34 protein-coding genes and 2 pseudogenes are annotated in these 46,476 nt (G+C 71.0%); 14 read left to right on the top strand and 22 right to left on the bottom strand.

Annotated features, from left to right (window positions below):
- Window positions 1-426, bottom strand: a 426-nt coding sequence (locus BHU15_RS02715; protein WP_141726759.1) for a DMT family transporter, incomplete at its 3' end; no start/stop codon positions are given.
- A gap of 73 nt (window positions 427-499) precedes the next feature.
- Between BHU15_RS02715 and BHU15_RS02710 the strand changes: the two genes are divergently transcribed.
- The gene (locus tag BHU15_RS02710) at window positions 500-1,432 is read left to right on the top strand and encodes a LysR family transcriptional regulator (protein ID WP_069625672.1); all 933 of its coding nucleotides are present in this window, start codon (window positions 500-502) and stop codon (window positions 1,430-1,432) included.
- 7 nt (window positions 1,433-1,439) lie between these two features.
- Here BHU15_RS02710 and BHU15_RS02705 read toward each other — a convergent pair whose 3' ends face one another.
- From BHU15_RS02705 to BHU15_RS02605, 21 genes and pseudogenes are all read right to left on the bottom strand, one after another.
- Window positions 1,440-1,934, bottom strand: a complete 495-nt coding sequence (locus tag BHU15_RS02705) for a Rieske (2Fe-2S) protein (RefSeq protein WP_069625671.1) — start codon at window positions 1,932-1,934, stop codon at window positions 1,440-1,442.
- Window positions 1,935-2,025: 91 nt separating this feature from the next.
- On the bottom strand, window positions 2,026-2,781 hold the full coding sequence (locus BHU15_RS02700) for a GntR family transcriptional regulator (protein WP_167756212.1): 756 nt from the start codon (window positions 2,779-2,781) through the stop codon (window positions 2,026-2,028).
- A 54-nt stretch (window positions 2,782-2,835) separates the two neighbouring features.
- Window positions 2,836-3,711: an amidohydrolase family protein gene (locus tag BHU15_RS02695; protein ID WP_069625669.1), complete on the bottom strand. Its 876-nt coding sequence runs from the start codon at window positions 3,709-3,711 to the stop codon at window positions 2,836-2,838.
- Window positions 3,692-4,525 carry an HpcH/HpaI aldolase family protein gene (locus BHU15_RS02690; protein ID WP_069625668.1) on the bottom strand — a complete coding sequence of 278 codons (834 nt, stop codon included), beginning with the start codon at window positions 4,523-4,525 and terminating at the stop codon, window positions 3,692-3,694. Before BHU15_RS02690 ends, BHU15_RS02695 begins: the two co-directional genes overlap by 20 nt.
- Window positions 4,522-5,784: a DUF5624 domain-containing protein gene (locus tag BHU15_RS02685; RefSeq protein WP_069625667.1), complete on the bottom strand. Its 1,263-nt coding sequence runs from the start codon at window positions 5,782-5,784 to the stop codon at window positions 4,522-4,524. Before BHU15_RS02685 ends, BHU15_RS02690 begins: the two co-directional genes overlap by 4 nt.
- An 87-nt stretch (window positions 5,785-5,871) precedes the next feature.
- Window positions 5,872-7,731 (bottom strand): ATP-binding cassette domain-containing protein, encoded by a 1,860-nt coding sequence (locus BHU15_RS41060; protein ID WP_255293007.1) that lies wholly within the window; start codon window positions 7,729-7,731, stop codon window positions 5,872-5,874.
- Window positions 7,728-9,590 carry a branched-chain amino acid ABC transporter ATP-binding protein/permease gene (locus BHU15_RS02670; RefSeq protein WP_069625666.1) on the bottom strand — a complete coding sequence of 621 codons (1,863 nt, stop codon included), beginning with the start codon at window positions 9,588-9,590 and terminating at the stop codon, window positions 7,728-7,730. Before BHU15_RS02670 ends, BHU15_RS41060 begins: the two co-directional genes overlap by 4 nt.
- Window positions 9,587-10,471 carry a branched-chain amino acid ABC transporter permease gene (locus tag BHU15_RS02665; protein ID WP_069625677.1) on the bottom strand — a complete coding sequence of 295 codons (885 nt, stop codon included), beginning with the start codon at window positions 10,469-10,471 and terminating at the stop codon, window positions 9,587-9,589. Before BHU15_RS02665 ends, BHU15_RS02670 begins: the two co-directional genes overlap by 4 nt.
- Complete coding sequence (locus tag BHU15_RS02660) at window positions 10,471-11,706, bottom strand: amino acid ABC transporter substrate-binding protein (protein WP_079127838.1); 1,236 nt, start codon at window positions 11,704-11,706, stop codon at window positions 10,471-10,473. Before BHU15_RS02660 ends, BHU15_RS02665 begins: the two co-directional genes overlap by 1 nt.
- Window positions 11,707-11,853: 147 nt before the next feature.
- On the bottom strand, window positions 11,854-12,867 hold the full coding sequence (locus tag BHU15_RS02655) for an endonuclease/exonuclease/phosphatase family protein (protein ID WP_107422769.1): 1,014 nt from the start codon (window positions 12,865-12,867) through the stop codon (window positions 11,854-11,856).
- Window positions 12,868-12,894: 27 nt separating this feature from the next.
- Window positions 12,895-14,073 carry an oxygenase MpaB family protein gene (locus tag BHU15_RS02650; protein WP_069625664.1) on the bottom strand — a complete coding sequence of 393 codons (1,179 nt, stop codon included), beginning with the start codon at window positions 14,071-14,073 and terminating at the stop codon, window positions 12,895-12,897.
- Between the two features lie 52 nt (window positions 14,074-14,125).
- Window positions 14,126-15,178: a polyprenyl synthetase family protein gene (locus BHU15_RS02645; protein ID WP_069625663.1), complete on the bottom strand. Its 1,053-nt coding sequence runs from the start codon at window positions 15,176-15,178 to the stop codon at window positions 14,126-14,128.
- A complete protein-coding gene (locus tag BHU15_RS40770) occupies window positions 15,171-15,509 on the bottom strand; it encodes a hypothetical protein (protein ID WP_079127841.1) in 339 nt (112 codons plus the stop codon). The genes BHU15_RS02645 and BHU15_RS40770 overlap by 8 nt, the downstream gene beginning before the upstream one ends.
- A 180-nt stretch (window positions 15,510-15,689) precedes the next feature.
- Window positions 15,690-17,027, bottom strand: coding sequence for an ABC transporter substrate-binding protein (locus BHU15_RS02635; RefSeq protein ID WP_069625662.1), 1,338 nt, complete (start codon window positions 17,025-17,027; stop codon window positions 15,690-15,692).
- Window positions 17,028-17,094: 67 nt separating this feature from the next.
- Window positions 17,095-17,919 (bottom strand): annotated as a pseudogene (locus BHU15_RS41055) (DUF6807 domain-containing protein); the annotation flags it as partial.
- A 33-nt stretch (window positions 17,920-17,952) separates the two neighbouring features.
- Window positions 17,953-19,074 (bottom strand): annotated as a pseudogene (locus tag BHU15_RS41050) (Gfo/Idh/MocA family protein); the annotation flags it as partial.
- Entirely contained in the window at window positions 19,071-19,976 is a 906-nt protein-coding gene (locus BHU15_RS02625) for a carbohydrate ABC transporter permease (protein ID WP_069625660.1), read from the bottom strand. The pseudogene BHU15_RS41050 and the gene BHU15_RS02625, both read right to left, overlap by 4 nt.
- Complete coding sequence (locus BHU15_RS02620; RefSeq protein ID WP_069625659.1) at window positions 19,973-20,932, bottom strand: carbohydrate ABC transporter permease; 960 nt, start codon at window positions 20,930-20,932, stop codon at window positions 19,973-19,975. The genes BHU15_RS02625 and BHU15_RS02620 overlap by 4 nt, the downstream gene beginning before the upstream one ends.
- A gap of 90 nt (window positions 20,933-21,022) precedes the next feature.
- Window positions 21,023-22,774 carry an L-arabinonate dehydratase gene (gene araD / locus BHU15_RS02615; protein ID WP_069625674.1) on the bottom strand — a complete coding sequence of 584 codons (1,752 nt, stop codon included), beginning with the start codon at window positions 22,772-22,774 and terminating at the stop codon, window positions 21,023-21,025.
- Window positions 22,771-23,694, bottom strand: coding sequence for a dihydrodipicolinate synthase family protein (locus BHU15_RS02610; protein WP_069625658.1), 924 nt, complete (start codon window positions 23,692-23,694; stop codon window positions 22,771-22,773). The genes araD and BHU15_RS02610 overlap by 4 nt, the downstream gene beginning before the upstream one ends.
- Window positions 23,691-24,335, bottom strand: a complete 645-nt coding sequence (locus tag BHU15_RS02605; RefSeq protein WP_069625657.1) for a GntR family transcriptional regulator — start codon at window positions 24,333-24,335, stop codon at window positions 23,691-23,693. The genes BHU15_RS02610 and BHU15_RS02605 overlap by 4 nt, the downstream gene beginning before the upstream one ends.
- A 475-nt stretch (window positions 24,336-24,810) precedes the next feature.
- Here BHU15_RS02605 and BHU15_RS02600 point away from each other — a divergent pair, with 475 nt between their 5' ends.
- The 13 genes from BHU15_RS02600 to BHU15_RS02540 form a co-directional block, all read left to right on the top strand.
- Window positions 24,811-25,491 carry a ThuA domain-containing protein gene (locus tag BHU15_RS02600; RefSeq protein WP_218028039.1) on the top strand — a complete coding sequence of 227 codons (681 nt, stop codon included), beginning with the start codon at window positions 24,811-24,813 and terminating at the stop codon, window positions 25,489-25,491.
- Window positions 25,476-26,576 carry a Gfo/Idh/MocA family protein gene (locus BHU15_RS02595; RefSeq protein WP_069625655.1) on the top strand — a complete coding sequence of 367 codons (1,101 nt, stop codon included), beginning with the start codon at window positions 25,476-25,478 and terminating at the stop codon, window positions 26,574-26,576. Before BHU15_RS02600 ends, BHU15_RS02595 begins: the two co-directional genes overlap by 16 nt.
- A 114-nt stretch (window positions 26,577-26,690) precedes the next feature.
- A complete protein-coding gene (locus tag BHU15_RS02590; protein WP_069625654.1) occupies window positions 26,691-29,723 on the top strand; it encodes an alpha-mannosidase in 3,033 nt (1,010 codons plus the stop codon).
- A gap of 86 nt (window positions 29,724-29,809) precedes the next feature.
- The gene (locus BHU15_RS02585) at window positions 29,810-30,832 is read left to right on the top strand and encodes a hydroxyacid dehydrogenase (protein WP_069625653.1); all 1,023 of its coding nucleotides are present in this window, start codon (window positions 29,810-29,812) and stop codon (window positions 30,830-30,832) included.
- A 146-nt stretch (window positions 30,833-30,978) separates the two neighbouring features.
- Entirely contained in the window at window positions 30,979-31,956 is a 978-nt protein-coding gene (locus tag BHU15_RS02580) for an ABC transporter permease (protein ID WP_079127840.1), read from the top strand.
- Window positions 31,953-32,915 carry a carbohydrate ABC transporter permease gene (locus tag BHU15_RS02575; protein ID WP_069625651.1) on the top strand — a complete coding sequence of 321 codons (963 nt, stop codon included), beginning with the start codon at window positions 31,953-31,955 and terminating at the stop codon, window positions 32,913-32,915. The genes BHU15_RS02580 and BHU15_RS02575 overlap by 4 nt, the downstream gene beginning before the upstream one ends.
- A 2-nt stretch (window positions 32,916-32,917) precedes the next feature.
- On the top strand, window positions 32,918-34,549 hold the full coding sequence (locus tag BHU15_RS02570) for a substrate-binding domain-containing protein (protein ID WP_069625673.1): 1,632 nt from the start codon (window positions 32,918-32,920) through the stop codon (window positions 34,547-34,549).
- The gene (locus BHU15_RS02565) at window positions 34,546-36,567 is read left to right on the top strand and encodes a DUF2264 domain-containing protein (protein WP_069625650.1); all 2,022 of its coding nucleotides are present in this window, start codon (window positions 34,546-34,548) and stop codon (window positions 36,565-36,567) included. The genes BHU15_RS02570 and BHU15_RS02565 overlap by 4 nt, the downstream gene beginning before the upstream one ends.
- Window positions 36,560-39,679: an alpha-mannosidase gene (locus BHU15_RS02560; RefSeq protein ID WP_069625649.1), complete on the top strand. Its 3,120-nt coding sequence runs from the start codon at window positions 36,560-36,562 to the stop codon at window positions 39,677-39,679. The genes BHU15_RS02565 and BHU15_RS02560 overlap by 8 nt, the downstream gene beginning before the upstream one ends.
- Window positions 39,680-39,790: 111 nt before the next feature.
- Complete coding sequence (locus BHU15_RS02555; protein WP_023543116.1) at window positions 39,791-41,002, top strand: ROK family transcriptional regulator; 1,212 nt, start codon at window positions 39,791-39,793, stop codon at window positions 41,000-41,002.
- Between the two features lie 204 nt (window positions 41,003-41,206).
- Complete coding sequence (locus BHU15_RS02550; protein WP_069625648.1) at window positions 41,207-41,533, top strand: winged helix-turn-helix domain-containing protein; 327 nt, start codon at window positions 41,207-41,209, stop codon at window positions 41,531-41,533.
- A gap of 319 nt (window positions 41,534-41,852) precedes the next feature.
- Window positions 41,853-43,271, top strand: a complete 1,419-nt coding sequence (locus BHU15_RS02545) for an acyltransferase domain-containing protein (protein WP_079127835.1) — start codon at window positions 41,853-41,855, stop codon at window positions 43,269-43,271.
- On the top strand, window positions 43,268-46,476 hold a 3,209-nt coding region (locus BHU15_RS02540; RefSeq protein WP_141726758.1), incomplete at its 3' end, for an SDR family oxidoreductase. The genes BHU15_RS02545 and BHU15_RS02540, both read left to right, overlap by 4 nt.

Raw genomic sequence — 46,476 nt, 5'->3', positions numbered from 1 at the left:
GCCGCCGACCCGGCGCCGGGTGGGCCGGTCCTCGGACAGTGCCACGAGCGACAGCAGCATGCCCCAGAGCGGAGAGGTGGCGTTGCAGATGCCCGCGAGGGTCGACGGGATGGTCAGCTCCGCGTAGGAGAAGAGCGAGAACGGCACCGCGTTGAGGATGAACGCGGCCACCGTGAGATGGCCCCAGGTGCGCAGACCGCGCGGCAGCCGCTCGCGCCGTACCGCTATCGCGACGGCCAGGACCGCCGTACCGAAGAACAGCCGGCCGAAGGTCACCTGGAACGGGGCGTAGCTCTGGGTGCCGACCTTGATGAGCAGGAAGCTGAAGCCCCAGATCAGCGACAGCACGCCGAAGCGGACGCGCCAGTCGATCGGGGTGCGGCGGGGTGGAGTCGCTGTGGTCAGGGGCGAGGTCGCGGTGCTCATACGGCAACGATGAAGGCCGTGACCTCTAAGAACAAGCGAGAATATCTCGACCCGTTCACGTAGCATCGCTTACATGTTGAATCTGGAGAGACTGCGGATCCTGGACGCGCTCGCCCGGCACGGCTCCGTCAGCGGCGCCGCCGACGGCCTCCATGTGACCACGTCGGCCGTCTCGCAGCAGCTGGCCAAGCTGGAGCGGGAGGTCGGCCAGCAGCTCATTGCCAAGCACGGGCGCGGCGTCCGGCTCACCGACGCGGGACGGCTGCTCGCCGACCACGCCGCACGGATCATCTCCCAGGTGGAACTCGCGCAGTCGGACATCGAGGCGCAGCGCGGTCAGGCCGTCGGCGAGGTGCGGCTCTCCGCGTTCCCCACGGCGGCCCGTGGGCTGTTCCCCGTCGCGCTCGCCTCGCTGCGCAAGGCGCACCCCGATCTGCGGGTGCGCTCCCTGGAGTTGGAGCCCGACGGCGCGATCCGCCAGGTGCTGCGCGGGGACCTCGATCTCGCCGTCGTACTCGACTGGAACAACAAACGCCTGCCGGTGCCCGGCGGGCTGGCGACCGCGTCGCTGCTGGAGGACGCCGCCGATGTCGCGATGCCCGCCGATCACCCGCTGGCGGACCGGCGGAACGTCGATCTGGAGGAGTTCGCGCACGACTCGTGGGTGTCCTGGCCGACGGGCGAGTTCTGCCACGAGTGGCTGGTGTTCACGCTGCGCTCGAAGGGGATCGAGCCGCGGATCGAGCACATGGCCGGCGAGCAGCACACCCAACTGGAACTGGTCGCGAGCGGGTTGGGGGTCTGCGTCGCGCCACGGCTGGGGCGCGGGCGGCTGCCCGAGGGCGTGGTGGCCGTGCCCGTACGGCAGAAGATGTTCCGGCACGTGTACGCGGTGTGGCGCGCCGACGCCGACCGCCGCCCCTCGATCAGGGCGGCGGTCGAGGCGCTGGAGGAAGCGGCTCAGGTGGTGAGGTCCGCGGAGTCGGCTGCTCAGGCGAGGAGTTGACGGGCCGTCAGGCGAGTGAGATCGAGTCGCCCTCGACGGTGATCGCGGTGGCGGGCAGCGGCTTGGTCGCCGGGCCCTTCTTCACGCTGCCGTTGGCCGCGTCGAACTGACTGCCGTGGCAGGGGCAGTTGATGGTGCCGTTGGAGATGCTTCCCACCGTGCAACCGGAGTGCGTGCACACGGAGGAGAAGGCCTTGAACTCACCGGCCGTCGGCTGTGTGACCACGACGCCCTTGTCCTCGAAGACCTTGCCGCCGCCCTCCGGGATGTCGGCGGTCTTGGCGAGCACCTCTCCCTGTCCGCCGGATCCGCCCTCGCCGCTGCCGCTGTCGCCGTTCGCGCCGTCGTCCGCGGGCGTCTTGGCGGCGGAGTCCGCCGGGTCGTCCGAGCCGCACGCGACGAGTGCCGCGCCCAGGCCGACCGCTCCCGCCGCCGCGACGACCGTACGGCGTGCCACCGTCCGGCCGGTGGCCGTCGACGCGGTGCCCTGCGTTCCCGTCATGTCTGCTCCCTGTCCGTGACCGGCTCCGGCGGCCGGTTCCTTAGGGGTACGCACCGCGGGGACGCGGTGTTCAAACCCGGGGAGAACTTTCTCAAGGTTTCAAGGACTTCTTGGGGACATCGGGCTCCGGGGAGGCGGATTCGTCTGCCCGGTCGGCATCGTCCGTCGCGCCGGATCCCGCGTCGGACGCCGTTGCCGCCTCGTGCACATGCGCCGCCGCCGCGGCCTCCGCCGCCTCCGGATCCCCCGCGACGATGGCCCGGACGATCGCGTCGTGCTGACCGGGCGACAGGTCCCGGCGCCGGTTGATGTTGGTGCGGCTGACGATCGCGAACCGCGCCCAGATCCGGTCGAGGGCGTCCTCCAGCAGAGGATTGCCCGACAGCCGCGCCAGCAGCATGTGGAAGTCGAGATTGGCGCGCCACGCGTCGGCGGGGGTGACACCGTCACCGGCGTTCCTCGCCGCGTGGCGGGACGCGTCCTTGAGCTCGGCGAGCTGGGCGGGCGACAGCTGGCCGTCGCGCTGGGCGGTCGCGGCGAGCTTCGCGGCGAGCGCGTCCAGCGCGCCGTGGAGCTGCATGGCGTGCCGCATCTCCTGCGGGGAGAGCGAGCTGACCACCACGCCCCGGCCCGTCGATGTGACCAGCCCGTCGCTCTGCAGACGCCGCAGCGCCTCGCGCACGGGGGTCCGGCTCATGCCCAGCTCTTCGCACAGGTCGAGTTCGGTGAGCCGGTCGCCGGGGTCGTTCTGGCCGGACAGCAGTCGCTCGCGCAGTCGCCGGTAGGCGAGTTCGGCCTGGTTGTGCATCCCTGGTCGCTCGGTGGAACGGTCGCGGGGTGAAGGCATGCTGTATGTATACATTGCATTCGATCCTCACGGCAACGCGGCGCCGCACCGCGGTCAATCGGCGAAGAACAGACTCGCGGGCGTCTCGACCAGTATCCGGTGACGGTCGGCCTCGTCGGGCGCCCAGTCCGCGAGCAGGTTCAGCAACTCGCCCGTGTCGCGCCCGCCGTCGGGCAGATGGGGCCAGTCCGAGCCCCAGACCAGCCGGTCGGGGCGGGCCGCGACCAGGGCCCGGCCGATGGGCCCCACCGCCGACAGCGGCCTGTCCTTGGCGATCCGGTAGGGCCCGGACAGTTTGACGTAGCACCTGCCCCCGTCCATGACCCGCAGCAGCCCGTCGAAGTCGGCGCCGGTCAGCCCGTCCGACTCCTTCATGTAACCCATGTGATCGATGACGAACCGGTCCTCCAGGTCGGCGAGGAAGGGCAGCAGATCCCGGACGACCGTGCCGGGCGCGTAGAACTGCAGGTGCCAGCCGCGTGGCCGCGCGAGGACCGCCATCCGCCGGACGTACGCGACGATGTCAGCCGTCGGCCAGGCGGCGCGGGCGAACAGGTCCAGGCGGATCGCGCGGACACCCGCCGTGTGCAGGCGGTCGAGTTCCCGGCCGCCCGCGTCCTCCTCGACGCGCGCGACACCCCGGCATTCGGGACCGGCCGCGCGCAGCACATCGAGCAGCAGGCTGTTGTCGGTGCCGTAGTACGTCGGCTGGACCAGCACCGTTCGCCGGATACCGAGCTGTCGGGTCAGGGCCTGATACTGCTCCAGCGTGCCGTCCGGGAACGTGTAGAGCGGCTCGGGCACATGGGCGTAGCCGGGCTCGAAGACATGGAAGTGCGTGTCGCAGCTGTCCGGCGGGACCGCGAAGCGCGGCCTCGTGTTGGTCTCGGCGGCGCGCATGGGCGTCGTCTCAAGGGGCGCTGAGGCCATCGTGGGTCTCCCTTTCGGTACGGGCGTTGGCGTCTGCCGCCTGATACAGCAACGCGGTGTCGGTCCCGGTCAGCCGCAGCGGGCAACCGCCGATCGTGAGAAGGGAGCCCAGGACCGCCCGGTCGGCGACGCCGCCGATCATCAGCAGCTTTCCGTGCCTGCGGCACGCCTCGGCGACCGTCTCGACCGCCGCGCGCAGCCGTGGGTCCCCGTACCGGCCCGGGACGCCCAGCTCCGCGGTGAAGTCGTTCGCGCCGATGGCGAGCATGTCCACGCCGTCCAGGCGTGCGATGGCGTCGGCGTTCGCGATGCCGGCCGGTGTTTCGAGCAGCACCTGGACGACGGTCGTGCCGTCCAGCGCCGGGTTCAACTCCCGGGCGGGCGTGGGCCGCATGCCCAGTTGCGGGACCGTCGTGGTCTGCGACCGCCGGCCGCGCGGGGGGAAACGGCACGCGAGGGCGATCTGCTCGGCCTCGTCGGGCGTCTCGACACGGGGCGCGACGATCCCGTGCGCGCCGCCGTCCAACAGGCGGCCGATCATGCCGTACTCACGCTCGGGGATCCGGACGAGCGCGGTCATGCCGAGGCTGCCTGCGGCGGCGCAGAGCTGGGCCGCCACATCGGTCGACATGGCGGAGTGTTCGAGGTCGACCATGACGCTGTGGTGGCCGGTCGAGTGCGCGATGTGGACGATGTCGGCCGTACGGCTCGTACGGATGCCGAGCATCAGCGTCAGCTCGCCCGCGTGGAGGCGGTCCAGGAACGGGCCGCGTGCCGGGGCCGGGGGCGTGGCCGGGGGCGTGGTCGGGCTCATGACCCGGCTCCGGTCGTGGCGTGCTGCTCGTCCTCGAACTCACCTTGGCCGTAAGGCGGTTCGGGATACGGCTCGCCGTCGAGACCCGGCACGGTGATGGCGAGAGGGTCGTTGGCGTGGGCGACGAGCTGCTGGGCGGCGTAGTCGCTGACCGCGCCGGAGAGCAGTTGGCGGGGGTCCTCCATGACCAGCCGCAGCCGGGAGACCAGCGTGAACCAGTCGGCGGGCGAGTGGATCGCGGGCATCTCGGTGAGTGTGGCGCCGGCGCCGTGGCGTACGAGGGCGCCGCCCGGCGCGTCGCGGTCGCCCGGCGAGAACGCCGGGTAGCCGTCGAACATCGAGGCGCCGAGTTCGACGGTCGCCCGCGTCCCCGACCACAGGGCGCGCATGACGGGTTCCAGCGCGGCCACCTCGCCGAGGTCGCCGTCGACGGGGGTACGGAACACGGGGGCGTGCGGCGCCATGTACAGCCGGTCCAGGGGCAGTTGGCCGCGTGAGGCGGCGAGCACGACCGCCGCGACGCTGCTCGTGCGCCAGGTCACCCCCGCTGTCGGCCGGCCCTGCTGCCCGGCGATGACCACCATCGTGCGGGACCAGTCGATCGCCTGGCTGTCGCACCAGGAGATCAGCCGGTGGGCAGTGTCCATCCCGACGAGGAAGAACGTGGCGACCATGACGCGGTTGAAGGACACCGGCCGTTCGGGGTCGTCGCCGTCCTCCAGATAACACTCCCGCAGCGTGCGGTGGTTGAGATACGACGGCTCGTCGAGGCTCCGCAGAAGGAAGCGCTCGGTCATGGCGCAGGAGTGGTCGACCATCGCCGCGATGGCCCGCTCCCGGCCCGCGTAGGCGGGCGCGGCGATGACATCGCGCCACAGCTGGGGACTGTTGGCCGCGCGCGAGCGCCGCACCTCGCCCAGCAGCCGCTCCGCGTCCGCCCGCCACACCGCCGTGCCGTCGCCGTCGCCGTTGGCTCCGGGGTCCTGTTCGCGCAGGGAGGCCAGTGACGCCAGCGCGGGTCCGAGGTGGGAGACGGCGGCGAGTTCCTTGAACCCCCGGGTGGACAGCCGGAAGCCGAGCACCGTCGGCGGACGCCCGTCGCCCGGGTACAGCGCCATGTCCGCGCCGGTCACCACCAGCAGCGGATCGCTCTCGGCGGCCCGCGTGGCGGCCTCCCGCAGATGCGCGCCGATGGAGTCGGGGCCGGCGGTGTAGGTGGTGAACAGGTCGATGAGTTCCGGACTCTCGTGTACGGCCATGGTGCGTTCTCTCCGGTTGGCTGCGGCGTGGGGAACGGGCGGTCGGGGGCACTCGTCGCGTATGTCCGTACGGCGTACGCGGCGGGCTCAGCCCGAGAAGCGGTAGACGACGCTCTCGGCGGCGAAACGCCGGTCGGCGCTGAGGGAGTTGGTCACCACGAGCAGCGGGCTCGCCGAACCGTCGTCCAGCACGCCGACATCGGTGCCGCCGGTGGTCGGGAACTCCAGCACGGTCTCCAGCCGGGCCCCGTCCCAGCGGTAGATCTGCGAGCGCAGCGCGGTCGTCGGGTCGGCCGGGGTGCCGTGGATGAAGTTGATCCGGACGACATGGAGCCCGTTCGGGGTCCGGACCACCGCCAGTTCACGGCCGCCCGCCCCCGCGAGGCGCTGGTGGGCCACGAAGCGCCCGGCGCCGGCGTCCCAGCGCAGCACCCGGCTTCCGTCGTCGATGCGGGCGACCACCAGATACGTGGCGCCGTCCGCGGGGCCGGTGAAGGTCGCGAACGCCCGTCCCGCCGTGTCGGCGAGTTCCTGGTGCGGTGTGAACCGCTCGCCGTCCCAGCGGTACAGCACGCTGGGCGACACATGGTCGGCGTGCGCGAGGAAGTGGGTGCCGTCCACGGTGAACGCGTGCCAGTTGTACGCCCATCGGGAGGGGATCTCCTGGAAGGGGACGAAGCGCTCGCCGTCCCACTCGTGGATGACCGAGGGCCGGTTCGCGCTCTGGTCCTGCCCCGGCACCGCGACCCCCTGCGCCAGCGCGAGGAAACGCCGGTCGCCGACGGTGAAGTGCCGCCACTGCTTGGCGGCATAGGTGTCGAAGACCTGGAAGGGCGCGAAGCCCTCCCCGTCCCACTCGAACACCGTTGACGGCGCGGTGTAGTTGTACGGCCCCGCGCCCGTACGGATGCTCGCCACCGCCAGGAACGCCCGCTCGCCGATCGTGAAGAACTCGGCGTCCTCACCGCCCGGTGCGGCCAACTCGCCCCAGGGCACGAACCGTTCGCCCGCCCGGCGCAGCAGCCGCAGACGCGTCTCGCTGTCACCGCCGTTCATGTGCGCGGGTGCGCCCGGGATGTCGTACGCGAGTTGGGGGATCGCCAGGAACTCCTCGTCGCCGATCCGCAGCGGCTGCGCGGCGCGGGCGCCGGAGGTCGGCAGCGTCTGGATCTCGGTCAGCCGGGCGGAGCCCGCCTGTTCGGGGACGTCGGGGCGGTCGGCGCCGGCTGTCCGCGCGGTCCCGCCGAAGAACAGCTGCGCCATGTCCGGGTCCGCGAGAAGACCGCTCGCCGGGCCGGTGTGGATCACCCGGCCGCCCTCCATGACAACGGCGTCGTCCGCGAGGGCCAGCCCGAAGCGCACGTTCTGCTCGACCATCAGCACCGTCACCCCCTGCTCCTTGAGCCGCAGCACCGACTCCTCGATCAGCGCGCACGCCTTGGGGTCGAGACCGAGGGTCGGCTCGTCCAGCAGCACCACGCGCGGGCTGAGCATCAGGGAGCGGGCGAACTCGACGATGCGCCGCTGACCGCCGGAGAGCGCGGCGGCCTTCTCCGCAGCCCGCTCGGCGACGATGGGGAAGATCTCCGCGATCTCGTCGAACCGGCGGCGGTTGCGGTCGCGTTCCTTGCGGCGTACGTACGCGCCGAGCAGCACGTTCTCGCGGACCGACAGCGACGGGAACAGGCCGTGGTGCTGCGGTACGTGGACGACTCCCTGCCGCAGGATCCGCGCGGGCGACAGCCGGCCGATCTCCTCGCCGTCGAGCGTCACCTGGCCGCCGCGCGGTGTCAGCAGGCCGCTGCACACCTTCAACACCGTCGACTTGCCAGCCCCGTTGGGGCCGACGACACAGGTGATGGCGGCCTCGGCGGCCGTGAAGTCGACCCCGCGCAGGATGTCTCCGGCGCGTCCGTAGCCGGCCACCAGATCCTTGAAGGTGATCACCGGTTCGCTCCCGACGTCGTGCCGGCCATGGCCGCCTGGTTGTCTCCGAGGTACGCGTCCAGGACGGCCGGGTCCCGTTCGATCTCGCGGGGCGGGCCGCTCGCGATGACGCGCCCCCGCGCCAGTACGTGGATGTGGTCGCACAGCGACAGCACCAGCGGCATGTTGTGCTCGACGATCACGACCGTCGTGCCCGCCGCGTTGAGCTTGCGGACGATGTCGCTGATCCGCTCCACAAGCGCCGGGTTGATGCCCGCCGCCGGTTCGTCCAGGAGCAGCAGCCGAGGCTCCAGGACCAGCGCCTGCGCCAGCTCGATCAACTTCTGCTGCCCGTAGGACAGTTCGCCCGCCAGGTGATGGGAGTACGCGCCCATGCCGACGAACTCAAGCCACTCCTGGGCGCGTTCGGCCTCCTCGCCGGTGAACACCCCGGCGCGCAGCCCGCGCGCCGAGTAGGACCGGCTCGGTACGGCCAGATTCTCCAGCGCGGTCAGCCGCGGGAAGACACGGGTCGCCTGGAACGTACGGGCGAGCCCGGAGTGCGCGCGTCGCCAGCGCGGCAGCCGGTCGATCCGCCGCCCGGCCAGCTCGATCGTGCCGCTGTCCGCGCCGAGGCCGCCGTCCAGGAGGTTGAACACCGTGGTCTTTCCCGACCCGTTGGGGCCGATCAGCCCGGTGACGGAGCCCTCCCGCACGGTGAACGAGCAGTCGTCGACCGCCTTGACCCCGCCGAACGCCTTCCCCAGCCCGGTGACCCGCAACAGCGGCTCACCGGACGGGAGTTCACCCGCCGGCCGAGGCAGGGACGGCGCCGGCAGGGTGGCCGGTACGTCGGTGAGCCTGACCCCGGCCCGCGCCCGCGGAGCCGTACCCCGCCGCCGGGAGAGCCAGGCACGGCTCTCCGTGATGATGCCCCGCGGCAGGAAGAGCACGATCACGGCCAGCAGCGTCCCGTACATGATCATTCGCCAGGACCCGGCGTCGGGGCCGCTCAGCGTCTGGTTGGTGAACTGGTTGAGCGGCTCCAGCAGGAACGCGCCCAGCACGGGACCCCACAGCGTGCCGACCCCGCCCAGATGCGCGGCGAGCAGGATCTGCATCGCGATGACGATGTCGAACATCGCGGCGGGCTCCAGAAACGAGATGTAGTAGCCGTAGACGCCGCCCGCGATCCCGATGGGGAGCGCGCTGGCCGCGAAGGCCAGCATCTTGTAGCGGTCGGTGCGCACACCGACGCCGTCGGCCTTCGACTCGTCGTCGCGGATCGCGAGCAGCCCGATGCCGAACGTGGACCGCCGGATGGCCCACGACCCCCAGACCGTCAGCACCAACAGCACCAACAGGGCGTAGTAGAAGGGGATGTTGAGCAGATCGCGGTCCCACGACGGGAGCGGCAGAGCCAGCCCGTGGTTGCCCTTGGTCACCGACGACCAGTTGGACACCAGCAGCGCGGCGAACTCCAGGAACGCGAAGCTGACGATGACGAAGGCGATCCCGCGCGTACGCCGTCCGACGAGGCCGAGCAGCAGGGCGGCGGCGGCCGAGGTGAGCCCGCCGACCGGTGCGGCCAGCAGCGGTGACCAGCCCAGATGGATCGACAGCAGGGCCGTCGTATAGGCGCCGATACCGAGGAAGGCGCTCTGCCCGAGCGAGATGTAGCCGGTGTACCCGGAGATGATGTTCCAGCCGGACGCCATGACGGCCAGCAGGAAGGCCATGATCGCCATGTTCTGGTAGTAGGCGTTGTCGGAGACGAGAGGGAAGAGGGCCAGGACCGTCACCGCGAGAGCGATGGCGAGGGCCTGGAGCCGGCGTGGACTCGCCCAGGCGGTCCCGGTGTTGACGTGTGGCACGTTCATGCGCGGCTCATGTCCTCTCGCAGCCGGGCGCCCAGCAGGCCTTGGGGCCGGACGACGAGCACCGCGATGATCGCCACGTACGGCACGGCGGTCGCCCAGTCCGGCGAGACATAGGTGGTGGTCAGCGACTCGGCGACCGCGATGAGCAGCGCGCCGACGACGCTGCCCGGCAGACTGCCCATGCCGCCGAGCACGATGATGGAGAGCAGCAGCCCGATCCAGTGGTCCGACGTGCTGGGCATGAACGGATACAGCACGCTCAGCAGCGACCCGCCCGCACCGGCGGCGGCGATCCCGATCGCGTACGAGGCCGCCCAGGTCCGTCGTACGTCGATACCGATCAGCCGGGCACCCTCCGAACTCGTGGCGGTGGCCCGGATGGAGCGGCCCAGCCAGGTGCGGGTCAGCAGCACGTACAGGGCGACGAGGACGACGGCGGCGACCATCGTCGCGTACACCTGCGCCTGCGGCAGCTTCATCCCGAGCACCGCGAAGGAGCGGTTGGCGTAGCCCGGCGAGACGGAGTGCAGGTCGTTGCCCCAGACGAGCGCGACCACGCCCTTGGTGACCAGCGCGAGTCCGAAGGAGGTCACCAGGGCCATCGACGCGTCGGTCGTCCGGGAGCGCTCGACGACCAGGTAGTACGTCACCCAGCCCACCAGCAGCAGGGACGGCGTCGTCAGCAGCACCAGGACCAGCGGGTCGAGACCGGTGGCCTCCCACAGCGAGTACGTGAGGTACGAGCTCAGGATCAGCATCGCCCCCTGCGCGAGGTTGGCCACCTTCATCACGCCGAAGATCAGGTTCATGCCGGACGACGCGAGCGCGTACACGCCGCCGACCAGCACTCCGAGGATCAGCGCCTGGGCGAGTTGCCCCATCACGACCACCCGGGTTTCGGGTTCACGACGCCGTCCACGGTCCGCTGGCTCTCGGGCAGGATGAATTCGAGGTTTCCGCCCTGCCACTGGGCGAGCAGCATGTCGCCGTCCGGCACGCCCCGGTCGTCCCACTTCAGCGGGCCGACGATCGTCTGCACGGTGTGCGAGCGCAGCCAGTCGCGGAGCTTGTCCTGGTCGAGACTGCCCACGGCCTTCACCGCGGCCTCCAGCACCTGGCCGGCGGTGTACGCGTTCGCGGCGTCCTCCGTCGGGGCCGTACCGAACTTCGCGGTGTAGTCCTTCACGAAGCGCTCGTTGCCCGGGTAGGTGGCCTTCGGGCTCCAGGCCGTGATCGTGAACACGCCCTCGGTGTTCTTCTCGCCGACCCCCTTGCCGAATGTCTGGACGACGCTTGGGCTGTTGGTCTGGAAGAGCATCTCGGGGCTGAACCGCTGCTTCTGGAGCGCCTTGACGAAGCCCACGCCGTCGGCGCTGACGGCGCCGTGCACGATCAGATCCGGTTCGGCGCGGGCCACCGCGTCCGCCAGCGGATCGAAGTTGACGGTCTCCGGTGCGTACTTCTCGTGGTAGACGCTCCTGACGCCCAGCTTCGTGAGCGCCGTGCGGAACGCCTCGATCGCCACGTCGGTGTTGGGGTCGTCCTGGGTGGGATAGGCGGCGGTCTTCGGCCGCTGGTCGGCCGGCAGCGACTCGATGAGGGCGATGAACTGGTCGGGCAGGCTCAGGGAGGTGCTGGGCTGCGCGAAGAAGAGGTAGTCGTAGCCGCGGTTGAAGATCTCCTCGGCGCCGCCGGACGGCTCGACGTAGAGCATCTTGTTGCGCTCGGCCACCGACGACGCGGGCAGGTTGAGCTTGGAGGAGAAGGTGCCGAGAAGCAGGTCGACGCGGTCCTGGGCGATGAGGCGGTTGTAGTTCGTGACGACCGTGTTCTGGTCGAAGCCGTCGTCGAGGACGTTGAGTTCGACATCGCGGCCGAGCAGCCCGCCCTCCTCGTTGACCTCGTCGCGCCAGAGTTTGTACGCCTCGTAGGCGGGCTTCGAGGAGTCGGCGACGGGGCCGGACAGCGGCAGCGAGGCGCCGACCTTGATCGCCCCGTCCCCGGCTCCGGAACTCTGTCCCGAACCGCAGGCCGTGGCGACGAGCAGCGTCACCGACAGCGCGACCGGCACCGTCAGCTTCCTGATCCGGAGCCCGCTGGGACCACTTCTTGGCATGGCACTCACCTCTGGCCGGCGGTTGGGGTGGGCGGCCGCTGGGCCGGCCCACTGGCTTTGAGCGCAATGTATACATTGCGTTCCGAGAGGTGGGCAAGGGTTGTGACAGAGCTGGTCCGCGAGTGCGTGAACCCCGCCGGGGGAGCGTCAGCCGGCGGAGCCCGTACCGAGCCCCGTGATCCCGGCGGCGACCGGGAGATGGTCACTGCCGGTCGCGGGCAGGGTGCGGATGTGGGCGACGGTCGCCGAACGGGCCATCACCTGGTCGATCCGGGCCAGCGGGAGAGCGGTGGGGAAGCTGAGGGCGAAGCCCCGCTCCGCCACGTTCAACCGTGACGTCAGCGGGGTCAGCCCCCGGTCGTCCACCGTGCCGTTGAGGTCGCCCAGCAGGATCACCGCGTCGGTCTTCTCGGCGGCCAGGGCCCGGCCCAGGAGGACGGCGCTCTCGTCGCGCGCCGACGACGCCAGGCCGGTCGCGCGGAAGCGGATCGACGGCAGATGCGCGACGTACGCCGCGACGTCGCCGTGCGGGGTGTCGACGACCGTACGCAGGCCGCGACTCCAGCCCTCCGGGATACCCCGGGGCCTGATGTCCACCGGCCGGGTGCCGGTCAGCGGATGCTTCGACCAGAGCCCGACGGTGCCACGGACCGCGTGGTACGGGTACTCGGCGGCGAGGGTCTTCTCGTAGACCGCCACCGCCGGGGGCACCAGCTCCTCCAGCGCGATGAGGTCAGGCCCGGCGGCGGCCAGGGAGCGGGCCGTGCCCGCCGGGTCCTCGTTCTCGTCGCTGACGTTGTGCTGCACGACGAGAAGGTCGTACGAGCCGGCCTCCGCAGCAGGCAGGAACAGCCCGCCGAAGAGATACGTCCACGCGGCCACCGGCAGCAGCAGCGCCACCAGCGCGAGGACCGAACGGCGCAGCAGCGCGAGGACGAGCAGCAGCACGGCCACCAGGCCGAGCCACGGCAGGAACGCCTCCAGCGAACTACCCAGGCGCAGACCGGCGTTGGGGACGGCGCGGTGGAAGGCCAGCAGCGCGGCGGTCACGGCCGCGAGCACGGCGAGCACCCGGCCCCGCCGCCGGGCCCACCAGGGCGCCTCCTCCGGTGCGCCCGCGCATGTCTCCGTACTCGTTCCCGCCCGCACCTGCTCCACCATGGCTTCCCGTCCGCTTGACCCTGTTCATCAAGACGAACGGCCCAGTGGATCAGTTGCGGGGGCCGGGGGAGTCCAGCGGTGGGTGCGCGGGACGGCGGAGGACAGGCCGTACTCCTTCTTGAGCTGCTCGGGGATGGCGTAGTGCATGACCCGGCCGCGTGTGAGGGAGGAGAGTTCGAGCACGGTGGTGAGATGGCCGACGCGGTCCAGCGCCCAGGCCCCGAGAGGGGAGTGGTCCTCGACGGTCTCCAGCAGATTCAGCAGGACGGGGGCCGCCTTGACGAGCGTGTCCCAGCGGGAGCGCGGCACCTGAAGCCAGTCGGCGCTCGTGTCACCGATCAGATGGCGGACGAGCGCGGACACGACGGGGTCGAGCAGCGTGCCGGGCACCACCTCCTCGTACAGGTCGATCAACTGCCGTGTCAGGTCGGCGCCTTCCTGACTGGGGCCCATGTGGCGCGTCATGTACAGGTCCGAGAACTGGCGTGCCGCGGCCAGATCGGCGGGCGCGTGGGTCTGGTCGACGCCGAGCATGGCGCCGACGACGCGCCACGCGTAGAAGTACGACTCGGCCCCGTCCACGCTCATATGGATGCCGAGGCGGTGCAGTGCGTCCAGGACCTGGATGGAGAACATCATCTGCCCGCCGATCATGTCCTCCTGGCAGATCGGCGTGCCCAGGCCAGCCACGTCCCAGCGGCCCTCGCGCCCGAGGTGATGGCGGATCGACGCGTGCAGCAGCCGGACCTTCTGGGCGGCGGGGATGAACCGGCTGCCCGCCTCGAAGGCGTCGGGCCGCATCAGATAGACGGTGAACTGCCCGGTCTCGGCCATCCGTTTCGACGGGTACTTGAGCGAGTGGGTCGCCGACAGCAGCTTCGCGATGTGCGGCACGACGTAGCAGGCGGGCATGGAGGCGAAGGAGAGCGCGGTGGAGATGTGCACGTTGTTGTCGATGAAGAACAGCCGCGCCTTCTCCATCTCGTCCCAGTCCACCCACGCGGGCGGCGCGCTCGTCCGGTGCAGATACTCGCGGGCCACCTCGGGCAGCCCGTCGGGGAGTTCCTGTCCGACGGTGGAGACGTAGCGCATGAGGGAGTTGAACGTGCCCACCTCGCCGCGCTCGAAGAGGGTCGCGACGGTGGCGTCGGCGAGTTCGTCACCGTACCCGCGCAGGGCGTCGAGGGACTGTTCGGTGTAGGCCACGGTCGACCCTTTCGAGAGGTGGGAGGCTCCGGGAACGGCCGGTGGCCGGCGGTCAGCCGGGCCGGCTGGTGGCGGCGGTGGCCAGTTGGGTCAGCGAGTGGTGGGCGAGGTCGGGAATCCCGGCGCCGCCCAGCGCGCCCACGGCGACCCTGACCCGTTCGCCGATCATGTCCTCGACGCGGTCGCGCGCACCGGTGCGCTCCACGACGGCGCGGACCTGGCCCAACTGGTCGGCGGTCAGGGCGCGGCGGCCGAGGAGAGCCTTCAACTCGCGCCGTTCGGCGGGGGTGGCCGACTGCCGGGCGAGGGCGATGAGCGCGGTGGGACGGGCGGCGGAGATGTCGTCGGTGTTCGACTTGCCCGTCGTCGAGGGCTCGCCGAACAACCCGATCAGATCGTCCCGCAGCTGGAACGCCTCGCCGAGCGGGAGCCCGTAGTCGGTGAACACCTCGCGCAGGAGGGGATCTGCGCCCGCGAGCCCGGCACCGATGTGCAGCGGGTGCTCCACGGTGTACTTGGCCGTCTTGTAGCGGATCACCTTCAGCGACCGCTGTACGTCGGACTCGCCCTCGGGATGCAGGACCTCCAGCGCCTCCCCGGCGATCAACTCGCGTGCCAGCACCGCCCACAGGCCACGGACCTGCCCCAGATACGCGGCGGGCAGACCGCAGCCGGTGAACATCTGGCCGGCCCACGCCATCAGCAGATCCCCGGCCAGCATCGCCAACGACCGTGCGCGCGCCTTGGGACGCGATCCGGCGGGGAACGCGTCGCGCAGCGCCACCTGGGCGGTCGGCAGACCGTGCCGCAGAGCGCTGTCGTCGATGATGTCGTCGTGGACCACGGCGGCGGCGTGGACCAGCTCCATGCTCGCCGCCGCCCGGACCATCGCGTCGCTGTCAGGGCGGCCCGCAGCCCGCCAGCCCCAGTAGCAGAAGGCCGAACGCAGCCGTTTGCCACGGGCGGTCACGGACGTCAGAACGTCGGCGAGGGGCGCCAGCGCGTCGTCCAGCGCGAGCAGTGCCTCGGTCTCCGTACGGACGAATCGATCCAGCTCCCGGTCGACGCGGGACTTGAGCGCCGCCTGGTCGCGGGGCTCAGACATCGGTGGAGCCGGGAGTGGCGCCGGAGGCGGTGGTCCGGCGTTGTGCGTGGCGCGCGAGCACTTCCATGTGCGCCACACCGCCCCCGGCGCCGAAGAGGTCCTCGCCCCGCCGGCCGGTGCCCAGCCGGTCCAGGGCCAGCCGGCCGCGTGCCTGGAGATCCTGCCTGCCCCGCGCCGCCAGGGCGGCGAGGTCCGAGCGCCCCAGCAGGCCGTGCGCCGCCTTCAGCGCCGACCCGCACGTGCTCAGCGCCAGATCGGCCAGACCGGCCAGCAGCAGCACCGGCCGGCCCCCGCCGTCCTCGTCCCGGCCGACGTCCTGAGGTAATCCCACGGTCCCCACCCCTCCGCCCCTCGGCCGGGCACCTTCATGCCCGGCCCTGACAGCAGAGTGCCTGGTGGACGGCGCCGTCGCGCGCCGGATACCCCATCAAGTGATCATTCGATCGCGCGTACGGGGAATCGGGGACGCGCGCTCGGGGGTGCACGCGCTCGGGGGTGCGCGCACCGGGGCTCACTTCTTCATCTGCTCGTTCCACTCCGCCTGGGCGGCGTTGAGTTCCCCGGCGACCTTGTCCGCGAACTCCTGGGCGGACATGTCACCGAGCAGCACCTTCTGGAAGTTCGGCTCGTTGCCGGACTTGCTGATCGTGTTCCAGTCGGGCAGGTAGTACGGCAGGTCGACGATCTTCGTCGAGCCGTCGCTGAGCGCCTTCATCGCCGCCGCCGTCGGCTCCGCCTGCTGGATCCAGCTGTCGGACGCGGCATCGGTGTTCGCCGGTATGGAGCCCGCCGACTCGTTCCACGCGCTGTTCGACTTGTGGGAGGCGGCGAACTCGATGAACTTCCAGGCCGCCGCCTTGTTCTCGCTGTTCTTGAACAGACCGAGCCCGTCCACCGGGTTGGAGACCTGCACGCGCTCGCCGTTCGCCTGCGCCGGATAGGGCAGGCCCTTGAACTTCTCCTTGCCCAGCGACTTCACATGGTCCTGGTACGAGGCGAGGTTGTGCATCAGCATGCCGATGCTGCCGTTGTCGTACTGGGCGACCATCTTGATGAAGTCGTTGTTGACGTCCGCCGACGGCGTCACCTTCTTGTAGAGGGCGACGTACTTCTCCAGCGCGGCGACGTTCTTCGGGTCGTTGACCGTCGTCTTGTCGCCCTTCCAGAAGGACGTGATGCCGGACTGCCCGTACATCGCGTCCAGTGCCGGGGCGATCGACCCGGCGCCGCCGCGGATCGTGTAACCGAACCTGTCCGTCCCCGGCTCGGTCAGCTTCTCGGCGGCCTCGTAGAAGGCCGGCCAGGTGGTGGGCGGCTCAAGTCCCGCCCGTGAGAAGAGATCCGTGCGGTACCACAGCGTGCCGTTGTTGGTGGAGCTCGGCACCGAGTACATCTCGTCGCCGCGACCGCCCGCCGCCTTCACGCTCTCCACCATCGACGGGACCAGTTTGCCCTTGAGCGGGCCGGCCTCGACACGGTCGCCGACCGGCTCCAGGACCTCACGGACCACGAGGTTGGAGAGATACGCGGTGCCCACCCCGCCGACGTCGGGCAGCCCGCCGCCGTCGATCGCCGTGTCGTACTTCTGCTGGACCTGGTCGATGGGCAGACCGACGTACTTGACCTTGATGTCCTTGTTCTGCGACTCGAAGTCCTTGATGATCTGCGCCCAGATGTCCCGGCGCTCACCCGTGTTGTTGTCCCAGAGGGTGATCTCCCCCTTGCCGGACCCTTCGCTGCCGCTTCCGCCACTGCCGTCGTCGCCGCACGCGGTGGCCGCCAGCGCGAGCACCGTCGTCAGGGAGACGGCCGCGGCCGTCCGCCCTCTGTTCACCTTCGAGACTGTCATGATCGGCTCTTCTCTGTGAGGGTCTGTTCTCCGAGGGTCTTTCCAGGGGTTCTGCGGGACTTCGCACTCATGCCGACAGCGCCTTACGGGCGAGGGCCGCCGCGGCCGGGCGGTCGAGTCGGCCGTCCGACACGACCGCGACGAGCCGCCGCGAGAGGGCGGCGCCCACGGCGAGCGGCAGCCGCCGCTCCCAGGCCAGCGACGAGCCGACGCCCGGGTACGAGCCGGTGCGGACGAACCACGGGTCCCGCCGTGTCTGCTCGTCCGCCCCGGCGAAGACCAGCGTCCAGTCCCGGCCCGCCAGCGCCAGCCACTCGGCTGTGCTCCCGTGCACCGCGTCCTCGCCGGACGCGGTGTCGGTGAACACCTCCGGCGGTGGGTCCGACGCGCCCTCCTTGGGAGCCCGCCAGAAGAACCCGCCGTAACCGGCCCCCGGCCGCCCGTTCGTGGCGGGACTGCCGATCGACAGGTCCTCGCCGGACACGTTGGTCAGCGTCGAGGTGATGTGGAGGGCCCAGGCGTCGGCGGAGAGCGCGCGGGTACTGATCGTGCGCCGCTCCTTGAGGAGTTCGCGCCCCTCGCGCCTCCACGACACGTCCTGCACGGAGCCGTCGGGATCCCGCCGCAGCCAGCCCGTGTGTTCCTGCGTGCCGTGGTTGTCGAGCGCCACCGGGCCTTGGCCCCGTACGTAGGTGCGACCGCCCCAGAAGTTGACGCCCGACACGTCCGGTACGGCCAGCGAGAGCCCGAGGTGGTGCGCGTGGTCGGCGGGCCGCAGTTCGGTCACGACCACGCCGCCGAAGGTCCGCACGGGGTGCAGATACGGGCGCGGGGACAACTCCCCCGGCAGCAGCGGCCGGTGTACGTGCTCGGCGACGGGGTGTCCGGCGCAGCGCAGCACGGTGGCGGGCTGATCCGCCCGCGCGGCCCAGCCGGCGCCCAGCTCCGAGAACGTGGCCAGCGTCTCGGCGCTCTCCGCGACCAGCGCGTCGATACCCCTGACGATCCGGCGCGGGCCCGTCGCGCCCGGCGCGGTGTACCAGGCGTCCGTGGGCAGCGGCGTGGGCGGCGGGCCGGTCCTGACGGCCTCCAGCACCCGCATGAAGGCGCCCGTGCGGCGCGGCGGCACCAGAAGGGAGGCGCCCTCGCGCAGATGCGCGAGCAGGTTCTCCAGCAGATCGGTGCGCCCGTACACGGTCTCGACAGGCTCGCGGTCGGTGCGCTCCACCCGTAGCCGGTCCTGCTTGTACCAGAAGGTGATCCGGCCCCCGGTGCCGTGGACCACGACGTACGGCTCCGCGTCGCGCTCCGCGCACAGCGTGACGGCGACCGTGATCCGGGTGGCGCCGACCGTCGTCAGCCGCAGACAACTCGTGTCGTCGGCCTCGATGCCGTTGGCCCTGAACTGCTCCAGCTCGATCCCGGCGACGGACTCGGCCGCGTCGCTGCCGTCGATACGCAGAGCTGTCGCGACCGCGTGCGCCAGTGGATTGGTGAGCACCCCGTCCACGACGTCCCGGCCTTCCAGTGCCCGGCGCCCGGCCCACGGGACACGGCGGTAGTACGCCTCGTCGCGTACCCACGCCCCCGCCGCGCCGATCCCGCGCACCTCTCCGATCGCGCCGTCGCGCGTCAACTCATCCATCGCGTCCAGGGCGTGGGAGCCGAGCGACTGAAAACCGATCTGGCAGACCGTGCCCCGCTCCGCCAGCCCGGCGAGCAGCCGCTCGTACTCCGCGTACGAGGCGGTGGTCGGCTTCTCCAGGAGGGTGTGCACGCCCCGGGCGGCGGCGGTGAGCGCGAGATCGGTGTGCGTGTGGATGGGGGTGCAGATGACGGCCACCGCCGCGCCCGTACGGTCCAGCAGGTCACCGAAGTCGGTGGACTGCTCGGGGGCGTCGAAGCCCGCCAGCTCCTCCGGGGAGAGCGGGTTCAGCTCGCAGACGCCCACGAGCCGTACCAGGCCCGCCTCCTGGAGCCGGCGGATGTTGCGCAGATGCGAGCGGCCGTGGCCACGGGCCCCCGCGAGCACCACAGGAAGGCTCATCCCTTCACCGCCCCCGCGCTGAAACCGGTGATCAGCCACTTCTGTATGAAGGCGAAGACGATGACCACCGGCACGGCGGAGATCACCCCGCCCGCCGCCAGGGCGCCGAAGTCGACACTGTCCGCCCCGATCAGGGTGGAGAGACCGACCGGGATCGTCTGCTTGTCCTGGTCCATCAGGAACATCAGGGCGAAGAGGAAGTGGTTCCAGCTGTGGACGAAGGCGAAGGAACCGACGGCGATCAGTCCGGGCCGCAGCATCGGCAGCACGACGATACGGAACGCCTGGAGCCGCGAACAGCCGTCGACCCAGGCCGCCTCCTCCAGGGAGTACGGCACGTTCTTGATGAAACCGCTGATCAGGATGATGGAGAGCGGCAGTTGGAAGACGGTCTCCGCGATGACCACGCTCAGCGGTGAGTTGATGAGCGAGAGGTTCTTGAAGATCTGGAAGAGCGGCACCAGCATCAGCGCGCCCGGGATGAACTGCGAGCACAGCAGCGCCAGCATGAAGCCCTGCTTGATACGGAAGTTGAACCGCGCCAGGGCGTAGCCGCCGGCCAGCGCGACTCCCGTCGTACAGATCAGGGTGAACACGCCGATCAGCGCGCTGTTCTGGAAGAAGACGGAGAAGCTGCGTTCGTTCCAGACCTTCTCGAAGTGGTCGAAGGTCATCGGCCACGGCACCAGCGACGTGGAGCCCGCCGGCCGCAGTGAGAACAGCACCATCCAGTAGAAGGGCACCAGGGTGAAGAGGAGATACAGCCCGAGCGGCAGATAGATCTGCCACCGGGGCACCTCGTCGAAGGCGCGCTCGCGGCGCTTCCTCCGTACGGAGGGCGGCTTACGGCTGCCGTCCGCGGGCACCGGGGGAGCGCCCTTCTCGGTCAGGACCGCGGTCACTTGTGATCGCCTCCGAACTTGCTCAGGCGCAGATAGAGGATCGAGCAGAAGAGGAGGATCCCGAAGGCGACGGTCGTCAGCGCGGTGGCGTAGCCGAAGTCGTGTGCCTCGAACCCGGTGACCGCGACATACAGCGGCAGCGTGGTGGTGACGCCCGCCGGACCGCCCTCGGTGAGGGTCAGCAGCAGGTCGACGTTGTTGAACTCCCACACCGCGCGCAGCAGCGTGGAGAGGATGATCGCGTCCCGCAGATGGGGCAGCGTGATGTGGAAGAACTGACGGAACCTGCTCGCCCCGTCGACGGACGCCGCCTCGTACAGATCCCCGGGGATGGACTGGAGATCCGCGAGGATGAGGATCGCGAAGAACGGCACCCCGCGCCAGAGTTCGGCCAGCACGGCGGCCCAGAACACGGTGCCGGTGTCGGAGAGCACCGACGAGCCGTAGGTGCCGATGCCGGCGTCGGCGAGGTAACGGCCCACGCCCGTCGAGGGGTTGTAGAGCAGCAGCCAGATGGTGGTCGTCAGGACACCGGAGACCGCCCACGGCGAGAAGACCAGCGCACGGGCGGCGGCGCGGCCCACGAACGTCTGGTTGACGAGGAGCGCGAGGATCAGACCGAGGGCGAGCTGGAGCGTGACCTCGGTGAAGACCCACTTGCCGGAGAAGACGAGGCTGTCCCAGAACAGCGGGTCGTCGGTGAAGATCCGCTTGAAGTTGTCGAGACCGGCGAAGCCGTTCCGCCAGGGTTTGGTGGCGTTGTAGTTCTGGAGGCTGTAGTAGAAGACGCTGAGCATCGGGTACGCGATGAAGCCCGCCATCAGCAGTACGGCGGGGGCGATCAGCAGATACGGGAGACGGCGTGGTGAGAGCCCCGTGCCTTTTCTGCGGGACCCGGGCTTCTTCGGAGCCCCCGGTGGGGCGCCTGGCGAGTCCTGCGCCACAGCTGAGGCCATGACCGGTTCTCCGTTCCTTCGGTGAGGTCCTTCGGTGAGAGGAGGTGCGCGTTCCTGTCGGGTCGGCGTAACTGTCAGCCGGCGTACGTGTCAGCCGACGTACGGGTCGGGTACGTCTCCGGGCCGGGACAGGAAGGCGAAGTCGCAGCCGGTGTCGGCCTGGGTGATCTGGTCCTGGTAGAGGGCGCCGTAGCCGCGCCCGTACCGGGCGGGCGGCGGCGTCCAGTCGGCCCGGCGGCTCGTCATCTCCTCGTCGTCCACGTGGAGATGGAGACTGCGCGCCTCCACGTCGAGCGTGATGAGGTCGCCGGTGCGGACGAGGGCGAGCGGTCCGCCGACGTACGACTCGGGCGCGATGTGCAGCACGCACGCGCCGTAACTGGTCCCGCTCATCCGGGCGTCGGAGAGCCGGACCATGTCACGTACGCCCTGCTTCAGCAGATAGTCGGGGATCGGGAGCATGCCGTACTCGGGCATTCCGGGGCCGCCCTTGGGTCCCGCGCCCCGCAGGACCAGCACATGGTCCGGGGTGAGGGCGAGCGCAGGGTCGTTGATGGTGTTCTGGAGCTGCCGGTAGTCGTCGAAGACGACGGCGGGGCCGGTGTGGCGCAGCAGGCGGGGTTCGGCGGCGATGTGCTTGATGACGGCGCCGTCCGGGCAGAGATTGCCGTGCAGCACGGCCACGCCGCCCTCGTCGGCGAGCGGGTTGTCGCGGGGCCGGATGACGTCGCCGTTGTGGACGAGGGCGCCGTCGAGCTGTTCGCGCAGGGTCTCGTGCGCGACGGTCGGGCGGTCCAGATGCAGGACGTCGGTGAGCCTCGACAGGAAGCCGGGCAGCCCGCCGGCGAAGTGGAAGTCCTCCATCAGGTACGCGCCGCCGGGACGGAGGTTGGCGAGTACCGGAACGGTGCGGGCGACGCGGTCGAAGTCGTCCAGGGTGAGCGTGACGCCGGAGCGGCCCGCCATCGCGATCAGATGGATGACGGCGTTGGTGGACCCGCCGAGCGCGAGGACGGTGGCGACGGCGTCCTCGTACGCGGCGGGTGTGAGGATCTTGGAGAGCGTGAGGCCGCGCCACACGAGGTCCACGACGCGCCGTCCGGTCTCCGCCGCCATCCGTTCGTGCCCGGAGTCGACGGCCGGGATCGAGGAGGCGCCGGGAACGGTGACGCCCAGCACCTCGGCGGCGGCGGTCAGGGTCGACGCGGTGCCCATGGTCATGCAGTGGCCGGGCGAGCGGGCGAGGCCGTTCTCCAGCTCGGCCAGCTCGCAGTCACCGATGAGCCCGGCGCGCCGGTCGTCCCAGTACTTCCACATGTCGGTGCCGGAGCCCAGGACTTCGTCACGCCAGTGTCCGGGGAGCATCGGCCCGGCCGGCAGGAAGACGGTCGGCAGATCCACGGACGCGGCGCCCATCAGCAGCGCCGGGGTGGTCTTGTCGCAGCCGCCCATCAGGACGGCGCCGTCGACGGGGTACGAGCGGAGCAGTTCCTCGGTCTCCATCGCGAGCAGATTGCGGTAGAGCATCGGGGTCGGCTTCTGGAACGTCTCGGAGAGCGTGGACACCGGGAATTCCAGGGGGAATCCGCCCGCCTGCCAGACGCCGCGCTTGACGGCCTGGGCGCGTTCGCGCAGATGGACATGGCAGGGGTTGATGTCGGACCAGGTGTTGAGGATCGCGATGACCGGCTTGCCGAGGTGTTCCTCGGGGAGATAGCCGAGCTGGCGGGTGCGGGCCCGGTGGCTGAAGGAGCGCAGCCCGTCCGTGCCGTACCACTGGTGGCTGCGCAGCTCCTCGGGGGCGAGGCGCCCGCCGGTGCCGGGCCTGTCGGGTGTCGTCATGTCGGCCACCCCGCGATCAGCGCGGCGACCTCGGCGCGTGCCGGCTCGGGCAGGGTGTGGCTCGGCGGGCGTACGTCGCGGCGGCAGAGCTCCAGCGCCGCCAGCGCCTCCTTGACGACGGTCACGTTGTCGGCGGACCGCCGTGCCGCGCGCAGTTCCTCGAAGGGCCTGATCCGCTCGAAGACCTTCATGGCGGTGTCGTAGTCCCCGGCGCGCAGCGCCTCCAGCATGCCCAGCGACACGGCAGGGGCGACATTGACGAGCCCCGAGGTGAAGCCGGTGGCGCCGCCCGCGAAGTACGAGGGGGCGTACAGCTCGGCGAGTCCCGCGACCCACACGAACCGTTCCAGACCCGCGTCCCGCGCGAAGGCCGCGAAGTGCGCGGCGTCCGGCACGGCGTACTTCGCCCCAATGACGTTGGGGCACAGCCGCCCCAGCTCCGCGAGGCTCTCGCCGCTCAGCCGCGGATCGCGGATGTACGGGACGACGCCCAGCTCCGGCACCGCTTCGGCGATGGCGCGGTGGTAGTCGACCCAGCCGGCCTCGGAGACGTACGGATGCACCGGCTGATGGACCATCACCATCGCGGCGCCGGTCCGCCGGGCGTGCTCGGCGGCGGCCACGGCGGTCGGCACCTCAAGACCGATGCCGACCAGGACCACGGCCTGTCCGGCGGTCTCCTCGATGGTCAGCTCGGTGACCGTACGGCGCTCGTCGGGGCTGAGGGCGTAGTACTCACCGGTGTTGCCGTTCGGCGTGAGCGTGCGCACCCCGCCGTCGACGAGCCTGCGCAGCAGGGCCCGGTGGGCCTTGGTGTCGATGGTGCCGTCGGCGGCGAACGGCGTGACGGGGATCGCCACGACATCGGCGAGGGCTTCCCGCGACGCGTCGAGACCGGTGGCGGTCGTACCGCTCGTCATATCTGCTCTCCCTCGGGGAACGCCCTCCGTACGAAGGAGGCGATGTGGTCGTGCAGGGCGAGTGCGGCGCCGGCGGCGTCACCGGCGAGCGCGAGGCGCAGGATCTCCCGGTGCTCGTCGGCCTCCCGCGCCCAGGACGGGTCGGCGGCCCACGCGACGGTCGACACGAGAGCGGCCTGGTCGCGTACCTCGTCGAGCATCCGGGTCAGCATCGGGTTGCCGCAGGAGAGGTACAGCTCGCGGTGGAACGCCCGGTTGGCCAGGGACCGTTCGGCCTGGTCCACCGCCTCGTCGGCCCTGAGCAGGGCGTCGCGGGCGGCGTCCAGCGACGCGTGCCGGGCCAGCGAGCGCCGTAGCGCCTCCGGTTCCAGCAACAGCCGTACGTCGTAGACCTCGTGGGCCATGGCCGCGTCGACGGTGCGCACGGTGACGCCCTTGAACTGGCTCATCACGACGAGGCCGGTACCGGCCAGCGTCTTGAGGGCTTCTCGTACCGGAGTCTTCGACACCCCGAAACGCGCGGCCAGTTCGGTCTCGACCAGGGCCTGACCGGGGCTGAGACCACCGGTCAGGATGCCGTGTTTGATCGCTTCCAGAACGAACTGGGTGCGGGAGGGGATCGGACTCGGAGCGAAGGCCATGGGCGCTCTCACATCTCGCGTATCGCGTCTCATATATGACGTACGAAGTACGACGCGATGAAGCTAGGACCGGGCACATGTTTCGTCAATGCTTCGCGCAGAAGTTCTTGCGCCGAGGTGAACGAGCTGTAAATCCATCGAGTGGTGTTAGTTAAGACGCCGACGGACCGAACGCGGCTGCGCGGAGGGGGTCTTGAGGTCGACGATCTCTCTCACCGTGGCACGCATGCGGGGGTTAGGGGTAGTTCGCCCTCTGTCTGGTCGCGTCATGAGGCGAGAGGCGGCGCCGCGCTTCTTTTCCGGAGTTCGTCCAACATATTGACAAACTTCGGTGCCGGTTCATACGTTCACATGGCAGCCGGTTCAACACCGTCCGAGCCGAGGAATCACCTCGACGCCGACCCTGTTGGCCGATCTCACCCGACCCCGACCGCCGCACCCAGCCGTGCGGCGCCGATGGGAGCGTGCAACCACCTTGACCAGTGACAACAGGCGAGCACTCGTCGTCCGTGGCGGTTGGGACGGGCATCAGCCCGTGCCGATCAGCGACGCGTTCGTGCCCTTCCTCAAGGAGCGGGGATTCACCGTCGAGACCTCCGGGGACCTCGCGGTGTACGACGAGGCGGAGCGCCTGGCCGCCACCGACCTGATCGTGCAGTGCTGGACCATGGGGACCATCACCCGTGAGCAGAGCGCCAACCTCGCCGCCGCGGTACGCGCCGGCACCGGCCTCGCCGGCTGGCACGGCGGCATCGTCGACTGCTTCCACGATCACGGCTACCACCTGCTGACCGGCGGCAAGTTCATCATGCACCCACCGGGTTTCCATGACCACACCGTGCACCTGGTGCCCGAGCGCGCCGACCACCCCGTCATCGCGGGGCTCGGTGACTTCGACGTCCACACCGAGCAGTACTGGATGTTCACCGATCCGCGTATCGACGTCCTCGCCACCACCACCTTCGCGGCCGACAAGCTCCCGGAGGACCTGCGGGACGGCACGGACGGCGGCGCCACGGTGATGCCCGCCGTGTGGACCAGGACCTGGGGCGCGGGACGGGTCTTCGTCTCGACCATCGGGCACAAGCCCGACGACTTCGACGTGCCGGAAGTCCGCACGCTGACCGAGAGGGGACTGCTGTGGGCGAGCCGCTGAAGCCGTCGAAGCCGCTGAACATCGGCATCGTGGGCGCGGGAAAGATCAGCGGCGCCTACCTCTCCACGTTGGAACGGCTGACGTCGCTGCGGCTGACCGCCGTCACCGACCTGGACCCCGGCCGGGCACGGGCCGTCGCGGACCAGGCGCCGGGCGGGGCGGACGTGGCCGTCGCGCCGTCCGTGGCCGCCCTGGTGGCCAGGGACGACGTGGACGCCGTACTGAACCTCACCATTCCCGCCGCGCACGCGGACGTCGCCCTGGCGGCGCTGCGCGCGGGCAAGCACGTGTACGGCGAGAAGCCCCTGGCGGCCGACCGCGAGGAGGCCGACGCCGTGCTGGCCGCGGCGCGCGAGGCGGGCCTGCGGGTCGGCTGCGCGCCCGACACCGTCCTCGGCACCGGCACCCAGACCGCCCGCAAGGCGGTGGACGACGGACTGATCGGCCGGCCCGTCGCGGCCACCGCATTCATGACCGGCGCGGGCCACGAGAGGTGGCACCCGGACCCGGAGTTCTACTACCGGCCGGGTGGCGGGCCGTTGCTCGACATGGGGCCGTACTACCTCTCGGCCCTGGTCCACCTCCTGGGCCCGGTGGTCCGGGTGACCGGGGCGTCGTCGCGGCCCCGTACGGAGCGGACCATCGGCAGCGGTCCCCGGGCCGGGCACACCTTCCCGGTGGAGGTGGACACCCACATCACCGGTGTCCTGGAGCACGCCGGAGGCGCCCTGTCCACCCTGGTCATGAGCTTCGACGTACGTGCGGCACGGCTGCCGCGCATCGAGGTGCACGGCACCGACGCCTCGCTGTCCGTGCCCGACCCCAACGGCTTCGACGGTGCCGTGGAGATCCACCGCGGTGACGGCTGGGAGACCCTGCCCGTCTCCGCCGGCTACCCGGACGCCGGGCGGGGCGCCGGCCTCGCCGATCTGGCCGACGCGCTGTCGCAGGGGCGCCCGCACCGGGCGTCGGCGGAACTCGCCGCGCACGTCCTCGACACCATGCTCACGCTCATGGACGCGGCGGACCAGGGCCGCGCGCTCCCGGTGACCAGCACCTGCGAGCGCCCGGCGCCGGTGACCTGACCGGATCACCCGCCGGGGCCGGTCACCGACCTGCCCCGGTCACCGGCCTCCATCGGGCCGCCCGCGCCACCCCCGACTGCCCGCACCCGCTCGCAGCAACAGGAGACCCCGTTCATGCATGACGACCGGAAGCTGGTCGAAGCACGTCTGGAACGCGTCCTCAGGGAACGCATCCGGCCGGCTGTCCACCCCGTCACCATCCCCCTGTCCGTGGAGATCTGGTCCACGGCGGGCGAGCCCGTCCCCGTGGCCGAAGGGCTGGCGGCACCGACCACCCCCATCACCCCCGGCACCCCCTGGGGCCTGCCGTGGGGCACCAGTTGGTTCTCGGTCACCGGCACCGTCCCCGCCGAGTGGGCGGGCCGCACCGTCGAGGCCGTGCTCGACCTCGGATTCACCCCGCGCACCCCGGGCTTCCAGTGCGAGGGCCTCGTCTACCGGCCCGACGGCACCCCGGTCAAGGGGCTCCACCCGCGTAACGCGTACGTCCGCGTCGGCTCGCCGGTCACCGGCGGCGAGAAGGTCCACTGGCGGATCGAGGCCGCCTCCAACCCCGACCTCGACGGGAGTGGGGTGCCCTTCCAGCCGACGCCGATGGGTGAGAAGGCGACGGCCGGAGAAGCGCCCCAGTACGTGCTCGGCGAACTGCGGCTGGCTGTCTTCGACGAGACGGTGTGGAACCTGGTCATGGACCTGGAAGTCCTCGGCGAGCTGATGGCGGAGCTGCCCGTCGACGGGGCGCGCCGCTGGGACATCCTGCGCGCGGTCGGCCGCGCCCTGGACGCCGTCGACCTGCGGGATGTGAACGGGACCGCCCAGGCGGCACGTGACGAACTCGCCGGTGTGCTCGCCGCGCCCGCCGTCCCCGCCGCGCACCGCATCAGCGCCGTCGGCCATGCCCACATCGACTCCGCGTGGCTGTGGCCGCTGCGCGAGACGGTGCGCAAGGTGGCCCGTACGGCGTCGAACATGACGGCGCTCCTCGACGACGACCCCGACTTCGTCTTCGCCATGTCGCAGGCCCAGCAGTACGCCTGGATCAAGGAGCACCGGCCCGAGGTGTACGCCCGGGTCAAGAAGGCGGTCGCGGACGGCAGGTTCGTCCCCACCGGCGGGATGTGGGTGGAGTCAGACACCAACATGCCGGGGTCCGAGGCGATGGCCCGTCAGTTCGTGCACGGCAAACGCTTCTTCCTCGAAGAGTTCGGCATCGAGAACGACGAGGCGTGGCTGCCGGACACCTTCGGCTTCGCGGCCGGCCTGCCGCAGATCATCAAGGCGGCGGGCGCCACACGACTGCTCACCCAGAAGATCTCTTGGAGCCGGACCAACACCTTCCCGCACCACACCTTCTCCTGGGAGGGCATCGACGGCACCCGGATCTTCACCCACTTCCCGCCCGTCGACTCGTACAACTGTGAGATGACAGGCCGTCAGATCGCGCACGCGGCAAGGAACTTCAAGGAGAAGGGCGTCGCCACCCGCTCGCTGGCGCCGACCGGTTACGGGGACGGCGGCGGCGGCACCACACGCGAGATGGTCGCCAAGGCGGCCCGTATGCGCAGCCTGGAGGGCTCGGCCACCGTCGAGTGGGAGACCCCGGCCGACTTCTTCGCCAAGGCCGAGGCCGAGTACCCCGACCCGCCCGTGTGGGTCGGCGAGCTGTACCTCGAACTGCACCGCGCCACGCTCACCAGCCAGGCGGGCACCAAGCGCGGCAACCGGCGCGGCGAGTCGCTGCTCCACGAGGCCGAGCTGTGGGCCGCCACGGCGGCGGCGCGCACCGGGACGCCTTATCCGTACGAGGAGTTGGACCGCATCTGGAAGACGGTGCTGCTCCACCAGTTCCACGACATCCTGCCCGGCTCCTCCATCGCCTGGGTGCACCGCGAGGCGCGCGAGACATACGCGCGCGTCGCCGAGGAACTGGAGACCATCATCGCGGGCGCGCAGCGCGCACTCGCCGGCGACACCTCCGGCGGCACCGAGCTGGTGTTCAACTCCGCCCCGCACGCCCGGAGTTCAACCCCCGCCGGCGGCGCGTCGACGCGGCGCACCGACAACGGCGCGGTGATTCCCGCCCCGCGAGAAGGAGGCGGATACCTCCTCGACAACGGCCTGCTGCGGGTCGAGATCGACGCGCGCGGCCTCGTGGTCTCCGCGTACGACCGCATCGCGGACCGGGAGGCGATCGCACCCGGTCAGGCGGGCAACCTCCTCCAGCTCCATCCCGACTTCCCCAACCAGTGGGACGCGTGGGACGTCGACGCCTTCTACCGCAACGTCGGCAGCGACCTCACCGACGTGACCGAGCTGCGGGTCGAGGGCACATCCGTACGCGTCGAGCGGGTCTTCGGGGCCTCCCGCGTCACCCAGCTGCTGTCCGTGCCGGCGGACGCCAAGCGGCTCGACATCGACACCGAGGTGGACTGGCACGAGAGCGAACGCTTCCTGAAGCTGGCGTTCCCGCTGGACGTGAAGGCCGACCGGTACGCCTCCGAGACGCAGTTCGGCCATGTCTACCGGCCCACCCACCAGAACACGAGCTGGGAGTGGGCCAAGTTCGAGGCGTGCAACCACCGGTTCGTGCACGTCGACGAACCGGGCTGGGGCGTCGCCCTCGTCAACGACGCCACCTACGGCCACGACGTCACCCGCGCGGTACGCACCGGCGCCGACGCGGGCACGACGACCACTGTGCGCGCGTCCCTGCTCCGCGCCCCCCGCTACCCGGACCCCGAGACCGACCAGGGCCGGCACCGGTTCCGGCACGCGCTCGCCCCGGGCGCGACGATCGGCGACGCCGTACGCGAGGGCCACCGGGTCAATCTGCCCGAGCGCCGCGTCACCGGATCCGCCGCCGAGGTCGCGCCCCTGGTGAGCGTCGACAACGACGCCGTCGTGGTCAGCGCGGTGAAGCTGGCCGACGACCGCAGCGGCGACCTGGTCGTACGCCTCTACGAGGCACACGGCGGCCGGGCCCGCGCCACCGTCCTCATCGACGGCTTCGCCACCGACCGGGCCGTCCTGACGGATCTGCTCGAACGCCCGCTCGCGGACGCCGAGTCCCCGACGGCGGCCGACGGGGGTGTCGTCCTCGCCCTGCGCCCGTTCCAGCTGGTGACCCTGCGGCTGCCGCGCGCCTGACGACGTGCCGCCCGGGACGGCGGCCACGTACCCCCTCACCACCACACCCGCACAGCGATCCCATCCGCAGCGAAAGAGACCCGCGCATGACAGCCCGAGCCGCACCCCCCGAACCGCCCGAGCCCCCCGATCGCCCGACGGCGGTCTGCGTCATGGAACCCGCCGCAGCCGCGCTCGTCCTGCCCGACGACGTACGCGCCCGGCTCTCCACCCTCGTACGACTCGACCCCGCCCCTCCCGGCACCGCCCTGCCGGCCGCGCTCGCCGACGCGGAGATCCTGGTCAGCGGCTGGGGCTGCCCCCGGCTGACGGCCGAGGTCCTGGCGGGGGCACCCCGTCTGCGTGCCGTGATGCACGCGGCGGGCACCGTCAAGCCGCTGGTCAGCGAGGCCCTCTGGGAACGCGGGATCGTGGTGTCGTCGGCGGCCGACGCCAACGCCGGGCCGGTCGCCTCCTGCACCGTCGCCCTCATCACGCTGGCCGCGCGCCGCACCCTGACCATGGCCGCCGGTTACGCCGACGGATGGCCGGACTTCGCCGACCGTACGGGCGCCGACGGGCTCACCGTCGGGATCATCGGCGCCTCACGCATCGGGCGCCGGGTGATCGCCGAACTGCGCCGGTCCGACGCGGGATTCCGGCTGCTGCTGAGCGATCCCTACGTCACGGACGAGGAGGCGCGCCGACTCGGCGTCGAACGGGTGGACCTCGCCGACCTCTGCCGCAGGTCCGCGGTGGTCAGCGTCCACGCCCCGCTGCTGCCCGACACCACGGGCCTGCTCGATGCCAGGATGCTCGCGCTCATCCCCGACGGGGGTGCGGTCGTCAACACCGCCCGGGGCGCCATCGTCGACACCGACGCCCTGACGGCCGAATGCGCCACGGGGCGGCTGGAGGCGTACCTCGATGTGACGACCCCCGAACCGCTGCCGCCCGGCCACCCGCTGCTGTCCCTGCCGAACGTGCTCGTCACCCCGCACACAGCCGGCGCACAGGGGAGCGAAGTACGAAGGCTCGGACAGTACGCGGTCGCCGAGGTCGCCCGGTGGCTGGCAGGTGAACCGCTGCTCGGCGAGGTCACCCGTGAGGCGCTCCCACGCCTCGCCTGACGGGCGGCGCCTGCCCGTATGCGGGCGGCGCGTGCCCGTACGCCGAAACGGAGAAAGGGGCCGGACCGCCCATCGATCCACCGCATGACCTGCCAACCCCGGGAGTGGCCGAGGAAGCCCGCCTCCCGGTGAAAGGGCTCCACATCATGACAACGCTTGACCAACCCTCCGCTCGCCCGGCCGAGAAGGCCCGGCAGGCGGACAAGGGACGACTGAGGCGGCTGCGTCCGCAGAGCCGCCAAGACATGGCCCTGTTCTGGTTCCTGATACCGGGCATCGTGGCACTGCTGCTCTTCCACTACATCCCGCTGCTCGGCAACATCATCGCGTTCCAGGACTACCAGCCGTTCATCGGCATCATGCACAGTCCCTGGAGCGGCCTGGCCAACTTCGACGTCATCTTCAACGGCGACGACCAGTTCCTCAAAGCGCTCGTCAACACCCTCGAACTCACCCTGATCCAGGTCGTGTTCGTCTTCCCGGTGCCGATCGTGCTGGCGCTCGCGCTGAACAGCCTGGTCAGCGAACGGGTCAAGAGGTGGGTGCAGAACGTCCTGTACCTGCCGCACTTCCTGTCCTGGGTGGTCATCGTCGCACTCTTCCAGCAGATGCTGGGCGGCACGGGCATGCTCAACCTGTTCCTCCAGGCACAGGACCTGGACACCTGGAACATCATCGGCAACCCCGACTTCTTCAAGACGCTCATCACCTCCCAGGTGATCTGGAAGGACGCCGGCTGGGGCACCATCCTCTTCCTGGCGGCCCTCTCCCGCGTCGACAGCAACCTGTACGAGGCCTCCGCCATGGACGGCGCCAGCCGCTTCCGGCAGACCTGGCACGTCACCCTGCCGTCCCTGCGCGGCCTGGTGATCCTGCTGCTCATCCTCCGCCTCGGCGACGCCCTGTCCGTCGGGTTCGAGCAGATCCTGCTCCAGCAGACCGCCGTCGGCCTGGACAGCAGCGAGGTGCTGGACACGTACGTCTTCAACAACGGTGTCGTCGGCGGGCAGTGGGGCGTGGCAGCCGCCGTCGGCCTGGTCAAGGGCGTGATCGGGATCCTGCTCGTGCTGGGCGCCAACAAGATCGCCCATCTCTTCGGCGAAGAAGGTGTCTACCGATCATGACAACGATGTCCCCCACCCGGCCCAGCCGTCCCGGCCGCCCCACGCGCGATACCAAGCCCCGCCGTTCCTACAGCGCCGTTCCCGGCGAGAGCCCCGGCAGCCCGCCGTGGCGCGCCCTGAAGTCGCTGCTCCTGCTGGTCTGCGTGCTCCTGGTCGTGGTGCCCTTCCTGGCGATCATCTCGACCTCGATCGCCGACCCCACCCAGATCACCAAGGCCGGCGGCTTCGTGCTCTGGCCCGACAGCCCGACCTTCGACTCGTACACCGCGCTGCTCTCCGGCGGCCTGGTGTCCCAGGCCATGATGGTGAGCGTCGGGGTCACCGTGGTCGGTACCGCCCTCAGCCTCGTCACCTCCGTCATGCTGGCGTACGGGCTGAGCCGCCCCGGCTCCTTCGGGCACAAGCCGGTGCTGATGCTGCTGCTGATGTCCCTGCTGTTCGTGCCGGGTGTCATCCCGACCTATCTGATGGTCAAGCAGCTCGGCCTGATCAACAGCTACTGGTCGCTGATCCTGCCCACGATGATCAACGCGTTCAACGTGATCGTGCTGCGCTCCTTCTTCATGAACCTGCCCCGCGAGCTGATCGACGCCGCCCGCATCGACGGCGCGTCGGAGTGGGCGATCCTCACCAAGATCGTGATCCCGCTGTCCAAGGCGTCCATCGGCGTCATCGGCCTCTTCTACGCCGTGACGTACTGGAACGCCTTCTTCAACGCTCTGCTGTTCATGAACGACGCTTCCAAGTGGCCCATGCAGCTCGTGCTGCGCACCTACGTCGTCAACAACTCCACGCTCAGCGGCGGCCAGATAGACGTCGCCGCCGGGGCGCCGGTGCCGCCCGCCCAGTCGCTCCAGGCGGCGATCCTCGTACTGTCGATCGTGCCGATCGTGCTCGTCTACCCCTTCGTTCAGCGCCACATGAACAAGGGCGTCATGATCGGAGCGGTGAAGGGATGACCATGCAGCCACCACTCAACCGCCGCGGCTTCCTCGCCACGGCCGCCGGCGTCGGAGCGGGCCTGGCACTCACCGGCTGCGGCGACTTCAAGCCCAGGCCGGCCGCGCTGGCCAACGCGAACGCGCAACTGCCCACGTACATCCAGTACAAGGGCGTGGCGACCTCGATGCCCGCGACACAGGACGGCGTCTCCGCGGGCCACCAGCACTTCCCGGCCGATCCCCCCAAGGCGTTCCCGGACGGCCCGCCCGCCAAGGGCCCCGACATCAACATCATGAACCTGATCTTCAACCCGGTCCCGCCGCCGGTGGAGAAGAACGTGATGTGGCAGGCCCTCAACAAGTACATCGGCTGCGACATCAACTTCGCGATCACCCCGGTCAACGACTATCCGCAGAAGTTCGCGGTGACCCTCGCCGGCGGCGACCTGCCGGACGCGATGCTGATGCTGCCCCCGGACCAGAACAGCGCCGCCACCCCGGACATGCTGCACGCCCTCTTCGAGGACCTCACCCCGCACCTGTCGGGCGACAACATCCGGGACTACCCGTTCCTCGCCAACATCCCCACCGACTCCTGGCGCCCCTGCGTGCGCAACGGCGGGATCTACGCCCTCCCGATGCCCCGCCCGGTCTCCGGCGGCCCGCTCTACACCCGTCTCGACCTCTTCAAGAAGAAGGATCTCGACCCGAACCCGAAGACCTGGCGCGAGTTCGTCCAGCTCTGCAAGGACATCACCGACCCCAAGGCCCACCAGTACGCCCTCGGCGACCCCGTCACCACATGGAACCTCGTGATGCAGATGCTGGGCGCGCCCAACTGGTGGCGCGAGGAGGGGGGCAGGTTCACGCACCACTTCGAGATGGAGGAGTGCAAGCAGGCCATGGACGCGGTGAACCAGCTCAAGAAGGCCGGCGTCATGCACCCGGACGCGTTCGCCGTGAAGGGCAAGTTCAAGGAGTGGTTCGGCAACGGCCAGATCGTCATGCACCCCGACGCGCCCGTGGCGTGGAACGACTTCTACACGCTCTACGGCCCCGTCTCCAAGGGCATGGACATCGGTTACATGCTGCCGCCCGACTGGGACGAGAGCACCAGAGGCGGGCAGTGGCAGGGCCGGGCCAACTACGCCACGCTCATCATCAAGAAGGCGCCCAAGGCGCGTATCAAGCAGATCCTGCGCGCCATGAACGCGCTCGCCGCACCCTTCGGCACCGACGGCTATCTGCTGCGCAAGTACGGCGTCCAGGGCCCCGATCACACCCTGAAGGGACCGGATCCGATCCCCACGCCTCAGGGCACGTCCGAGACCTACCTGCCGACGATCTTCGCCACCGACTCGCCGTTCACTCTCTACTACCCGCAGAAGCCGGAGATCGTGCCCGACCAGTACGCCTTCCAGAAGGAAGCCGTCAAGAAGCTGATCCCCAACCCCGCCGAGGCGCTGTACTCGGCGACGGACGCCAAGATGACCAAGCTGTTCTTCGCGACCCTCGACAGTCTCCGGATGGGCATCATGCAGGGCCGCGACTCGCCCGGTGAGTGGGACGGCGCGATCAAGAACTGGCGGCAGAAGGCGGGCGACAAGATGCGCGCCGAGTACGAGCAGGCCTGGGAGGCCCGCAGCTCATGACACGAACCCCCGCCGATGACCGAGTCCCGGCCGAGGCGCGAACCCCCGCCGAAGACCGAACCCCCGCCGAGGACCGCGCCCACTGGGAGCAGGTCGCCGACCGGCTGCTGCTCGCGGTGCGGCCGTACGCGACCGGCACCCACGCCCTGATCGATCTGCCCGGCACCCCGAGCCACAGCGGCGCGCACAGCGACGGCCTCGAAGGCTTCGCCCGTACCTTCCTGCTGGCCGGCTTCCGGCTGGCGGGAGCGGACGGCGCCGACCCGCACGACATCGCCGGGTGGTACGCGGCGGGCCTGGCCGCCGGCACCGACCCGTCGAACCCGGAACGCTGGCCCACCTTCGCCGAGTGCAACCAGGCCAAGGTCGAGGCCGCCTCCATCGCCCTCGCGCTGCACGAGACGCGGCCCTGGATCTGGGACCGGCTCGACGACCGGGTCAGGGGCCGGATCCTGGACTGGCTCGCCCCGATGGTCGGCGACCCGATGCCCGGCAACAACTGGGTCTGGTTCCAGGGCGTCACCGAGGCGTTCGCCCGCACCGCCGGAGGACACTGGCGCCAGCAGGACCTCGACCGCGTCATCGCGCTGACCGACGGCTGGTACGCGGGCGACGGCTGGTACTCCGACGGACTCACCGGCGGCGAGCGGCGCAACTTCGACCACTACAACGGCTGGGCCATGCACCTGTACCCGCTGTGGTTCTGCCGCATCCTCGGCGACGCCGCCCCGGCCGGGCTGCTCGACCGCTACCGGGCCAGACTGCGCCGATTCCTCGAAGACCAGCGGCTGTTGGTCGGTGCCAACGGCTCACCGCTCGTCCAGGGCCGCTCCCTCACCTACCGGCACGCCGCGCTCGCCTCGGTGTGGACCGGCGCCCTGTTCGACGCCACGCCGCTGGCCCCGGGGGAGACCCGCGCCGTCGCGAGCCGCATGCTCGACCACTTCACCGAGCACGGAGCCACCGACGAACGCGGGCTCCTCACGCTCGGCTGGCACCGGCCGTACCGGGGCGTCCTCCAGGTCTACTCGGGGCCCGCGTCGCCGTACTGGGCGAGCAAGGGCTTCATCGGTCTCGCCCTGCCGCCGCAGCACCCGGTCTGGACATCGGAGTTGACCCCGCTCGCCGTCGAACAGGCCGACTTCACCCGGTCGTTGACCGCGCCCGGCTGGCTCGTCTCCGGCACCGCTTCCGACGGTGTCGTACGCGTCGTCAACCACGGCGGCGACCACGCCGACCCGGCCCGCCCGCACACGGACGACCCCTGCTACGCGCGGTTCGCGTACTCGACGCACACCGCGCCCGAGACCCCCGGCGACCCCACGGCGGGACGGGGCGCGTGCGCGGACGCCGACCCGCTCGACAACTCCGTCGTCCTGCTGGACGCGGCGGGGCGCGCCTCCCACCGGCGCCCGGCGACCAGGGTCTCCGTGGACGGTGCCACGGCCGTCTCGCGGTCCCGGGCGCACTGGCCCGAGGACGCCACCTGGGACCCGTTCGGCGGGCCCGACGCCCGTCACACGCTCGGTCCGTGGATCACGGTCGGTTCCGCGTTGCGCGGATCGGTCGAGGTACGGGCCGTACGTGTCGACGGCGATCCCGGGGCGGGGCATGTGCTGCGTATCGGCGGCTGGGCGCTGGCGGTCGACCCGCTGTGGGAGCCCGCGTCAGGTGACACCGCCCGGGTCGAGGGCGCCGACGGACTGGTCTCCCTCGTCGTCGGCGCCCGCCAACTGCCACGCTCCTCCGTGGTGTTGGGCACCGACAGCAACGCCATCGGCGCCGCGTCCGCCACCCCCGTCGTGGCGAGCGAGGGACCCGTCACCCACGGCGAGGCCCACATCGCCCTCATCCATCTCGGCGGCACCGACCCCGCCGCCCTGCCCGAGGTCGGCACGCGCGCCGAAGGCACCACCCTGCTCGTGGACGTCGACTGGCCGGACGGCGCGCGCGACACCGTCCGGCTGCCCGCCCCCGACCTCAGCCACGACCCCTGGAAGGACACCCGACGTGCATGACGACCGCCGGATCATCGAGACGCGGATCCGCAAGCTCCTCGACCGGGTGATCCGCCCCGCCCTGTACGGCTCCGCGCGCCCCCTCACCCTGAGCGCCTGGTTCGTCGAGGGTGAACCCGTCCCCGTCGCCGACGCCCTGCGCGCCGACTACGAGCCCTTCACGCTCGGCTCCACCTGGGGCGGCCCCTGGGCGACGACCTGGCTGCGGGCGAGCGCCGAGATCCCCCAGGAGTGGTCGGGACGCCGCGTCGAGGCCGTCTTCGACCTCGGGTTCGATCTGACCAAGGGGCCGGGCGGCCAGGCGGAGGGCCTGGTCCACGACGCCCAGGGCGCCCCGCTCCAGGGCCTGCACCCCTACAGCCGCTCCGCGCTGCTGGCCGAATCCGCCACCGGCGGCGACCGGGTCGACCTGCTCATCGAGCTGGCAGCCAACCCGCCCATCGTCGCCAGCGCGGGCCTGCACATCCACCACGGTTCGCCCGAGACCGCCGGCACCGAGCACATCTACCGGCTGGGGCAGGCCGAGATCGCGGTGCGTGCGGACGACGTATGGCACCTCGTCCACGACATCGAGGTGCTCGACGAGCTGATGCACGAACTGCCCCTCGGCTCGTCCCGGCGCCATGAGATCCTGCACGCCCTGCGCCGTGCCGCCGACGCCGTCGTGCCGGGCGACGTGGCCAACAGCGCTGCCGAGGCCCGTGACCGGCTCGCCGATGTGCTGTCCCGGCCCGCGCACGCCTCGGCGCACACCCTCGCCGCCGTCGGGCACGCCCACATCGACTCGGCGTGGTTGTGGCCGGTCCGTGAGACCGTCCGCAAGTGCGCGCGTACGTTCACCAACATGACCACGCTGGCGCGCGAGTACCCCGAGCTGGTCTTCGCCTGCTCGTCGGCGCAGCAGTACGCGTGGATGAAGGAACAGCGGCCGGAGATCTTCGCCCGGATGAAGGAGGCGGCGGCCGAGGGCACCTGGGCCCCGGTCGGCGGCATGTGGGTCGAGGCCGACGGCAACCTTCCCGGTGGTGAGGCGCTGGCCCGCCAACTCGTCTACGGACGGCGCTTCTTCGCCGAGGAGTTCGGTGTCGAGCAGCGCGGCGTCTGGCTGCCCGACTCGTTCGGCTACACCGCCGCGTACCCCCAACTCGCCAAGCTGGCGGGCGCCGAGTGGTTCCTCACCCAGAAACTCTCCTGGAACGAGACGAACAAGCTGCCGCACCACACCTTCGACTGGGAAGGCATCGACGGTACGCGGATTTTCACCCACTTCCCGCCCGTCGACAGCTACAACGCGTCCCTCACGGCGGCCGAACTCGCCCACGCCGAGAGCAACTTCGCCGACAAGGGAGTGGCCACACGCTCACTCGTCCCCTTCGGCTACGGCGACGGCGGCGGCGGCCCCACCCGCTCGATGCTGGAGAAGGCCCGCCGACTGCGCGACCTTGAAGGCTCACCCAAGGTCGTCGTCGAGGCGCCCGACACGTTCTTCGCGAAGGCCCGCGCCGAGCGCGACCAACTCCCCGTCTGGCGCGGCGAGTTGTATCTGGAGAACCATCGCGGCACCTACACGAGCCAGGCCCGCACCAAGCGCGGCAACCGGCGCAGCGAGGCGCTGCTGCGCGAGGCCGAACTCTGGGCCGCCACCGCCGCCGTCCGGACCGGGGCGCCCTACCCGTACGAGCGGCTGGAATCGCTGTGGCGGCGCGTCCTGCTCAACCAGTTCCACGACATCCTGCCGGGCTCCTCCATCGCCTGGGTGCACCGGCAGGCCGAGCGTGAATACGAGGAGATCCAGGGCGAGTTGGAGACGCTGATCGCCGAAGCGGCCGACGGGCTGCCCGGCGGCCCCGCGCTCCTCAACGCCGGACCGTACGCGCGCCGTGAGGTCGCCGTGGTCGCTTCAGCCGACGGCGAGTTCGCCGGGGCGCAGCGCCTGTCGGACGGGCGTACGGCGGTTCTCGCCGAGGTCGCCCCCCTCGCCTCCGGCGGCACGGCCGGCGCGCCCGCCGACGCCGTCACCGTCCGCGCCCAGGACGGCGGCTTCGTCCTCGGCAACGGACTGCTGACCGTCGTCGTGGACCGGCGCGGACTGCTCACCTCCGTCTACGACCGCACCGCGGGCCGGGAGGCGATCGCCCCCGGCGCCGCGGGCAACCTTCTCCAGCTCCACCCCGACGACCCCAACCTGTGGTCGGCGTGGAACATCGACTCGTACTACCGCGACACCGTGCGCGACCTGGACGAGGCCGAATCGGTGACACTCGTGGACGAGGGACCGCTGCTGGCCTCGGTACGGGTCGAGCGCGCCCACGGCTCCTCCCGGTTCGTCCAGCACATCGAGCTGGCCGCCGAGAGCCGGCAGGTGACCGTACGCAACGACATCGACTGGCAGGAGCGCGACACCGTCCTCAAGGCGGCCTGGCCCCTGGACGTGCACGCCGAACGGGAGAGCGCCGAGATCCAGTTCGGCCATGTCCAGCGGCCCACCCACGAGAACACCAGCTGGGACGCGGCCCGCTTCGAACTGTGGGCACACCGCTGGGTGCACGTCGGCGAGCGGCACTGGGGCGCCGCCCTCCTCAACGACTCCACCTACGGCCACGACGTCCACCGCGACACCCGGGAGCACGGCGGCACCACCACGACCGTACGGCTCTCCCTGCTCCGGTCCCCGCACAGCCCCGACCCACAGGCCGACCGCGGCCGGCACCGCTTCAGCTACGCGCTGCTCGCCGGCGCCGGGATCGAGGAGGCGATCGCCGGAGGCTACGCGCTGAACCTGCCCCTGCGCCCGGCGCCGGTGCGGGCCCAAGCGCTGGTCGAGGTCGACACCACCGACGTGGTCGTGGAGTCGGTGAAGCTCGCGGACGACCGCAGCGGCGACATCGTCGTACGACTGTACGAAGCGTGCGGCGGAGCGGTCGCGGCACGTCTGTCCACGGGCTTCCCCCTCGCCGCCGTCTTCGACTGCGACCTGCTGGAGCGGCCCGAGCGCGAGCCCGCGCACGCCTCCGGCGAGGTGGACCTGAGTTTCCGGCCCTTCCAGATCCGCACCCTCCGGCTGCGACCCGCCGTGGAGGAGGCGAGTCGGGCGGAACCGTCGGGCGGCTGAGCACGTCGCGCCCCGCACACGACCCCGCGTCGTACGATTCCATCGATCAGATGCCTCCGGACGGCGGCGGCGCAGCACCGCTGCCGCCCGCCCGAGGCTGGGAGAGACACGTTGACCACGCACACGGAACGATCCGAGAAGCGCACGATCCGGCGCGGCACCAATCTGCCGCGCATGGGGGACTTCAACGAGTCCGTGATCCTGGACGCCATCCGCCGGCACCCGACGGGCCTGAGCCGCGTCGAACTCGCGCAGGCCACCGGCCTGTCCGCGCAGACCGTCTCGAACATCACCCGCCGGCTGCTCGACCAGGGCGTGGCACGTGAATCGGGCAAGCAGAACACCGGCAGCGGAAAGCCCCGCACCCTCCTGGAGATCGTCCCGACCTCGCGCTACGCCGTGGGGGTCCATCTCGACCCCGCCGTGATCACCTGCGTCCTGGTGGACCTCCTCGGCACGGTCGTGGGCCACCACAGCCAGCGGACCCCGAGCGGCGCCGACACCGACGGGACCGTCGCCGACATGGCCGCGTCGGTGCGCTCGCTCGTGGCGGAGTCGGGCATCGACGAGGACCGGGTGCTCGGCCTGGGTATCGCCGCGCCGGGGCCCATAGACGCTGCCGCCGGCTGGGTGGTCGATCCACCGGAGCTGCCCGGCTGGGGCCGCTATCCGCTCCGTGACCGGCTCAGCGAGGCGACCGGACTCCCGGCACTCCTCGACAAGGACGTCACGGCGTCCGTGGTCGCGGAGCGCTGGGCGGGAGCGGCCACCGAAAGCCGCAACCTGCTCTTCTTCTACCTCGGTACGGGCTCCGGGATGGGGCTCGTGGTGGAGGACACCGTGCTGCGCGGTGTCTCCGGGAACGCGGGTGAGGTCGGCGGGCTCGGCGCGGCCTCCTCGACGCGGACGCTCGTCGACGAGGCCATCGCGCTGGGTGTGCTCGGCGCCGAGTACACGGTGCTGGATCCGGCCGACGCCCAAAGAGGTCTGGAGCGGCTGGCGGAACTGGCCGCCGAGGGCGACGTCCAGGCGGACGGCATCATCGAGCGCCTCGCCATCCGCATCGGCCGGGGGGTCTGCGCGGCGGGGACGCTCCTGGACGTCGACACCATCGTCTTCGGCGGGCCGACCTGGCTCGTCCTGTCGCACCGCCTCCTCAAGACCATCGAGCCGATGGTCGCCCGGTCCCCGTTCGTCAGGGCGACCCATCCGACGACGGTCGTCTCCACCACGCTGGGCGAGAACGTGGCCGCCGTCGGCGCCGCGTCCCTGGTCCTCGACCAGGCCCTGTCCGCCCAGCCCCGGTCCCTGCTGCTGGGGTGAAACCCCGGCCACCCCCGGCCACCCCGGACGCTCCGTGCCGAACCATCGGTCACGGAGCGTTCCTCGTTCGGGAGGCAGGTCGGCCGGCTTATACCGGAGTGGTCTGTTTTGGTCCAGGCTGCCTGATGCGTCATATGCCGTTCTGTTACGGCCAGTTGATGATCCACCGGGTTGGGCTGCGGGCGCGGGAGGCAGGGCTCGGGTGTGGCCGCGCCGGCGGCGAACCTGGAGGAAAGCGTGTGCGGCGGTTACCGGGCCGGTAGGCCGGCGGCGGACGGGGAAGCGCTCGCCGCGCTCCTGGGCTCCACCCGGGCACGGGTACTGGTGCACGTCGCGGCTGATCCCACCGCGACGGCGACCGATCTCGTACACCGGCTGGGCGTCTCGGCGGCCACGGTCTCCCAGCACGCGTCGGTGCTGCGCCGGTCGGGACTGATCACCACGCGCCGCACCGGCGGCAGTGTCCGCCACGCCGTCACCTCGCTGGGACACGCCGTCCTGGACGCCCACGGCATGGACGGCGTCCGCTGACACCCGGTTTCCCGTTCTGGTGTGAGAACGCGCGAGCGAGTTTAGGAATGGGGAAAGCGCTATTCGCGGGGGCGTGCGCCAGCATCTCGTACGGACTCGATTTCGCGCTCCTTTCATGTAGCACTGAAAAGCTTGTCAGGCCGTTCCGCACGGGAACACACTGAGGTCATTCGGCGATACGGATCGCGGAAGTCCGGCCATTTCGTGGAGAGGTTCGGCGCGTCTTTTTCTGGTGCCGCCGAATGGTTTTCGGTGCTTTTCGAAGGGCCCGGCACCACGCTGTTCGGCGGCGATCGGGCCGGAGACGAGGGTGACGCACATGGATTCTGTCTTTGTCATGCCGGGTACGGTGGCTGCCCCGCGCGGAGGTATTCTGCGCGATCCGCACAACCGTTACGAGACCGTACGTGAAGCGCTGTCTCGCATCGACAAGGCCGCCCGCGACATGGGGCTGCCCAACATCAGTGACCGGCTGATCGAACACAACGGCACGAGCGACCGGCGCGGCCCCGAGGTCCAGTATCTGGAGATCTTCGCGGTCAGCATCGCGACGCACCACATGCTCGTCGCCGAGGGCGTCGAGCCGGTCGCGATCGTCGGGCAGAGCATCGGCGAGCTGTGGGCCCTGGCCGCCGCCGGGCACCTGTCCGTCGAGGACGCCGCCCGCCTGGCCGTCGCCCGGTCCGAGGTACTGACCCGGCAGAGCTGGGACGGCAAGATGCTCGCGGTCGGGGTCGACGGCCGCAGGGCGGAGTCGCTGGCCGGGCTGATGGATCATCCCAATCTCGTGCTGGCCTGCGAGAACGCCCCTCGGCAGAGCGTCATCAGCGGCCCCAGACAGCTGATCGAGCAGGTGGAGCGGGTCGCCGACACGTTCGGCTGGCCGAGCCTGCCCCTGGACGTCCCGCATCCGACCCACACCCCGGCGATGGCGCAGGCCGCGCGCGATCTGCGGGCGACCGCGCCACGGGTTCCGTACGGCACCGGGCGCTGGCGCGTGTGCTCTCCCTGGATGGGGCGGGACGTCGGCGACGACGACCCGGTCGACCTGGTCGCGGGCGCGCTCACCGCGCGGGTGCGGATGCTGCACACGATCCGCGAGCTGCACGCGGCGGGCGCCGACGCCTTCGTCGAGTGTGGGGAGTGGGCCGTCGTCACCAAGTTCGTGGAGGCGTCGATCCCGGGCGTGCGGTGTGTCGTCCCGCTGAGCGAGAGCGATCCGGTCGAGGCCGTCCGGGCGCTGGCCGCCGAGTCCGCCGACGCGGGTCCGTCGAGCCGGTATGCGGTACGGGTGCCCGTACCGGCCGGGGCGGTCGCGACAGCGCCCGTCGCCGCACCGCCGACCCGCGTCACCGTGCCCGCGCCCACGGCGCCTGCGCCGGCGCCGGTGTCGTACGTGGCCCCCGCGACACCGGCCAAGGTCGCCCCGGCGGTGGAAGCCCCGGCCGCCGCGTCCGTGTCCGTGTCGGACGGGCTCGACTACGCATCGGTACTTGCCGAGTTGCAGACGCTCTACGGCGACTTCCTGGGCTACCCACCCGACCTGCTCGGCGAGGACGACGGCCTGGAGTCCGAGCTGGGCGTGGAATCGCTCAAGCAGGTCGTCCTCCTCGGGCGGGTGTCCGACCAGTTCGACCTGCCCGATCTGCGGTCGAACTCCTCCCTGTTGTCGGTCGGCACGCTGCGCCGGATCGCGGAATCCGTCGTGGCGGGCCGGGCGGAGGCTGCCGGACGATGACCTCCGACAATCTGCGGGGCCGCGTCGCGCTGGTGACCGGGGCCGCGAAGAGCCTCGGCGCGGACATCGTGCGCCGTCTGGCGCGGGGCGGCGCCCATGTGATCGTCAACTACTTCCACTCGGTCGACCAGGCGAAGCTGCTGCGGGCGGAGCTGGAAGAGGCCGGGCACAGCTGCGAGTTCATCCGCGCCTCGGTGGCCAAGACCAGTGAGATCGACCGGATGTTCGACGAGATCCAGGAGCGGCACGGCGGCCTGGACATTCTGATCAACAACGCCGCCGGCGGGGCGTTCCTGCCGCTGTTCGACATCGACGACACCTACTGGCAGCGGGCGTGGTCCACCAATGTCATGGGGGCGTATCACTGCTCCCGCCGCGCGGCCGAGCTGATGGCGGGACGGCCGGGCGCGAACATCCTCTGCCTGTCCAGCGTCGGGGCGCACCAGCCGGTCCCTGGCTACGGCCCCGGCGGGGTCACCAAGGCGGCCATGGAGTCGCTGATCCGCTATCTGGCGCTCGAACTGGTCGACCAAGGCATCCGCGTCAACACGGTGCTGCTGGGCTCCGTCGCCAGCGAGATCGTCGTCAACCTCGACGATCCGGCGGCGGCGCTCGGCGACCCGGCCAGGGCCGGTGAACTGATGAGCCGCACGCTCTCGACACCGGACGCGGCGAAGCTGATCGTCCATCTCCTGCACGAGGACACGGGTTTCATCACCGGGCAGACCATCGTCGCGGACGGCGGCATCGGCATCGGCGGTATGCAGGGCCTGCGGCTGAACAGCAGGCTCGCGGACCAGGTGACGACGCCCGCCCGGCGCCAACCGGCCGCGCCGGTGGGGGAGTCGGCGCCGGTGCCGGATCCGGCGCGTGAGCTCGTACGGAACCAGACACCGGCCCCGGCCCCGGAGGCCGATCCAGAGCCAGACCCCGCCCCCGACCACGACCCCGGAGCCGTCGCCGTGGTCGGTCTCGGACTGGCCCTGCCCGGCGCCAACAACACCTCGGAGTTCTGGGACCGCCTGCGCGAAGGTGTGCTGCTCTCCAGCGAGCCCTCCGCCTTCGACCTGACGCACTTCTGGGCCCCCACCCGCGAGGAGACCGACGCCTTCTACGTACGCGAGGCCGGGTACCTCCACGACTTCGTCCCCGACCCCGCCTCCCTCACCGAACCCGACGGGAACATCGGCCACCCCGGCTGGCCACGCACCACTCGCTGGCTGCGGCACTGCGCCGTCCAGGCACTCGCCGGCGTACGCCAGGACCCGAACGACCGGTGGCTCGCCGCCACCACCGGCATCCACGACCAGACGGGGCTCGGCACCCAGGGCGTCGTGCTCGGCGACGAGTACCGCCGCATGGTGCGCGAGGCGATCCCGGGCGGCCAGGACGGCGACTGGCTGGCCGAGTTGGCCGACCACGCGATCAGCGCGCACTACGGCGGCGACGGCGGCGACCCCAAGGCGTACCTCCCCGCGTCCGTCTCCCGCGACGCGCTGCGCGGCCTGATCCCCGCCACCTCGCAGCATCTGACCCTCGACGCGGCCTGCGCCAGCGGACTGTTCGCCATCGACGCGGCCGTCAAGGCCCTGCGCGACGGCTCCTGCGACGTGGCGCTGGCCGGCGGTACGTCGGTGATCGAGCCCATCGGGTTCACCCTCTTCTGCCGGGCCCAGGGCATCTCGATGAGCGGCAAGGTACGCCCCTTCGACCGGGCGGCCGACGGCACCCTGATCGGTGAGGGCGCCGTCGTACTCACCCTGAAGACCTACGCGCGCGCCGTGGCGGACGGCGACCGGGTGCTCGGCGTCATCCGGGGCACCGGTCTCGCCGCCGACGGCAGGGGCAAGGGCATCCACGCCCCGGCCACGCGCGGGCAGGAACTGGCGATCTCCCGGGCCTGGGCCGACGCCGGCGTCGAGGCCGACGACGTGGACTGGGTCGTGGCCCACGGCACCGGCACCCCGATCGGCGACGAGATCGAACTGCGCTCGCTGCTGGCCAAGTTGGGGCCACGGGAGCGGGCGTGCCTGCTGACGTCGAACAAGCAGATCTTCGGGCACACCGGGGTACTGGCGGGCCTGGTCTCGGTCGCGCACGCACTCGTCGCCCTCGAACGCGGGGCGGTCCCCGGCCAGCCCGTCGTCACCGACCCGCACCCCCTGCTCGGTGCCGGCGAGCACCTGACCGTACCGGTCAAGGACGCGCCCTGGCCGACCGACGAGACACGGCCGCGGGTGGTCGGGATCTCGTCGTTCGGCCTCGGCGGCGCCGACGCGCACGTGGTCCTGTCCGACCGGGTGCCACCGGCCGCCGCCACGCGCAGGGCCGGTGGAGACGCGGCGACGGACACCGAGGACCTGGTCGTCGTGGGCTGGAACACCCACCTGCCCGGCCTGGAGGCATCGCGGGTGCCGGCCTGGCTGGGCGGTGCGGGGCCGCTCCCGGAGTCCGGATTCGGTACGCCGTACCCGCTGCCGTCCCCACGTGACGTACGTATCCCGCCGCTGACGATGCGTCATATGGACGCCGCTCACCTGATGATGCTCCAGGCCGTCGGACCGCTGCTGGAGCGGCTCGGTGAGCCGGGCACCACCCTGCGGCCCCGCACGGCGGTGATGGTCGGATCGACACTGCCGACCACCCACAACACCCAGGCGGCGCTGCGGGTACACGCCCGCGAGTGCGCCACCGCCTTCGACATCCTGCCCGACCCCGCTCAGGCACGGACGCTGAAGGAGTATCTGGAGCAGGGGATGGCGCAGGCCAAGGACGTCATCCCCGGTGACCTGAACGAGGACGACTTCACCGGCGCGGTCTCCTGCATCCTGTCGGGCCGCGCCGCCAACTACTACGACTTCCAGGCCATGGGAGCCAGTCTCTACTCCCAACGGGACTCCGCCCACACCGCCGTCGACCTCGCCCTGCGCCAACTCCGGCACCGGGCCTGCGACCTCGCCCTCGTCGGAGCCGTGTGCCTGCGGCCGATCAGCGGCTGGGACCGCCATCTCGACACGCTCGTGCCCGACGGCCGGACCATCGCGGAAGGCGCCGCCGTCCTCGCGGTCACCCGGCGCTCCACCGCGCTGGAGCACCAACTCCCCATCCTGGGAACGCTTTCCACCACCATCGACGGGGAAGGGCCGGGGCAGCCGGCCGTGCCCGCGCACGACCTTCCCGTGCTGGCCGGCTGCCCCGGCCCTTC

This window comes from Streptomyces niveus, assembly GCF_001723055.1.
Taxonomy (GTDB): Bacteria; Actinomycetota; Actinomycetes; order Streptomycetales; family Streptomycetaceae; genus Streptomyces; species Streptomyces niveus.
Note: the sequence above shows the minus strand (reverse complement) of the source record. Positions and strands in the feature narration are given on the sequence as shown.

Excerpts from the sequence above, each read along its gene's own strand:
- BHU15_RS02580 (WP_079127840.1), top strand. The coding sequence starts at position 30,979 with ATGACAACGCTTGACCAACCCTCCGCTCGCCCGGCCGAGAAGGCCCGG.
- BHU15_RS02700 (WP_167756212.1), bottom strand. The coding sequence starts at position 2,781 with ATGCCTTCACCCCGCGACCGTTCCACCGAGCGACCAGGGATGCACAAC.
- BHU15_RS02585 (WP_069625653.1), top strand. The coding sequence starts at position 29,810 with ATGACAGCCCGAGCCGCACCCCCCGAACCGCCCGAGCCCCCCGATCGC.
- BHU15_RS02570 (WP_069625673.1), top strand. The coding sequence starts at position 32,918 with ATGCAGCCACCACTCAACCGCCGCGGCTTCCTCGCCACGGCCGCCGGC.
- BHU15_RS02670 (WP_069625666.1), bottom strand. The coding sequence starts at position 9,590 with ATGAACGTGCCACACGTCAACACCGGGACCGCCTGGGCGAGTCCACGC.
- BHU15_RS02620 (WP_069625659.1), bottom strand. The coding sequence starts at position 20,932 with ATGGCCTCAGCTGTGGCGCAGGACTCGCCAGGCGCCCCACCGGGGGCT.
- BHU15_RS02645 (WP_069625663.1), bottom strand. The coding sequence starts at position 15,178 with ATGTCTGAGCCCCGCGACCAGGCGGCGCTCAAGTCCCGCGTCGACCGG.
- BHU15_RS02705 (WP_069625671.1), bottom strand. The coding sequence starts at position 1,934 with ATGACGGGAACGCAGGGCACCGCGTCGACGGCCACCGGCCGGACGGTG.
- araD (WP_069625674.1), bottom strand. The coding sequence starts at position 22,774 with ATGACGACACCCGACAGGCCCGGCACCGGCGGGCGCCTCGCCCCCGAG.
- BHU15_RS02690 (WP_069625668.1), bottom strand. The coding sequence starts at position 4,525 with ATGAGCCCGACCACGCCCCCGGCCACGCCCCCGGCCCCGGCACGCGGC.
- BHU15_RS02575 (WP_069625651.1), top strand. The coding sequence starts at position 31,953 with ATGACAACGATGTCCCCCACCCGGCCCAGCCGTCCCGGCCGCCCCACG.
- BHU15_RS02635 (WP_069625662.1), bottom strand. The coding sequence starts at position 17,027 with ATGACAGTCTCGAAGGTGAACAGAGGGCGGACGGCCGCGGCCGTCTCC.
- BHU15_RS02655 (WP_107422769.1), bottom strand. The coding sequence starts at position 12,867 with ATGGTGGAGCAGGTGCGGGCGGGAACGAGTACGGAGACATGCGCGGGC.
- BHU15_RS02545 (WP_079127835.1), top strand. The coding sequence starts at position 41,853 with ATGGATTCTGTCTTTGTCATGCCGGGTACGGTGGCTGCCCCGCGCGGA.
- BHU15_RS02590 (WP_069625654.1), top strand. The coding sequence starts at position 26,691 with ATGCATGACGACCGGAAGCTGGTCGAAGCACGTCTGGAACGCGTCCTC.
- BHU15_RS02710 (WP_069625672.1), top strand. The coding sequence starts at position 500 with ATGTTGAATCTGGAGAGACTGCGGATCCTGGACGCGCTCGCCCGGCAC.
- BHU15_RS02695 (WP_069625669.1), bottom strand. The coding sequence starts at position 3,711 with ATGGCCTCAGCGCCCCTTGAGACGACGCCCATGCGCGCCGCCGAGACC.
- BHU15_RS02685 (WP_069625667.1), bottom strand. The coding sequence starts at position 5,784 with ATGGCCGTACACGAGAGTCCGGAACTCATCGACCTGTTCACCACCTAC.
- BHU15_RS02565 (WP_069625650.1), top strand. The coding sequence starts at position 34,546 with ATGACACGAACCCCCGCCGATGACCGAGTCCCGGCCGAGGCGCGAACC.
- BHU15_RS02665 (WP_069625677.1), bottom strand. The coding sequence starts at position 10,471 with ATGGGGCAACTCGCCCAGGCGCTGATCCTCGGAGTGCTGGTCGGCGGC.
- BHU15_RS02610 (WP_069625658.1), bottom strand. The coding sequence starts at position 23,694 with ATGACGAGCGGTACGACCGCCACCGGTCTCGACGCGTCGCGGGAAGCC.
- BHU15_RS02605 (WP_069625657.1), bottom strand. The coding sequence starts at position 24,335 with ATGGCCTTCGCTCCGAGTCCGATCCCCTCCCGCACCCAGTTCGTTCTG.
- BHU15_RS02660 (WP_079127838.1), bottom strand. The coding sequence starts at position 11,706 with ATGCCAAGAAGTGGTCCCAGCGGGCTCCGGATCAGGAAGCTGACGGTG.